Origin of the sequence: Jhaorihella thermophila (assembly GCF_900108275.1) — a bacterium.
Taxonomy (GTDB): Bacteria; Pseudomonadota; Alphaproteobacteria; order Rhodobacterales; family Rhodobacteraceae; genus Jhaorihella; species Jhaorihella thermophila.
The window spans coordinates 168,761-224,517 of the sequence record NZ_FNVD01000003.1; the positions used below are offsets into that span (position 1 = coordinate 168,761).

Here is a 55,757-nt window from a genome sequence, read left to right on the forward strand (position 1 = left end):
AAAGGCGTTCTCTTCTCCGATCCGGTCGAAACCGGCGATGGTAGTCAGCTGTGTCGTCATGGCGCGGACATTAACCACGCCCGCGCCGGACGTGTAGCGAAAAATGGTATGCCATTTCGGCTTCACCCCATGCGCGGGGCGGCAGAGAGCGCCACCTCAGGCGAATGGCCGCAAGACCTCCGTAAGCTTTGCCGCCACCTGTCGGTGCGCCGATGGGCCCGGAAGATGCGCAGCGGCCGGGGCGTTCAGGGCGCCGCCGATCATGTCGCCGAGGTCGCCAGCCTCGGCGGACCGGGAGACAGTGACGTGCAGAACATGCTCTGCCTGGGGGCCCAGCGCCCGCACCATGTCCGATGTCACGAACATCGGCTCTTCCCCCGGCAAGGCTCCATCGGACGAATCCCGATATTGCAACCACAGCGCGACCGTGGGGCAGTCCAACGTCCGCAGCGTCAGCCGCATCCGGGCGATCCAGGCCTGTTCCAGCTCGAGCTGAACCACCGCGAAGCGCCGGTCCGAGCAGCGCCGCAAGGATCCCAGCATGTGGCGAACAAAGTGAAAATCGGTGAAGTCCACCTCGGGGTAGAGCGTCTTCAGCATCGACGAGGCCGCGACGAAACGGTCGTTGCGACGCGGATGCACGCGGTAGAAGCGGTTCGAAAGCGTGTGCGCGGCCGGAAGCTGGATGACCACGGCCTGCGCCGCGCGCGCGATTCGCATGATCTCAACATCGTGGAGAAAGGCATCCAGCCCCGCATTGATGCAGCCAAGATTGACGCAGGGCAGGTCCAGCGCCTCTTCGACCAGTGCGGCGAAGGGCGTCTCGACAAAGCGTCCGAAGGTTTCGGCTCCGCCGAGGAAAGCAAAATAGGGACGATCGAGATCGCGCCTGGGGCCGCGCACCTGCAAGCGCGACACGCCATAGCGGCATAGTTGTGCAGCGGGCAGTCCCGTGCCCGGTATTTGGTAGCTCATGTCACCCACCAGTTCTGTTCACCCGTCGCCAGATTGACCTTGCATCCGTTGCCAAACTGCTAATCTTCGCATTTGCAGAAAACTGACGGTGTCTGGCCGGGCCTTTTGATGCTAGGAGGATCGGAAAGGCCGGATGAGGGATGACGAAAGGCGGGAAAGATGGAGATTTCCAGGGTTGGCGTGATTGGCGCGGGACAGATGGGCAACGGAATCGCCCATGTGATGGCTCTGGCCGGGTACGACGTGATCATGTCGGATATCAGCCAGGAGGCGCTGGACCGCGCAATGGCAACGATCCGCAGGAACATGGAACGCCAGGTTTCGCGCGGGAAGATCACGCAAGACCAGATGAACGCCGCGCTCTCACGGATTCAGACCACCCTGAACCTGCCGGATATCGGCGCCGCGGACCTGGTGATCGAGGCCGCCACCGAGCGCGAAAGCGTGAAACAGGCGATCTTCGAGGATCTTCAGCCGCATCTTCAGCCGCACACGATCCTGACCTCGAATACCTCGTCGATCTCGATCACCCGCTTGGCCAGCCGAACCGACCGGCCCGAACGGTTCATGGGGTTCCATTTCATGAACCCCGTGCCGGTGATGCAACTGGTCGAACTGATCCGCGGCATCGCCACCGACGAGGAAACCTATCGGACCTGCCTGGGCGTGGTCGAGCGGCTGGGCAAGACCGCCGCCAGCGCCGAGGATTTCCCCGGCTTCATCGTCAACCGGATCCTGATGCCGATGATAAACGAGGCGGTCTATACCCTGTACGAAGGCGTCGGCAACGTGCGGTCGATCGACCAGTCGATGCGGCTGGGCGCGAACCATCCGATGGGACCGCTGGAGCTGGCGGATTTCATCGGGCTGGATACCTGCCTGGCAATCATGAACGTGCTGCACGACGGGCTGGCGGACACCAAGTATCGCCCCTGCCCGCTCTTGACCAAATATGTCGAAGCCGGCTGGCTGGGCCGCAAGACGAAGCGCGGCTTCTACGACTATCGCGGCGAGGAGCCCGTGCCGACCCGGTGAGGGGGCTCTGCCCCCGTCCGCGCATACGCGCGGACTCCCCCGGAGTATTTCAGGCAAGATGAAGAGAACGGGTGTTCAGGACTGCTCGCCCGTGTCACCCAGAGACAGGGTGTGTTCGCGCAGCCAGGCCATGAAACGGCGCGGGCTTTCTTCAAGCAGCTCCATCTGCGCGTCGGTCAGCGGAGCGCCGATCACCGGCGCCTGCGGCTTGTTGCAGGAGCGCACGATTTCGTGCAGCAGCAGCCCCTGGCGCAGGATCGGCGAGATCTGGCAGGCGATCTGGTAGGCGCGCGAGTTGCGCCCGGGGAAATAGATCGGCACGACGCGGGCGCCGGACTTTCGGATCAGCTTGGCAGTGAAGGCGCTCCATTCCCTTTCGATCGGCGGACCGAACCAGCTGTCCGATGACATCACTACTCCTGACGGGAAGAGCGCGACAACGCCGCCCCGAGACAGATGCTCCATCGCCTTGGCGCGCATCTCGACCATCTTGCGCTGGGCATCGGGGTCATGCGGGAAGGGCACCGGGATCATGAAGGACGTCGCCGCTTCGTCCAGACCGGTCAGGACCGACCGGGTCAGGATCCGGTAATCCTGGCGCACGCGACCGATCAGTTCGGCCAGGATCATTCCGTCCACCATGCCGTGCGGGTGGTTGGCGACCACCACGACCGGCCCTTCCTTTGGAATGTTGGCGATCTGTTCGGGCGGCGTCAGCAGATCGATCCCCATCACATCCAGCGCGCCGCGCCAGAACTTCTGGCCCCGGTAGTCGGCGTTCCGTTTCTCGAACCGGTCCACCATGCGCAGGATCGTGACCTTTCCGGTGCACCATTCGATCGCCTTGATGGCCATCGCGGTCCAGCGGTCGTCGAAGGAATTGGCATAGGTCAGGGTGCGCCGGTCATAGATCTCGCCCGTGCCCGCGCGACCGCTGTCGTCGAGGTCATCCACCTTGCGGTCTTGCGCAGTCTCAGCCAATGTCGCCTTTCCGTCCGTGTCGCCGCAACATATCGCGCGTTCAGAACTCTTCGCCGAACTTGTCGGCCACCAGCGCTTCGAGCGCCTCGGCCAGAGCCTCGGCGTCGGGCCCCGAGGTTTCGACGTCGATCGTCGTGCCCTTGGACGCCGCCAGCATCAACAGTCCCATGATACTGTCGCCGGAGGCCGACATGCCGTCACGGGAAATCTCGGCCTTGGCGTCGAACCCCTCGACCACTTCGACCAGCTTGGCCGAAGCGCGGGCATGCAGGCCCTTTTCGTTGATGATCTTGAGGCTCTTCCTGACCACGGCTTCTGTCATCATTCCTCGCCCGCCGCCGAATGGGTCGCGCTGACATTCTGCGAATTAATATACTTGCGACCGGCCTCCATCGCCACGCGCACGGCCTCGGCCACCGGCAGGTCGCGGCTCTTGGCCAGCTTGATCAGCATCGGCAGGTTGGCGCCGTAAAGGATGCGACGGTTCGGTTTCATGCATGCCTGAATGCTGAGATTGGATGGCGACCCGCCGAAAAGATCCGTCACGACCACGACGCCATCGCCGGTATCGACCGAATCGGCCGCCTCTTCGATCTCGCGCATCTTTTCGGCCCGGTCATGATTGGCCTCGATCGACACCGCGACGAGACCCGGCTGCCGGCCAACCACATGTTCCGTGGCGGCCAGGTATTCCCTGGCCAAACCGCCATGCGCCACGATTACGATTCCGATCAATCCGGCCTCCCGGTCACGTTCCGGCCTTTGAGTTCGCGGTGCCTTATAGACACCTGCCGGCCGTTTTCTGCAAGGGCCTTGGCCAAGGCCTCGGCCAAGGTCACGGACCGGTGTTGCCCCCCCGTGCATCCAAAGGCGATGGTCAGATGGGCCTTGCCTTCCTCCAGAAAGGCCGGCAGCAGCAGTTCCACCAAGTCCCGCACCCGGTCGAAGAAGGGTTGGAACCGAGGGTCCGCCATGACGAACGCGGCCACGGGTGCGTCGCGGCCGTCGAGATCACGCAAATCCGGTTCCCAATGGGGGTTGGACAGGAACCGGCAATCGAACACCATGTCGACACCGCGCGGCAGGCCGCGCTTGTAGGAGAAGGACTGAACGGAAAGGGACAGCTGGCGCCCCCCTTCCGGAGCGAACCAGCGTTCGATTTCTTCCCGCAGCTGGTGGACATTCAGACGGGTTGTATCGATCAGCGTGTCGGCACGGTCGCGAATCGGGGCCAGAAGGTCCATTTCCCGTTCAATGCCGATGCCCGGGCTTTCGGCAGGGGCCATAGGGTGCCGGCGGCGGGTTTCCGAGAACCGGCGCAGCAGGACATCGACACTGCAATCGAGATACAGAACCGCGAGGTCGATGTCGGGGTGCGCGGCCATGGTTTCGATCAGATGCAACAGGCTATCGGTCGAAAAATCCCGATTGCGGGTATCCACGCCCAGCGCCACCGGACGTTGCGGCGCAGGGCCTTCCAGCAGCCGAGGGAGCAATCGGAGCGGAAGGTTGTCGATCACCTCGTAGCCGAGATCCTCCAGCACCCGGATCGCGGTGGATCGGCCGGCACCGGACGGACCGGTCACCAGCACGATGCGCGCGTTGCGGCTTCCCTTCCGCGTTTCAGTCATGTTTTGCGTCCGTCAGAAATCCCGTCTTAAGGAACTGTAGCAGGGCCGCCGGGAAATGCGCGGCGTCAACCTTGCGAAAGACCGGCAGCCTGACCCCAAGGATCAGGGTTTCACGCAGGGGCGGCAAGCGCTCTGTCTCCGCCCGCCCCAGATCGACCGCGGCCACCAAACGGGCCGAAGCGACGGGTTCGGCGCGGAGCAGACCGACTCCGCGTGCCTCGATCAACCCCCGGATCGCGTCGGGCGAGGTGGCCAGCAGCGCCCTGTCCGTTCGTCGCACGATCACTTGATCGTCGGCCACAAGGCCGGCCCCGAGTGCCAGCAGTTGCAGCGCAAGCCCCGACTTGCCGCTGCCGGAAGGGCCTGTCAGCAGCAGGCTGCGGCCGGCCAAGGACACGCAACTGGCATGAAGAATGGTTTCTTCCGGGTGGGAATCGGCTGCAGCGCCGGACATTCGGTCAGACCGGCAGGCCCACGACGAACCGCGCGCCCAGCGGGTCCGAGGTCACGTCGGCCTCGGTCGGGCGGATGTTTTCGGCCCAGATCACGCCCCCATGCGCCTCAACGATCTGCTTGGAAATTGCCAAACCCAAGCCCGAGTTGTTTCCGAAATGCTCTTCGGGACGCTGGGAATAGAACCGTTTGAAGATCTTGGTCAGCGCCTCTTCGGGGATGCCGGGGCCGGTATCCTCGACCACCACCAGCACCCTGTTCTGCCGCTTGCGCGCCCAGACCCGGATTGCGTCGCCCTCTTCGCAGAAGGAAATCGCGTTGGTGATGAGGTTCACGAAAACCTGCGCCAGCCGCGCCTCCAGCCCGTCCACCATGATCGGGTCGGGCGGCAGATCGGTGATGTAGTCGATCCCCTTGGCGCGGGCATCCTCGCCCAGATACTGATTGAGGTTGCGCAGCATGGTCAGCAGGTCGAAGGTCTCTTCCTCTTCCTTGACCAGCTCGGCATCCAGCCTCGACGCGTTCGAGATGTCACTGACCAGACGATCCAGCCGCCGAACGTCGTGTTCGATCACATCCAGCAGCTTGTCGCGCTGGTCCTCGCGCTTGACCATGCGCAACGTGCCGACCGCGGACTGAAGGCTTGCCAGCGGGTTCTTGATCTCGTGTGCGACATCGGCGGCAAATTGTTCGTTGCTGTCGATCCGGTTGTAGAGCGCCGAAACCATGCCGCGCAGCGCCATGCTGAGGCGGCCGATCTCGTCGGGGCGGCCGCTGAGGTCAGGGATGCGAATCCGGCCGGGATTGACCCGTCGGGCGTGCCGATCCCGGCCCATTTCCGCCGCCTCGGCCAGCTCGGCCAGAGGATTGGCGATGGTAGAAGCCAGAACGAGGCTGAGCCCGATAGAGACGAGCAGCGCCACGATGAACATTTCGAGCACGCGCTCGCGTTCGGCGCGAACCACCGCGTCGATCTCGCCCGCCGGGCTGGCCACGGCAACGACGCCTACGGGCCGGCCGTTATGCATGATCGGCGTCGCCGAGGCGAATACGACCCCCCCTTCGGTTTCCAGGGCCGTATCGACCCGCGTTCCGGACAGGGCGCCGGGGACCATGGCCTGCAACTGATCGGTCAACTTCGGCGCGGGCGCGGCCTGTCTCGATGAGAACGGCGCCGAAATCCAGTTCCAGAGACCTGAAAGCGCGTCGATGATGATCGTGCGCTGCTGGTCCCCGGGATCGATGCCGGCCACCGCGGCGGGGTCTTCGACACCTTCGGCCTGTTCGACCAGCGTGCCATTGGCGTCGTAGATGAAAACCTCGACCCCGCGACGCAGGAACAACCCATCCAGCGCCTGCTCCATGTCGATCCCGTCGCCGGTCGCGAGGTTGACGGGACTGGATTTCGGCAGTTGCGCTTCGACCACGTTGGCGATCAGCCTCGTTTCGCTGACCAATGCGGCCGCGCGCTGCTGCACAAGGCTGTCGCGCGAATTGTTCAGATAGAGAATGCCCGCCACGAGGATCGCAAGCGCGATCAGATTGAAGGTGACGATCTTGCGTGTGAGTGGCGAACTGCGCAGCGAAAGAAACCCGCGCCGGGTGCGCCGCGCCTGCATGTCCTGACCGGCCGACAGCTCCGGCGTGACCCAGTCATCGCCCAGAACGACATCGCCGCCGGCATCGGTCGAGGTATGTCCCGTATCACGCAATCTGGCCACCCGTTTTCGGCTCGCGCCGGCTCCTATTCTTCATTGTAGCGGTAACCGATCCCGTAAAGCGTCTCGATCGCCGAAAAGTCCGGATCGACCGCACGCATTTTCTTGCGCAGCCGCTTGATGTGGCTGTCGATCGTACGGTCATCGACATACACCTGATCGTCATAGGCCACATCCATCAGCTGATCGCGGCTTTTGACGAAGCCCGGACGCTGCGCGAGTGCCTGCAACAGCAGAAACTCGGTGACCGTCAGTGACACGTCCTGCCCCTTCCACGTCACCGAATGGCGCAAAGGGTCCATGCGCAGGTGGCCGCGTTCCATGACCTTGCTCTCCGGGCCGGCCCCGTCGGCTCCGCCGGCGGCGGCCTCCTGCCGGCGCAACAGGGCGCGGATGCGCTCGACCAGAAGCCGCTGGGAAAACGGCTTCTTCACATAGTCGTCTGCCCCCATGCGCAGGCCGAGCACCTCATCGATCTCGTCATCCTTCGAGGTCAGAAAGATCACCGGCATCTGCGTCTTCTGGCGCAGGCGCTGCAACAGATCCATCCCGTCCATGCGCGGCATCTTGATGTCCAGCACGGCCATGTCCGGCAGCTTCTTGTTGAAGGCCTCGAGCGCCGCCTGACCATCGTGGTAGGTTTCAACCTCGAAGCCCTCGGCCTCGAGCGTCATGGAAACGGACGTCAGGATATTCCTGTCGTCATCGACCAAAGCAATCCTAGACATCGGACGGTGCCCCTATGTAACTCGCCTCTGACAACGTTCTTGTTTTCCCTCATTCATCGCCTTTTTGGTGTTGCGAATCAATCCCGAACTGCGAATCGCCTGCGTTCATCCCCATGATTGGGGGCAAAATATGTTAGCATTGTTTGAATTTGGTCACGGTCTCTTTTCTCGTCGCGTGGTGGTTGCGCTAAACTTCGCCGTGATGGCGCTAACTGCGCCAAAGCGCCCTGTTCAGCCCGATTATCAGCATGTTAAGACCCGCCTCACCCGGATTTGGCCGGGGATCGGACGATGACCGCGGCGCATGTCGCCGCCACAGGAGAGAACCAGCATGACCACCGGACGTGTGAACCCGAACTTTCGCCTCGAGCACCAGGGCATCGAGGGACTCGGCAACGTCTATTACAACCTGATCGAACCGGCGCTGGTCCAGCAGGCAATCCTGCGCGGAGAGGGCACGCTGGGCAAGGGCGGCTGCCTGATGGTCACGACCGGCAAGTTCACCGGTCGTTCGCCCAAGGACAAGTTCATCGTGAAGTCCGAGAGCACCGCGGACACGGTCTGGTGGGAAAACAACGGCGCAATGGCGCCCGAGGCGTTCGATCGGCTCTATGACGACATGATCGCATATCTCAAGGGCCGCGACGTGTTCGTCGAAGACCTGATCGGCGGCGCCGACCCGGCCTATGCGGTCAAGGTCCGCATGGTGAGCGAACTGGCCTGGCACGGCCTGTTCAACCGCACCATGCTGCGCCGTCCCGATCACGATACGCTGGATGACTTCGTCGCCGACTTCACCCTGATCAACTGCCCCGGTTTCAAGGCCGACCCGGAACGCCACGGCTGCCGCACCGATACCGTGATCGCGCTGAATTTCGACCGCAAGCTGATCCTGGTGGGCAACACCGAATATGCCGGCGAGAACAAGAAAGGCATCTTTACCCTGCTGAACTATCTGCTGCCGGAAAAGGGCGTGATGCCGATGCACTGTTCGGCCAACCACGCGATCGGCAACCCGGTGGATTCGGCGGTGTTCTTTGGCCTGTCGGGCACCGGCAAGACGACGCTGTCGGCCGATCCCGGCCGCACGCTGATCGGCGACGACGAACACGGCTGGTCCGACCGTGGCATTTTCAATTTCGAGGGCGGCTGCTACGCCAAGACCATCAATCTCAGCGCCGAGGCCGAGCCCGAGATCTATGCCGCCACGTCGAAATTCGCCAGCGTGGTCGAGAACATGACCTACGATCCCTACACGCTGGATCTGAACTTTGACGATGACAGCCTGACCGCGAACACCCGCGTGGCCTATCCGCTGCACTATATCTCGAACGCGTCCGAATCGGCGCTCGGCGGGCATCCCAAGAACATCATCATGCTGACCTGCGACGCCTTCGGCGTCCTGCCGCCGATCGCGCGGCTGACCCCGGCGCAGGCGATGTATCACTTCCTGTCGGGCTTTACCTCCAAGGTCGCCGGGACCGAGCGCGGCGTGACCGAGCCGGAACCCACCTTCTCGACCTGCTTCGGCGCGCCCTTCATGCCGCGCCGGCCCGAAGTCTATGGCAACCTGCTGCGGGAAAAGATCGCCCAGCACGGGGCGACCTGCTGGCTGGTGAACACCGGCTGGACCGGCGGCGCCTACGGCGTGGGCAGCCGGATGCCGATCAAGGCGACCCGCGCCCTGCTGACCGCCGCGCTGGACGGCTCGCTGGCGGAAGTCGAATTCCGCAAGGATCCGAATTTCGGGCTGGAGGTTCCGGTGTCGGTGCCCGGCGTGGCCGAGGTCCTGCTGGATCCACGTCGCACATGGGACGACCCGGAGGCCTATGACGCGCAGGCCGCCAAGCTGGTGCAGATGTTCGCCGAGAACTTCGAGCAGTATCTGCCCTACATCGATGAAGACGTGAGGGCGATCGCCATCGGCTGAATCCGCCTTTCACGTTTCGACCGGCGCAGAGCCCTGGCATTCGCCGGGGCTCTCTTTTTTTCATCGACGCTGCGGCCATTCTGCCGGACACGAAAAAGGGCGGCGCGAAATGGCACCGCCCGCAGTCACTAGGTAAGAATCCGGCAACCACCACTCACACTCACTCATGCCGGACGGTGGCCAGCTTGCGGAAATTCCCACCTAGTGTCAAGCTGACACCATTGGTTCAAGAATGCCTGTGACATTATTTCACCTGTAACATTGCCGTTTCGCAAAAAATTCTGTAGCACTTGCTCAATATTTACCCTTGGAGAAAGAAATGAACGAAGTCTCAAAGCTCGCGGAACTGCGGAAGCTGCTGTTCGGGATGGAACAGGCGCTGGGTTTGCAAGAGCTGTCGCCGGCCGAGCGTGACATTTTCTATGCCGCCGCGGACCTGGCCGAGAGGCATCCGAACATCCGGACCACCGGGCTGATGGAACATGCGCTCGTGTCCGACATTTCGCGGCCGACCTTCTTTCGAGCGCTGAAATCGCTGGTCAACAAGGGATATCTGTCCCACGCTTCTGGAAAGCTGCGGGGATATTACGTGGTGAACCGCCGCTCTTCCTGAGGCTCCAGCGTGAACCGAACACGGCCTGCGCGTGCTCGCTTTCTGACGGAAGTGGCCATCACATCTCTGTGCTACATCCTGGCGTCCCTTGTGACGTTCAAGATCGTGGCGCCGATTCAGGATCTGTTTTTCCCGCAATTCCCCAGCCGGGCGAGCCTGTTGTTCCTGCCCCACGGCGTGCGGGTCTTGGCCGCGTGGCTCCTGGGCTGGCGCGCGGTGCCAGCGCTTGCGCCGGGGGTGTTCATCGTGTTCGCGTTCCTGGTCGGACCGACGGCGCTCGAACCCAGCCGGCTTGCCGCCATGGCGATCGCCGTGACCTCGGCGCCGCTGGTGTTCTGGGTGATGTCACGGTTGGGCTGGGATGCAAGCCCCCGCCCCGATCGCATGCCCTGCCTCGCCTGCGTCATGACGGCCGGAGTCGTCAGTTCGATCATGATCGCCCTGCTGACCAATCTGGTGCTGGGCACGGGACTGGAGGATTTCGTCGCCTATTTCATCGGCGACTTCTTCGGGCTTCTCTTTCTGATGATGATCCTCATGTTCGTCTTTCGCATGATGCGCCGCCGCGGCATTTGACATCCGGGCGCAATCAGCCAAACACCCCCCGTCGCAGCAGGTTGAGTCCGGCCAGCGCCAGCACCACCAGTGTCGCCCGGCGAAACGTCACCTGGTCGATCCGGTCGTGAAGCACCAGCCCGACCCACATGCCGACAAGCGACGGCACCACCAGCAAGACCGAAAACGGCAAGGTTTCCGCCCGCAGAACGCCCGACCCCAGATGCGCCCCCGTCAGTGCCACCGCGCCCAGGCCGTAGATGACGCCCTGCACCCTGACCTGTTCGGTCTTCGGCGTGTCCAGCGCGGTCAGATAGGCCACGGTTGGAGGCCCCCAGACACCCGACAGCCCACCCACGAACCCCGCGACAGCCCCGGCCACAGCCTCGACGTGAGGCGACTGCCGCTCCAGATGGAACCGCAGCCCGAACAGTTGCACCAGCGCAAAACCGCTGACCGGTGCCCCGATCAGCGCCAGCAGAACCGGCACCGGAACGACCCGCACCAGCTGCGCGCTTACCAGAAGGAACACCAGTCCCACGCCCAGAAAGACTCGGAACCGCCGCACCGATCCCCAGGCCGCGCCGATCCCCTGCCGCATCGCCTGCCAGCCATTTGACGCCAGCGTCGGCAGAATCAACCCGGCCAGCGCCAGGTCCGGCGGCAGCATCATGCCAAGCCCCGACACCAACAGCATCGGCATCCCGAAGCCCACCGCGCCTTTGACCACCCCGGCCACCAGCGCCACGGCACAGGCCAACACCAGATCGGCCGGCGTGAGAAAGGGAAAAAGCGGGTCCATGGCTCCTCTTACCACCTTGCCGACACGCTGCACCGCAAAAAACGTCACGCAACTTTCGATCGAGAGCCAGTCTTTCAACGAATTTTTGTTGCGCTGCACCTGCGAAAGGATTACCAGCAGACAACGCCCACGAGAGGACATGATTCATGGCGCATGATGGACAGGATCTGACGAACATGACCGAAACCGCTCTTCTGCCGGACCTCCTGACCCTTACGCGGGCCGCGATCGGCCCTGTCGAACAGGTTCTGGATACCGCCACGGCCCGCGTACGCGAGCTGGTCAGCCAGGACGGCAAGGTTTCGGGCACGCTGATCGAGGCCAACCAGGCCGCCGCGCACGGCCTGTCCTGGCTGGCCACCTATGCGCAGAGCCTGCGCCAGATGCAGGGCTGGGCGGAACGCCTGGTCGAGCACGGCAAGTTCGGGGAAATCGAACAGCTGATCCACCAGATCGCCTTTGGCGAATATCTCCACCAGATCGCCGGCGGCATCCCGATGAGCCAGGGCGAAATCGTGCGGATGCAGGATCTCGGGCTCGGCTGGGACGCGCTGGCTCCGTTCCAGTGCGACGAGGTGCAGACCCTGATGGCGCGCGGCAACACCCAGGCCGCCCGCACTCGCCTGGTCGAGCTGATGCAGCAGGCCGGCTCCATCACCTATGGCGCCACCGGGCTTGATGACGAGCTCGAGATGATCCGCGAACAGTTCCGCCGTTTCGCCGTGGAAAAGGTGGAACCCTACGCCCATGACTGGCACCTGCGCGACGAATTCATCCCGATGGAGATCATCGAAGAGCTGGCCGAAATGGGCGTGTTCGGACTGACCATCCCCGAAGAATACGGCGGCTTCGGCCTCTCCAAGGCGTCGATGGTGGTGGTGAGCGAGGAGCTCAGCCGCGGCTATATCGGCGTCGGCAGCCTCGGCACCCGTTCGGAAATCGCCGCCGAGCTGATCGAGAGCGGCGGCACCGACGAACAAAAGGCCTACTGGCTGCCAAAGATCGCCAGCGCCGAGATCCTGCCTACCGCCGTCTTTACCGAACCCAATACCGGCTCGGATCTCGGATCCCTGCGCACCCGCGCGGTCAGGGACGAAAACGGAGACTGGCGGATCACCGGCAACAAGACCTGGATCACCCACGCCGCGCGCGCTCATGTGATGACTCTGCTTGCGCGCACAGACCCTTCGACCACCGACCACCGCGGCCTGTCGATGTTCCTGGCCGAAAAGACGCCGGGCAACGACGAAAACCCCTTCCCCGACGACGGTATCACCGGCGGCGAAATCGAGGTGCTCGGCTATCGCGGCATGAAGGAATACGAACTGGCCTTCGACGATTTCCGCGTGAAGGGCGAAAACCTTCTGGGCGGGGTCGAGGGCCAGGGCTTCAAACAGCTGATGAAGACCTTCGAAGCCGCCCGCATCCAGACCGCCGCCCGCGCCATCGGTGTGGCGCAATCGGCGTTGGACATCGCGCTGCAATACGCGCAGGAGCGCAAGCAGTTCGGCAAGCCCCTGATCGAATTCCCGCGCGTCTCGGGCAAACTCGCGATGATGGCGGTGGAAATCATGGTCGCCCGGCAGCTGACCTATTTCAGCGCCTGGGAAAAGGACCACGACCGCCGCTGCGACCTCGAAGCCGGCATGGCCAAGCTGCTGGGCGCACGCGTGGCCTGGGCGGCGGCGGACAACGGCCTGCAGATCCACGGCGGCAATGGCTTCGCGCTGGAATACAAGATTTCCCGCGTGCTCTGCGACGCCCGGATTCTCAACATCTTCGAAGGCGCGGCCGAAATTCAGGCCCAGGTCATCGCACGCCGGTTGCTGGCCTGAGCCGTTCGGGGCGCGCTCGAGCAAATCTCTCGCCCCGATCCTTCATCTTGCCCGAAATACTCCGGGGAGCGCGAGGGGCAGAGCCCCTCGCAACCTTTCGGGGTGCGCCTCCGGCGCAACGGGCAGCGCCCTCCGCCTCGCTTGGATTGGCCCCGCCAATCCGAACACCTAATCCCGGATCCGCCAGCCGGTGCGGAAAATCCACCAGATCACGCCCAGGCAGATCGCCGTGAATGCCCCGATCGCCAGCAGGCTGAACCCCACCGGCACATCCGCCGCGCCAAAGAACGACCAGCGAAAGCCCGAAATCAGATAGACCACGGGATTGAACAGCGTCACCTTCTGCCACACCGGCGGCAGCATCGATACCGAATAGAAAGCCCCGCCCAGGAACACCAGCGGCGTGACCACCAGCAGAGGCACTAGCTGCAACTGCTCGAAATTCGCGGCCCATATGCCGATGATGAACCCCATGAGCGCAAAGCTCAGGCAGGTCAGCAGCAGAAAGGCCACCATCGCCACCGGATGCGCCACCGACAGATCGACAAAGAAATTGGCGGTGACCAGGATCACCGTGCCGATAAACAAAGCCTTGGTCGCCGCCGCGCCGACATAGCCGATGACGATTTCCGGAAAACTGACCGGCGCGGACAGCAATTCGTAGATCGTTCCGATGAATTTCGGAAAGTAGATCCCGAACGAGGCATTGGTCAGCGCCTGCGTCATCACCGAAAGCATCACCAGCCCCGGCACGATGAACGCCCCGTAGCTGACCCCCTCGACCTGATTGATACGGCTGCCGATGGCCGCCCCGAAAACCACGAAATAGAGCGACGTGGACAGCACCGGCGACAGAAAGCTTTGTAGCAGAGTGCGGAAAAAGCGGTTCATCTCGAACCGATAGATGGCAGCGATGGCGCGCAGGTTCATGACGCTTTCCTCCCGACCAGATCGACGAAGATTTCCTCCAGGCTGCTCTGGCGGGTCTGCACGTCGCACAGCACCAGCCCAGCCGCCGCCACGTCGTTCATCAGCGCCGTAATGCCGGTCCGCTCGGCATGGGTGTCGTAGGTATAGACCAGATGCCTGCCATCGGGCGCCAGCGTCAACCGGTGCCGCGCCAGAGCTTCGGGTATGGCCTCGATCGGCGCGGTCAACTCCACGATCAACTGCTTGCGCCCCATGCGCTTCATCAGCGTGTCCTTTTCCTCGACCAGCAGCAGTTCGCCCCGGTCGATGACGCCTACGCGGTCGGCGATGGCTTCGGCTTCTTCGATGTAATGGGTGGTCAGGATGATCGTGACGCCGGCGGCCTTCATCTCGGCGACGATCTCCCACATGTCCTTGCGCAGTTCCACGTCCACGCCGGCGGTGGGTTCGTCAAGAAACAGGATGCGCGGCTCATGCACCATTGCCTTGGCGATCATAACCCGACGCTTCATGCCGCCCGACAGTTCCTTGATCTGCGCGTCCCGCTTGTCCCACAGTGACAGGCGGCGCAGCACCTCTTCTACCCTGGCGTCGTCGCGGGGCTTGCCGAACAGGCCGCGCGAGAACCGCACCGTGTTGCGCACCTTCTCGAACGGCTCCAGCGCGACCTCCTGAGGCACCAGCCCGATCAGCGCCCGCGCCGCGCGGAAATCGGTCACGATGTCATGGCCGTCCACAGTGACGTGGCCCGAGGTGGCGGTGGTGATGCCGCAAACCGTCGAAATCAGCGTCGTCTTGCCCGCCCCATTGGGCCCCAGCAGCGCCAGGATCTCGCCCCGCTCGATCTCGAGCGACACGCCCTTGAGCGCCTCGAAGCCACCCGCGTAGGTCTTGCGCAGATCGCGGATCGTCAGAATGGCCGGCATGGATCACCTCCTGTTCGCGCAGCGAACCCTAACGGGCACACGCTGCCGCGAACAGGGTGAAAACACGCCCGCTCCAGCGTCTGGACGCAAGGTCAGGCGCCGCTCAGCCCCGACCGGTCAGCCGGCCCAGCCAGCCCTTCTTTTTCTCCGTCCCCGCCTCGAGGGTATCTTCGCCTTCTTCTTCGACGGGGCCTTCCAGAACCTCCTGCAAGTTGGCAAAGAACTGGTCAGCCATCTTCTTGGCAAAGCCGTCGATGATCCGGCTGCCCAGTTGCGCCAGCTTGCCGCCGACCTTGGCCTCGACCTCGTAGGACAGGATCGTGCCGCCGCCCTCGGCCGGGGCCAGCGTCACCTTCGCGCCGCCCTTGGCAAAGCCCGCCGCACCGCCCTTGCCCTCGCCCGAGATGGTCAGACTCCGGTTTTCGACCATGTCGGACATGGTGACCTGGCCCTTGAAGGTGGCCTTGACCGGGCCGACCTTTTGCACGACGATCGCGGTATAGCCGTCCTGCGGATTGCCCTCGACTTCTTGTGCGCCGGGCACGCAGGCCTTCAGCACCTCGGGATCCAGAAGCGCGGCATAGACCGTGGCCGGATCCGCCTGAATCTCGCGCTGGTCGCTCATCTGCATTTGGGCATCTCCTCGGTTGCATCCGACGGGCGGACGGGACCACATTTTCCGCTCTCCCGTCTATAGGACCATTTGGCGATGTCGGAAACAAGCTAGCGGGCGGGACGGCGATGTGTCAGGGTGGACGGGTGGTGCAGAATTCCCCGCGGAGCACGATCATGGACCTTGCGGCCCAGTCCAGATCGGTTGCCGGCATCGTCTTCATTCTTGTGGGAATGATGGCGATATCGGTCAATGACATGCTGATCAAGGCGCTGTCGGGTGACTATGCTCTGCATCAGATCGTTTTCACGCGCTCGGCGGTCGGGCTGATGCTGACGCTGGCGATCGTCCGGATGGAGGGCGGTTTCGCGATTCTGCGCACGCAGACTCCCTGGTTGCACCTGCTGCGCGGGCTGATGGTCGTGGTGTCGAACATGGCCTTTTTCCTTGCACTCGCCGCAATGCCGCTGGCGGACGCGACGGCGCTGTTCTTTGTCGCGCCGCTGTTCATCACGCTGCTGTCGGCCCCGATCCTGGGCGAGCGGGTCGGGCCGCTGCGCATCGGAGCGGTTGCCGTGGGTTTTTTGGGGGCGGTGATCATGATGCGGCCTTGGGAGAGCGGCGACTCGGCGGCGGCCTCTCGCCTGGTGCTGTTGCTGCCCGTTCTCGCGGCCTTGACCTACGCGATGATGCAGGTGATGACGCGCAAGCTCGGGGCGCGGACGCCGGCTTCGGCCCTGGCCGCATACATCCAAGGCATGTTCATCATCGTGTCGTTGGGCTTTTTCGTCGTCACCGGAGACGGGCGTTTTGCCGAAGGCGTCTCGGATCCCGGGATCCGCTTTCTGCTTCGCGCCTGGGTCTGGCCGGCACCCGACGACTGGCCGGTGCTGATCGGGCTGGGGGTAAATTCCGCAGTGATCGGCTATTGCCTGTCCCAGGCCTATCGGCTGGCGAATGCCGCCACCGTGGCCCCGTTCGAATATGTCGAACTGCCCATGGCGGTGTTCTGGGGCTGGGCAATATGGTCGCATCTGCCCGGGCCGACGGTCTGGCTCGGCATGGCGCTGATCGCCGGGGCGGGCCTGTTCGTGTTTCTGCGCGAACAGCAAAATGCCCGCCGAATCGCTCGCGCCGAGGTACGGGGACGCTATTGAACGGAGCGCCTTCGGCGCAAGGTTTTCGTTTCGGCCCCGGCCTTCGGCCGGCGCCTGATGTGCCTCCGGCGGGAGTATTTGGCGCAAGATGAAGGCACAGAGCCCTGCCGTCGCGTCGGGAGGAACAAGTTTCGCCGGAGGTTTTGGCGACCCCTGCAGGACTCGAACCTGCAACCCCGGACTTAGAAGGACCGTGCTCTATCCAGTTGAGCTAAGGGGCCGCGCTGCCCCCTCATAGCCGCGCTCGCGCGGGGGGCAAAAGAGAAAACTGCCCGACCCGGCCTGCAACCGCGGTCGGCAGACCGGCGTCAATGCGTCCAGGGCATGCGGCGTTCATAGGCGAAATTCTCGCCATAGCCGCGCGGGCGAATGTTGGGGTTGCGCTTGTGCGGCTCGATTACCTCGGCGTCGATGCCATGTTCGCGCGCATATTCAAGCGCAGCCTCCTTGCTGTCGAAGCGCAGCCGCACCTGGGTCTGCGTGTCGCCCGAAGAGGTCCAGCCCATGAGCGGGTCGATCTCGCGAGGGGCTCGGGGTTCGTATTCCAGCACCCATTTGCGGGTCCGGGCGGTGCCCGAGGTCATGGCATTCCTGGCGGGTTTGTAGATCCGCGCGCGCATGGCACACTCCGTTTCTCTTGCTGCCGCCCCTTATGCGACAGCGCGCGGCGGGCGGCAAGGCTCGAAATTGTCTCACCGAAGGCGCCGCCGGCCCCTTCCCGCCCCGACCCGACGCATTCGGCGCTTGAATCGGAACAAAAAGAGATCAAGTTTGATCGCAAGGAGAGTCGCGCCCATGCCCTATGCCCATTCCGACAAGCCCCATCCACGCCTGCACGCCATGGCCGAGCCGGTCGAGTCCCGCGACAAGCTGGAAGGCGGCAAGCGGTTCGTCATGCAGACCGAGTTCTCGCCGGCGGGCGACCAGCCGCAGGCGATCGACGAGTTGTCCGAAGGTATCGAGACCGGAGAGCGCAACCAGGTGCTGCTGGGGGCCACCGGCACCGGCAAGACCTTTACCATGGCCAAGGTGATCGAGGCGACGCAGCGTCCCGCCATCATCCTGGCCCCGAACAAGACGCTGGCGGCCCAGCTCTATGGCGAGTTCAAGGGCTTCTTTCCCGACAACGCGGTGGAGTATTTTGTCAGCTACTATGACTATTACCAGCCCGAGGCCTATGTGCCGCGTTCGGACACCTATATCGAGAAGGAATCCCAGATCAACGAGCAGATCGACCGGATGCGCCACTCGGCGACCCGGGCGCTTCTGGAACGCGACGACGTGATCATCGTGGCCTCGGTTTCCTGCATCTACGGCATCGGCAGCGTGGAAACCTATGGCGCGATGACGCAGGATCTGAAGGTGGGAGGGCTTTATGACCAGCGGCAGGTGATCGCCGATCTCGTCGCCCAGCAATACCGCCGCAACGATCAGGCCTTTCAGCGCGGATCCTTCCGGGTGCGGGGTGACAGCCTGGAAATCTGGCCCGCGCACCTGGAGGATCGGGCGTGGAAGCTTTCGTTCTTTGGCGAGGAGCTGGAGAGCATCGCCGAGTTCGACCCGCTTACGGGCCAGCGCACCGGCAGTTTCGACCGGATCCGCGTCTATGCCAATTCGCACTATGTCACGCCCAAGCCGACGCTGCAGCAGGCCATCGTCAACATCAAAAAAGAACTGCGCGAGCGGCTCGACCAGCTTGTGAACGAAGGCAAGCTGCTGGAGGCGCAGCGGCTGGAGCAGCGCACCAATTTCGATCTGGAAATGCTCGAGGCGACCGGTTCCTGCAACGGGATCGAGAATTACTCGCGCTATCTCACGGGGCGCAAGCCGGGCGAGCCGCCCCCCACCCTGTTCGAGTTCATCCCCGACAACGCGATCGTCTTTGCCGATGAATCGCACGTCACCGTGCCGCAGATCGGCGGCATGTATCGCGGCGACTATCGACGCAAATTCACGCTGGCCGAACACGGGTTTCGGCTGCCCAGCTGCATGGACAACCGGCCGCTGAAGTTCGAGGAATGGGACGCGATGCGCCCGCAGTCGATCTTTGTCTCGGCCACCCCCGGCGCGTGGGAGCTGGAACAGTCCGGCGGGGTCTTCGTCGAACAGGTGATCCGCCCCACGGGCCTTCTGGATCCCGAGGTCGAGGTGCGCCCGGTGGAAACCCAAGTGGATGACCTTCTGGACGAGGTGCGCCGCGTCTCGGAAAAAGGCTTCCGCACGCTGGTCACCACGCTGACCAAGCGCATGGCCGAGGATCTGACCGAATACCTGCACGAACAGGGCATCCGCGTGCGCTACATGCATTCGGACATCGACACGATCGAGCGGATCGAGATTCTGCGCGACCTGCGGCTGGGCGCCTTTGACGTGCTGGTGGGCATCAACCTGCTGCGCGAAGGGCTGGACATTCCCGAATGCGGGCTGGTGGCAATCCTGGATGCGGACAAGGAGGGCTTCCTGCGCTCGGAAACCTCGCTGATCCAGACCATCGGGCGGGCCGCGCGCAATGCCGAGGGCCGCGTCATCATGTATGCCGACCGCGTAACCGGCAGCATGGAACGCGCGATCAACGAAACCAACCGCCGCCGGGCCAAGCAGATGGCCTATAACGAGGCGCACGGCATCACGCCGGAGACGGTCAGGAAGAACGTCGAGGACGTGCTGGCCGGGCTCTATGAAGGCGACACCGACATGGCCCGCGTTACTGCCACGGTGGACAAGCCCCTGCATGGCGGCAATCTGGAGGCCGTGCTGGAGGGGCTGCGCGCCGACATGCGCAAGGCGGCCGAAAACCTGGAATTCGAAGAGGCCGCGCGTCTTCGCGACGAGATCAAGCGGCTCGAGGCGGTGGATCTGGTGGTGTCCGACGACCCGCTGGCGCGGCAATCGGCGGTCGAGGCAGCCGCCGAGGCCGCGGTCAAATCCAAGGGCCGGTCTACCGCCGGGAGGCCGGGGCAGCGCGGCGGCAACGTGAAGCGGCGGCGGCGCTAAGCCCGATCGGTCCACGCGAAAACGGCGGCGCCGATGGGCACCGCCGCTCCGTGTTTTCCGATCCGGCGCCGATCAACTCGGCGACATGCCCCGCAGCCGCTCGGACCGCCGCCGCAAGAGCTCCAGCGTGGTCAAGAGCGCGATCGAGATGCCCACCAGGATCGTCGCCACCGCAAGGATGGTCGGGCTGATCTGTTCGCGCAGGCCGGTGAACATCTGCCACGGCAGCGTCTTCTGGCTGGCGGAGCCCACGAACAGCACCACCACCACCTCGTCGAACGAGGTGATGAAGGCGAACAGCGCCCCCGAAATCACCCCAGGCATGATGAGCGGCATCTGCACCCGGAAGAAGGTCGTCACCGGGTTGGCCCCCATGCTGGCCGCCGCCCGCGTCAGCGAGCGGTCAAAGCCCACCAGAGTGGCGGTGACGGTGATGATGACGAACGGGATCCCCAGCACCGCATGGGCGAGGATCACCTTTATGTAGCCGGTGAGCGACTTGCTCATGCCCAGGGCACCTTCCAGCCAGTTTCCGACGCCGGAGTAGAAAAAGAACATCCCCGTGGCCGAGATGATGAGGGGCACGATCATCGGCGAGATCAGGATCGCCATGATCGGGCGCTTGAACGGCACATGCGACTGCGACAGGCCGATCGCCGCCAGCGTGCCCAGGCTCACCGCGATGATGGTGGCAAAGGGCGCGATGATCAGCGAGTTGCGGAAGGACCGCTGCCATTCGTTGTTGGTAAAGAAGTCCTCGTAGTGCTTCAGCGAATAGCCCGCCGGGTCGAAACGAAGCATCTCGGGGGTGAAGGTGAAGAAGTCCTGGGCGTTGAAGCTGAGCGGCAGCACCACCAGGATCGGCGTGATCAGAAAGACGAAGATCGCCCCTGCGATCACGCGGAACGTATAGTGCCACAGCACCTGCCCCGGCGTGAGATACGGCGCCAGCGGCGCGCGGTAGCGCCCGGTGCCGATCCAGAAGATGAACCAGCCGAAGAACCAGCCGAACAGCGCACCGACCACCGCGCCGGCCACGCCGCTCAGGGCAAAGCCGCCGATGATGAACACCGCCAGGATGCCCCAGCGCGTGCCGCGTTCGGCTTGCTCCATCTGTTCAACTTTCGACAGCGCCGCCCCGACGATACCAATCAAGATGGCACCGATCAGCACGCCCAGCGTGGGCTGGTCGTGCGCGGTGCCCACCAGCAGCCCGGCAATGGCGCCGGCTGCTGCGGACATGGCCGCGGTGAAGGCCGTGGACGGTTTCTGAACCGGATTGACGCTCATCAGTCAGTTACCCCAGCTTCACGTTGTCGATGCCGACGATCTTGTCGTAGGCCCAGTAGAGGATCAGCACCACCGCCAGCAGGATGGTGCCCAGCGCCGCCGCGAGCCCCCAGTTGAGCGAGGACGAGATGTGATAGGCGATCCGGTTCGAGATGAAGACGCCCTTGGTTCCACCGACGATTTCGGGCGTGATGTAATAGCCGATCGCCAGGATGAAGACGAGGATCGACCCCGCGCCGATGCCAGGCACGGTCTGCGGGAAATAGACCCGCCAGAACGCGGTCCAGTTGGTGGCGCCAAGGCTCTTGGCCGCGCGCAGATAGCTGGGCGGGATGGTCTGCATCACCGAATACATCGGCAGGATCATGAACGGCAGCAGGATGTGGGTCATCGCCACAATGGTGCCGAACTGGTTGTTGATCATCACCAGCCGGTTGGCGTCGTCCACCAGTCCCAGCCAGACCAGCGTGTCGTTGATCACCCCCTGCTGTTGCAGCATCACCTTCCAGGCGCTGGTGCGCACCAACAGCGAGGTCCAGAACGGCAGCAGCACCAGGATCATCAGCATGTTGGCCGACCGGGCCGGCAGGTTCGCCAGCAGCCATGCCACAGGATAGCCCAGCGCAATGCAGGCGAACGTGATCACCAGCGACATGACGAAGGTGCGCCCGAACAGCTTGAGCAGGATCTGCTTGTTTTCCGGCTGCATGGCCACCCCGTCCGGCGTCAGCCGCATGTCCACAGCATTCAGGAAGTAGCCCGCCGTGATCGGCGAGGAATGCAGCTTGATCGTCTGCCAAGTGGTGACGTCGCCCCAACCCTTGTTCACCTTGATCAGCTTTTCCTTGAACGGGCCGCCGGTTTCGGGATCCCATTTCTTGATCTTCCGCCCCGACTTGCGGAACAGCGACGAAAGCCCGGTCTGTTCATAGTTCAGCCGGGTGCCCAGCTTGGTGTGCGTCTTGTTCGCGACCGCAACCTTCATGTCCTTGACGAAGGCGGCATAGACGTCCTCGGGCGGAAGCTCGCCGCTTTTTTCGTCCCACTGCTCCAGCGCGATCACGGTGTTGGGCAGGGTCTGCGACACGATTTCATTCTCGACCGACCGCCACAGCATCTGCAGGATCGGAAAGATGAATGTGATGAGCACGAAGATCAGCAGCGGCGCGATCAGCATCATCGCGCGCATCTTCTGCATCCTGAGCGCCCGGTTCAGGCTGCGCTTGAGCGGCGTGCCGTCAGCAGCCAGGACCGGCCCCTTGACCCGCTCGTCGTGGATGTCCTCCTGCGCGTCCTTCGCCTCGAGCGCGGCGACCTCGTGAAAGGCGTCCTCGGGTGTCGGCGCGTCCGCGGTCTGCGGGCCGGTGCTTTTCAAATCGCTCATTCGTGCCCCTCGACAACGATGATGACACTTTCGGCGCAGCGGCGGCGGATCTCGGCAACCTCCTGGTATTCGGGGTCGTTGTAGGCCGCGAGCGCCTGTTCGTAACTGGGAAATTCGATGACGACGTGACGGTCGCCGCTTTCGCCCTCGACCACCTGGTGCCGTCCCCCGCGCACGATGAACTTTGCGCCCATCCGTTCCAGGATCGGCGTGTCGCGGCGAACGTATTCGGGATTCCCTACCGGGTCGGTCACCTTGATGTGGGCGATGATAGAGCCTTTTGCCATGGGGCGCTCCGTCATGGAGAGGATGGGCCAGAGGCGGCCCATCCCGTTGTTTTCAGGCGATTATTGCGCCAGCCACGCCTGGAACTTGGCGTCGATGTCGTCGCGGTAATCGGCCCAGAACTCGTAGTTGTAGAGCAGCGTGTTCTTGGCGTTCTCCGGATCGGTCGGCATATGCGGCGCCATGTCGATGCCCAGATCGGCGTGCTTGCCCACCAGCGGAGCCGACGATTTCCGCGCCGGGCCGTAGCTGATGTATTTCGCCTGATCGGCCAGACGCTGGGTGTCGGTGGCAAACCGCACGAAGTCCTTCACGCGGGCCAGGCGGTCCTCGGGCAGACCGGCGGGAATGATCCAGCCGTCAAGGTCGAACACCTGCATGTCCCACAGCATGGCGACGGGCTGCTTCTGCTCTTCGATCAAGCTGAAGAGGCGGCCGTTGTAGGTGGAGCCCATCACGACTTCGCCATCGGCCAGAAGCTGCGGCGTATCGGCGCCGGCCGACCACCAGATCACGCTATCTTTGATGGTATCCAGCTTCTTCAGCGCGCGGTCCTGACCTTCGGGCGTGGCAAGAACGTCATAGATGTCCTCCTTGGCCACGCCGTCGCAGTAGAGCGCCCATTCCATGTTGTTGATCGGACGTTTTTCCAGGCTGCGCTTGCCCGGATATTTCTCAAGATCGAACACGTCACAGACGCTGGTCGGCGGCGTATCGCCCACCATGTCGGTGCGATAGCCGAAGGTGGTCGAATAGACGATCTGCGGGATGAAGCAGTCGCTCACCAGCAGGTCGCCGAAATCCTCGCTGGCCGGAGTGCCGTCGGGCGCCGGGGCCAGATCCTTGTCCGGGTCGATTTCCATCGCCAGGCCTTCGTCGCACAGGCGGATCGCGTCCGCGGCCACCACGTCAACGATGTCCCAGGTGATGTTGTTGGCCTCGGCCATCGCGCGCAGCTTGGCCACCGCCTCGTTGGAGCTTTCGTCCCACACGATCTCCACCTCGGGGTGCATCTTCATGTAGGGCTCGGCATAGGCGCGGATCTGCGACTTCTGATAGGCGCCGCCCCAGCTGACGGCGGTGATCTTGTTGGCCATCTCGCCGGCGAACGCCGACGGGGCGCAGAGCGCGGTGGTCACCGCGAGGGCTGCGATTGTCTTGATCTTCATGCTGTTACTCTCCTTGTTGAACGTCATTCACTGATCCCCGGTCTGCCGCCGGGGTTCACGCGCCGGACCTGCTCAGGCATCCAGCGCGCGGCAATCCTGCGGCAGCCAGCCGATCTCGATCTGGGTGCCGGGCTGGAGCCGCACCTGGTCGGGGGCGTTGCGGGTCTTGATGATGAATTCGTCATTGCCCGCCACCCGCAGCCGGGTGCGAAAGATGTCGCCCATATAGATGAATTCCAGCACCTCGGCCTTGAGCGTGTGGGCCCCTTCCTGCAAGCGGTCCTTGTTGTATTCCACCCGTTCGGGTCGGATCGAGACGCGCGTGCGTTCGCCGACCTTGCTGACGTTCACCGGCTTGGCGTCGATCAGCTCGCCATCGTCCAGCTGCACAAGACAGCGATCGCCGCTGATCTCCTTGACCACGCCTTCCAGCGTGTTGTTCTCGCCGATGAACTGGGCGACGAAACTGTTCTGCGGCTCTTCATACAGCACGTCCGGCGGCGCGAGCTGCTGGATCACGCCGTCGTCGAACACCGCCACGCGGTCCGACATGGTCAGCGCCTCGGTCTGGTCATGGGTCACATAGACCACGGTGATGCCCAGATTGTCGGCGATGCGCTTGATCTCGAACTGCATGTGTTCGCGCAGCTGCTTGTCCAGCGCGCCCAGCGGTTCGTCCATCAGCACGAGCTCGGCCTCGAACACCAGAGCGCGGGCCAGCGCGATCCGCTGCTGCTGGCCACCCGAAAGCTGCGCCGGGCGGCGGCCGCCAAAGGCGCCCATCTGCACCATGTCCAGCGCGCGCTTGACCTTCTCTTCCCGCTCTGCCTTGCCGATCTTGCGCACCTCCAGCGGGAAAGACAGGTTTTCAGCCACCGTCATGTGCGGGAACAGCGCGTAGTTCTGGAACACCATGCCGATGCCGCGCTTGTGGGGTGGGATATTGTTGATGGACACACCGCCCAGCCGGATGTCGCCATGGGTAGCGGTTTCAAACCCCGCCAGCATCATCAGGCATGTGGTCTTGCCCGATCCCGACGGCCCCAGCATGGTCAGGAATTCGCCCTTGGGCATGGTAAGGTTGAGGTCTTTGACGACGAGCGTCTCGCCGTCATAGCTCTTTTGCACACGTTCGAATTCGACGAACGCGTCGTTACCGGTCGTTTCAGCCAAGTCAGGCTCCCCGTCAGTCTTTCTTTGCGGCAGCGCCGCTTATTGGACTTAACTAAAACCCCCAAAGCGCCCCGGACGCAACCAGTTTGCGACATCTGACAGCAAAATGCGGCATTCGCGACCCTGCATTCCGCTCCTGAGAGCCGGCGCCGCCTTCCCTAGGGTCAACCCCGCCCTCGGGGGCCGGGAATCAGTTGCCCAAGAAAGTCTTTGGCGCGGGCGGCGCCTTGTGTCCAAATGGGACCATAGTTGCCGGAGAACATGCCATGACGCCGACAGACCTACCGTTCACGCTGGACGAATATCTCGACCGTCTCACCCGAACGCGCGCCGAAATGGCCCGGCGCGGGCTGGATGCACTGTTCGTCACCGATCCGTCCAACCAGGCCTGGTTGACCGGCTATGACGGCTGGTCCTTTTACGTCCATCAGGGTGTGATCGTGCTGCCCGATGCCGAACCGGTCTGGTGGGGCCGCAAACAGGACACCAACGGCGCGGTGCGGACGGTCTGGATGGGACCGGATCGGGTGATCGGCTATGCCGACAATTACGTTCAGTCCACCGAACGCCATCCGATGCAGGATCTGGCGGAACGTCTGGAGGATCTGGGGCTGCCCGCCGCCCGAATCGGCGTCGAGATGGACAACTACTATTTCTCCGCCAGGGCGATGGACGTCCTGCGTGACGCGCTGCCGCAAGCGGCGTGGAACGACGCAACCGGATTGGTGAACTGGCAGAGAGCTATCAAGTCGCCCGCCGAAATCGCCTTCATGCGCAAGGCGGCGGCAATCTCGGAAAAGGTCGTGGGCGGGCTGCTGGAACGGGTCGAACCGGGCATCCCCAAAAACGAAATCGTGGCCGAGATCTGGCGCGACGCAATTCGCGGTGTGGACGGAGCTTGGGGCGACTATCCGGCCATCGTGCCGCTGCTGCCGTCGGGCTCCGACGCCGCCGCGCCGCATCTGACATGGGACGGACGGCCCTTCCGGCGGGGCGAGGCGACCTTTTTCGAAATCTCCGGCTGCTATCGCCGCTATCACGCGCCGCTTTGCCGGACCCTGTTTCTGGGCCGCCCGCCCGAATTCATGCGCCGGGCCGAGGCCGCGCTGGTCAAGGGGCTCGAGGCCGGGCTCGAAGCCGCCCGCGCCGGCAACCGCGCCTGCGACATCGCCAATGCGCTGGCCGAGCCGCTGGAACGCGCCGGCATCGAACGGGGCGCGCGTTGCGGCTATCCGATCGGGCTCAGTTACCCGCCCGATTGGGGCGAACGCACGATCTCGCTGCGCCCCGAGGATGAAACCGTTCTGGAACCCGGCATGACCTTCCATTTCATGCCGGGGCTGTGGATGGACGATTGGGGGCTGGAGATCACCGAAAGCATCCTGATCCGCGAAAACGGCCCGGCCGAGACCTTCTGCAACCGACCCCGCAAGCTGTTCGTGAAACCATGACCGACCCGTTGCGCGATACCGTCGATCTGCTGGGCCGGCTGATTGCCTACCCGACGGTGTCCTCCGACTCGAATCTCGACATGATCGCCGATCTGGCCGGGCGCCTTGCCGATCTCGGCGCGCGGGTCGAAACATTCGCATCTCCAGATGGGGACAAGGCCAACCTCTTTGCCACGCTCGGCCCCGACAAACCCGGCGGTCTTATGCTGTCAGGTCATACCGACGTCGTGCCGGTCGCGGATCAGGACTGGAGCTCGGATCCCTTTGCCTTGCGCGAATCGGGCGACCGCCTCTACGGGCGCGGGACCTGCGACATGAAGGGTTTCATCGCGGCCGCGCTGGTGGCGGCGCGCGACTATGCCGCCCTGCCCCTGCGCCGCCCGATCCATTTCGCCTTTACCCATGACGAAGAGGTCGGCTGCCTCGGTGCCCGCGCGCTGGTGGCCGAATTGCGGGCACGCGGCATCCGCCCGGCGATGGCAGTGGTCGGCGAACCGACCGGAATGCAGGTGGTCGAGGGCCACAAGGGGTGCTGCGAATACACCGTGCGCTTTACCGGGCTCGAGGGCCATGGCTCGGCCCCCAACCGCGGCGTGAATGCGGCGGAATACGCGGTGCGTTATATCGCCCGCCTGATGGAGTTGCGCAGCGACCTGATGCTGCGCGCCCCGCACGACTCGCGGTTCGAACCGCCCTGGACCACGATCAATATCGGCCGGATCGCGGGCGGCGCGGCGCATAACGTGATCGCCGGCAAGGCCGAAGTCGATTGGGAAATGCGCCCGGTCCAGGCCGCTGACGCCGATTTCATCAAGGCGGAGATCCGCGATTGCGTCGAATCCGACCTGCTGCCGGCGATGCGCGCCATTCACCCCGGCGCCGACGTCCAGACGCAGGTTATCGGAGAGGTGCCGGGGCTCGAGCCGATGCCCGACAACGCCGCCCGCGATCTTGTGGCGACGCTCACGGGCGCGAACGGCGCCGACACGGTACCGTTCGGGACCGAGGCCGGCCTGTTCCAGCAGATGGGCATGTCGGTCGTGGTCTGCGGACCGGGCCATATCGACCAGGCTCACAAACCGGATGAACATGTCGCGCTCGACCAGATCGCCCGGTGCCTCGACCTCTTGGATCGGCTGGGAAAATCCTGCATATAGGTCGCCCCGAAAAGGGATTGTCGGCCGCAAACCCCGCCGCTCGAAACCCATCCGGCGCAACACTCGAAATGTCCCGCCCCGGCCGGGCCCTTCATCTTGCCGAAAATACTCCGGGGGAGCGCGAGGGGGCAGCGCCCCCTCGCATCGGTCGGATTGGCCCTGCCAATCCGAAACCCATCCGCGCTCGGAAAACGACAAACCCCCGGGCAGGGCCACGGGGGTCGTCTGAATTCAAGTGCCAGAATCGGCTGCGATTGGACTGCCTTACAGCAGACCTTCGCGCTGCGCCTTCTTCCGCGCCAGCTTGCGGGCGCGGCGGATCGCTTCAGCTTTTTCGCGCGCACGCTTTTCCGACGGCTTCTCGTAATGCTGACGAAGCTTCATTTCACGGAAAACGCCTTCGCGCTGCAGCTTCTTCTTCAGGGCGCGAAGCGCCTGATCGACATTGTTGTCGCGAACACTGACCTGCATGTGGTTGTCACCACCTTTCTAAGTTGGAGTTGCATGGAAGTGCAGGAGACTGCTCTATAGCAAACCGGCGCAAATCTGTCCACCCCGCCGGACGAACTCATCCGCTCGCCATTCCCGCCACCAGCGATCCAAAGGCGACCACATGGATCAGCATCAGCGCGCGGTCGTTCCACAAGACACCCACCGCGAACCAACCCGCCACTCCGACCAGGAAAAGGTATATGTTCCAAGGGACAAGATCGAATCCCGTTGCCGCATAGCCCAGGATCTGGATCACGGAAGACACCCACTTGCCAGAAAGGACAGCCTGTCCCGGCTGAACCGTGGAAATGTCGTTGAACCGGTCGTGCAAGTCATGATGGGGTCCTCGATTCGCTGCGTCATTGCCGCAGCGATACCTCCACGCTCCGGCGGCGACGATGAAGAAGGCCTGCCACCCGACGATAGATGATCTACACCCTTGCCCAGCCCATCATTGCGTCCGGCCCCGGAATGGGCCAAACCCGATGCAGGAGAACAAGGGGAGACGGCACATGACCGCCACGGAAACGGTAGAGATCCGCGAAAGGCTGCTGGAGGCGGCGCTCACGCATGTGCCCTTCGACGGCTGGACCGAAACGACCTTTGACGCTGCCATCGCCGAGGCAGGCGTGGACGAAGCGCTGGCCCGCGCGTTGTTTCCGCGCGGCGCGGTCGATCTGGCGCTGGCTTATCACGCCCGTGGCGACCGCACGATGCTCCACCGCCTCACCGCCGCCGACCTCTCGGACATGCGCTTTCGCGACCGGATCGCGGCTGCCGTTCGCTTTCGCCTGGAGGCCGAGCCCGACCGCGAAGTGGTCCGCCGCGGCGTCACCCTCTTTGCCCTGCCGCAATACGCCCCGGACGGCGCACGGGCGATCTGGAACACGGTGGACGCGATCTGGGCCGCGCTGGGCGATCCCTCGGAGGACGTGAACTGGTATACGAAACGCGCCACGCTCTCGGCGGTCTATTCCTCGACCCTGCTCTACTGGCTGGGCGACGAAAGCGATAACCACCAGGCGACGTGGGAGTTCCTCGACCGCCGCATCGACAACGTGATGCAGTTCGAACAGATCAAGGCGAAGGTGCGGGAAAACCCGGCGCTGAAGCCGTTTCTGGCCCTGCCCGAGCGCTTGCTGGCCGGCATCCGCAAGCCGTCCAATCCGCGCGACGACCTGCCCGGCAGCCTGCGAACCCGATAACACGCCCCAGACAGCGAGACACCCATGACCGACACCATGCGCGCCATCGAAATCAGTGAACCCGGCGGACCGGAGGTTCTGCGCGAAACCACCCGCACGCGCCCCAGACCCGGACAGGGGCAGGTGGTCATCAAGGTGGCCTGGGCCGGAGTGAACCGCCCCGACGCGCTGCAACGGGCGGGCGCCTATGCGCCGCCGCCGGGGGCCAGCGACCTGCCGGGGCTCGAGGCCGCGGGCGAGATCGCCGAAATCGGCCCCGGCGTCACCGAATGGAAGGTCGGCGATCAGGTCTGCGCCCTGCTGCCCGGCGGGGGATATGCCGAATATGTCGCCACGCCGGCGGCGCATTGTCTGCCGGTCCCGCGCGGCATGGGCCTGCGCGAGGCCGCCTGCCTGCCCGAGACATATTTCACCGTCTGGACCAACGTGTTCATGCGCGGCGGGCTGAGCGCCGGAGAACGGTTCCTGGTCCACGGCGGCACCAGCGGCATCGGCACCACGGCGATCCAGCTGGCCCGCGAATTCGGCGCGCGGGTCTATGCCACCGCCGGATCGGACGAGAAATGCGCCGTCTGCGCCGATCTGGGCGCGGAACGGGCGATCAACTACAAGACCGAAGATTTCGTCGAGGTGGTCAAGGCCGAAGGCGGCGCCGACTTGATCCTCGACATGGTGGGCGGCAGCTACCTGCCCCGCAATGTCAAGGCGCTGGCCAATGACGGGCGGCTGGTGCAGATCGCGTTCCTGACCGGACCGAAGGTCGAGTTGAACTTTGCCGAGGTGATGATGCGCCGGCTGACCATCACCGGCAGCACCCTGCGCCCGCAAAGCGATCTGGCCAAGGCGCGGATCGCCGACGGTCTGCGCGAACATGTGTGGCCGCTTCTGGAGGCGGGCAAGGTGGCGCCGGTGATGGACAGCGAGTTCGCCCTGGCCGAGGCCGCAACGGCGCACGCCCGCCTGGAAAGCGCCGGGCATATCGGCAAGGTGGTGCTGAAGGTCGCCTGACGCTCAGGCCACGGCGCGGCGATAGAGATGCCTGGTCGCGTGGCCGAGGATCGGCAGCACCACGATCAGCCCCACCAGCGCGGGCAAGGCGCCCAGAATCAGCCCGGCGGCCACGATCGCGCCCCAGGTCAGAACCACGCGCGGGTTCTGCCGGAACACGCGGATCGAGGTCGCAACCGCCACCGGAACGCCGACGGGCCGGTCCAGCAGCAGCGGAAAGCTCACCACGCTGATCGCCAGCGCGGTCAGGGCGAACAGGAACCCCACGCCAATGCCGATCACGATCATTTCCCACCCCGCGGGCGTGGTCAGAACCTCGCGGGCAAAGGCCGAAACGCTCTCGGGCGCGCCGGGTCCGAGCGTCAGTTCGTAGATCCATGCCGCCGCCAGGATCCACAGCAGGAACAGCACGGCAAGATAGATGCCCAGCACCAGCACCCCGCCAAACCGAGGTGAAGCGATCACGCTGAATGCCGTCAGCCAGTCGAGCTCTTCCCCCGCCTCGCGCCGGCGGCTGATTTCGTATAGCCCCACCGCCGCGACCGGACCAAGGATCGCGAAACCGGCGATCATCGGAAAGATCAGGGGCAGCAGATTCATGTGAAAGCCGGCCGCCACGAGGACCAGCCCGGCTAGAGGATAGATCAGCACCGCGAATACCGCATCCGCCCGCGCCGCCGCGAAATCGGACGCGCCCGCGCGCAACGCCGCGATCAGGTCGTCCGTGGTGATCGTGCGCACCTTGGGCATCGTCATGTCTTCGCTGCCGATGGCCGCCGCCGTGTCGGCCGCATGTTCGCCCAACCGTTCAAGGCGTTGGAGGCTCCATGAAATCGGGTTACCAATCGTCTTTGCCATGTCCGGGTCTCCCTTGAGGTTACGCTGTCGCGCCCGGGGACTTGGTCTGGCCGTCGCGCTTCGGCGGTCGGACCGTCTCGTTTGCGCGTGGCTTCAGTCTAGCACCGTTTCGGCAAGCCGGCGTTCACGTCCACGGGACCGGGCCGTGAAAGTCGCGGATGGACAGCGCCGCGATTTCCGGCATGATCCGCACGACCGCTTTTCACGGGAGGATACGATGACCGACACGGCAAAAACGGTGGTGATCCACGAAACCGGCGGGCCGGAGGTTCTGAAGCTCGAGAACTGGCCGGTGGGCGACCCCGGCCCAGGCGAGGTGCGCATCCGTCACCAAGCCTGCGGGCTGAACTTCATCGACGTCTATCTGCGCACGGGGCTTTACCCGGTGGACCTGCCCAGCCCGATGGGGATGGAAGCCGCCGGCGTGATCGAGGCGGTGGGCGAAGGCGTCACCCATCTGAAACCGGGCGATCGGGCGGCCTATGCCTCGGCCAGACCCGGCGCCTATTCGCAGGCGCGGGTGCTGCCGGCCGCCCAGGTCTGCCCCCTGCCCGACGGAATCGACTTCGAAACCGGGGCGGCGATGATGCTCAAAGGGCTGACGGTCGAATATCTCTTTGACCGCACCACCCCGATCAAGCCCGGCGACACGGTGCTGTTCCACGCGGCCGCCGGCGGCGTCGGGCTGATTGCCTGCCAATGGGCGCGCTCCGAAGGCATCACCCTGATCGGCACCGCCGGAACGGACGAGAAATGCGCGCTGGCGCTCGAACACGGCGCGGCGCATTGCATCAACTACCGCAAGGAAAACTTTGTCGAAAAGGTGCGCGAACTGACCGGCGGCAAGGGCGTGGCCGTGGTGATGGACTCCGTCGGCAAGGACACGTTCGAAGGCTCGCTGGACAGCCTCAAACCCCTGGGCATGATGATCTCCTTCGGCAATGCCTCCGGTCCCGTGCCGCCCTTCAGTCTGGCCACGCTGGCGCAGAAGGGGTCGCTCAAGATCACCCGGCCCACGCTGTTCACCCATATCGCCGATCAGGACGCCTGCCAGGCCATGGCCAGGCGGCTGTTCGACAAGGTGCTATCGGGCGATATCCGCATCCGCATCGATCAGCGTTTCCCGCTGGAGCAGGTGGCGGATGCCCACCGGGCGCTGGAGGCGCGCAAGACCACCGGAAGCACGATCCTGCTGCCCTGACGGGTCTCAGCGGTAGCGGCCCGCGTCGCGGGTCACGCCGCGATCGGGTCGGCCGGACCGGCGGATCAGCCAGCCCGCGCCCATGAGATCCGGGATGCCGACCAGCGCGCGGCCGATATTGCTGTATTTCGACCGGCCGCCTTCGCGGGCGCGGTGGGTGACGTCCACGGTGCAGACGTCCCAACCTTCGCGCAGGACCATCGCCGGCATGAAACGGTGGATGTGGTCAAAGAACGGCAGATCCAGATAAACCTCGCGCCGGAACGCCTTGAGCCCGCAGCCGGAATCGCGCACCCCGTCCTTGAGGATCGACGACCGCAGCCAGTTGGCAAAGCCCGACGCCCAGCGCCGCGCCAGCGTGTCCTTGCGGCCCGCGCGCTGTCCCTGCACGAGGCCAAGCCTTTCGGCGGCGGGCGAGGCGAAGGGCGTCAGAAGAACCGGAATCTGGTCGGGCGGGTTCTGGCCGTCGCCATCGAGCGTCACGATCAGATTGCCGCGCGCTGCCTTGACCCCGCGCCGGACCGAACCCGATTGCCCGATGGACCTCTCGTTGCGCAACACGCGCAGCCCATCCAGATCCGCCACCAGCCGGGTCAGGATCGCGGGCATGCCATCCGTCGAGCCATCATCGACCACGATGATTTCGTGCCCCCGGCCCTTCAGCGCCGCGGCGATCCCGCGCACGAGCTCCTCGATCGCGGCTTCCTCGTCCTTTGCCGGGATCACGACGCTGATGAAATCCTGATGTTCAGCCACTGTCCGCCGCTCCTGCCAGCGCCTCGGCCGGCGCGTCTTCGACATACCAGATGCCATAGGTCTTGTTGCGGAAAATCGTAGTCTCGCGCGGCTCCCACGGAATGGTCGAGTGTCGCGGCTGCCCGACGATCACGCCCTTGGGATGCGCGCGGGCCCATTCCACCACCGCCTCCCGATCCGGCACCAGAGCCACGGGTCGTGTCAAACGACCGGAAAAGTTGAACTCGGCGTGGTAGAAGCTTTGGTTGATCGCGACACCGTCGGGCTCATGCGCGGCCATGATCGCGCCGATTTCGTGGGTGTCGTAGGTCTTGCGCGGATCGGTGGTGGCGATCAGGACATTGGCGAGCAGGATCATGCCGAGCCCCAAGGCCACGCCCCCCGTCAGGACCGGCAAACGCGCCACCACTGCGCACAAGGCGACGACCAGCCCGCCCCAAAGCCAGACCGCCCAGTCCGGCGAGAGGAACATTTGCGCGTCTTCCCGGCCGCCGACGCCCAGATTAGCGGCCACGACCCCGGCCACGACCAGCAGCGCCGGGACAACCGCCGGATTGAACCGCGGCCGCCCCGGATCGTCCGGCAGCACGCGCGCGATGAACAGCGCCGCCGCCGGCATCACCGGCAGCAGATAGTGCAGCTGCTTGGCGCTGATCAGTCCAAACAGCAGCCCGGATCCCAGCATCCAGGCCAAGGTGAACCGTGTGCCTTCGTCCAGCTTCGCCCGCAGCGCGCCACGCCAGACCGCGGGCATCCAGAACCAGGGAAACAACAGCGCCGGCAACATCGCCGGGTAGAACCACCATTCGCGCGCGTGGGCAAAGGAATTGGCCATGCGGCCCACGCTCTGCCGCCAGAGAACGGCCTCGCGGTATTCCGACCCGCCCATGATCAATGCCGGCGCCAGCCAGAGGCCCACCAGGGCCAATGCCACCACGAACGCCAGGCCGAACCCCGCCAGCACGGATCTGACCGGTGGCCGGTCCTCGCGCGCCAGCCAGAGCGGATACAACACCAATGCCGGCAGCAGGTGGAAAAAGATCACTGGACCCTTGGCATAGACGCCGAGCGCGAGTCCCCCGCCGTAAAGGGCCCACCAGCCGTAGCCGCCGCGCGTCAGAGCACGGAAGAGTCCGATCAGCCCGATCAGGGTCGATGTCGCCAACAACGTGTCGAACATCGTCGCCCCGCCATAAAGAGAGAACAGGCTGATCCCCGTCAGAACCATTGCCGCCCGGCGGGCGGTCCGTTCTTCGTCGGGCCAGATTTCGCGCGACAGGCGCGCCGACAGCAATATCGTCACGGCGCCGAAGAATGGGCCGACCAGACGCGCCGCGAATTCGCTGACGCCGGTCACGGCCCAGATCAGATTGATGAGCCAGAACAGCAGCGGCGGCTTGTGAGTGTAGAGGTCTCCGTTCTTGGTCGGGATGAACCAGTCACCACTGAGGTGCATTTCCCATGCGACTTCGACATAGCGGGTTTCGTCGATCGGCATCAGCGGGCGCAGCAGGATGCCAACGATGGCGACGGCCGTGAAGGCCGCGACCGACGCCCATACCGGCCAGGCGCGGGTCATTGGGCCACCTCGCGGCGCTTGCGGGCAATGAGGGTCAGGTTGCGGGCATAGACCACCACACCAAAGGACTGACCAAGAATGAAGACCGGGTCCATGCGCCAGATCGCATAGCTCAGCAGCGTCAAGCCACCCAGGATCGACAGCCACCAAAAGGCGGTTGGCACGACGCTTTCCTTGCGCCGTTCGCTGACCAGCCACTGCACAAGAAATCGCGAGGTGAACATCGCCTGCCCCAGCAAGCCGATGGCAATCCAGATGATTTCAGACATGCGGTGCACCGCTCCTTTCGTGAAACCGGCAACAAGGCAGGGCCAAAAGCCTTCGAAGCTGTTGGCCCGACAGCATTTCGAAGATCCGAGGTTCAGGTATTTTCCGGTCTTGACGTCTTTCGGCCGCTTATAACCGCGCCAGCAGCCTTTCAACCAGATTTTTTCGGGTGATCGGAAAGTCGCGCATGATCCGTTCCAGACGACCGCGACAATGCACCCAGACGCTCAGCCCGACATGCAATCCCCCGCCCGCGCAGCGGCCAGCGCCTCCAGTTCAAGCCTCAGGCCCTCGCGGTAATCTGCGCATCCCTGCTCCTCCCGCCACAGACAGTAAGCCGCCATGCGCCAGTGAAACCAGGGGCGAAGGGCGAAATAGCGCCAGACCGTCCGTTTGTCGCCGTATGCCGCCAGGAATGTCGAAACCTCTTCCGGCGACAGCGGCGCCTTGCGATAGACGGATTGCATGGCCGGCGACAGAAAGATTGCCAGATCCTCGCACGGATCGCCCAGACAGGGCGACTGCCAGTCGATCAGCACCGCCCGACCATCATGGATCACGATGTTTCCCGGCACCGGATCGCCATGGACCAGCCCGACATGTCCGACCGGCGCCACAGCGCCCGCAGGCTGGAGTTCGCGCAGCCTTGCGGCATCGTCCGACCGGCAATCCGCCAGCATCGTCCGAGTCTGCCGAACCAGATCGTGGCTGCCGTTCCGGCCCCTCGGCAGCCCGACCGGAGGCACGATCCGGTGCAGGTCCGTCAGGATTCGCGCGACAATGGCGGGTTCCTTTCGCCACGTCGCCCCCGGCACATGGGCATAGACGATCCAGCGATTCCGCGTCCACCCCCCCTCTGCGATTAGCCGTGGCGCCAGCCCCGTTCCAGCCAGCGCACGCAGGCACAGCGTTTCGAGCGTGGCATCGTTGGCAAACAGCGGCGTTCGGCCCTCGCTGCGGAAAAGCTTGAGCACAAGGGTGCTCATGCACCGGCTGGAGTTCTTCTCCCGGCCGGTGTCCTCCGGATCAATCCGCCAGACCTTGTTGCTGCGGCCTCCGCCCAGCGCCACGGGCGCGCCCCGCCCCGACACGATGCCCTTACTCAGCAGACGTTGCCACAGCCACGCCGGCGGGTCGGACTCAGCTTGAGATCGGGCTTCGTTTTCCTGCAAGACATGCTCCAGACACAGAGGTCGGCACGAACCGGGAACGCGCCCTGCGGTGTTACCCTCTGGCCCAGTTTACGCCGGCGGGCGGCGGATCGCGTCCACGGATGCAGCAAGGATCTCTTGACCGCTGTCCAGGATCAAGACCGTTTTGCCCTCACGCAACTGCACCTCGGCCACGCCACCATAGAATGAGGCCGGAGTCCGCCCGATCGTTTCACCGCGCGTCACGCTCAGAATGTCGAAACTGTAGGTGCCGGCAGGCAGGGGAACTCCCTTTTCATCCATGCCGGACCACTTCACTTCGCCCCCGGACAACGGCAGAGGCAATCTTTGCACTTCGCGCCCTTCACCGTCGCTGACGACAAGAGCCACCTGGTCGGCTCCCTTGGCCGGCGAATAGGCCAGCGTGATCGGCGAGCCGTCAAATAGCGCAGCCCCGTGAGAGCGCACCTCCTGTCCGATCCAGCCGGACAACATGGCCATGTTCGCCGATCCCAACTGCGCGACCAAGCTCGCCAGTTTCTCATTCGTCTGCACTTGCTGTTCGACCATCGAAAACTGCGCCAGCTGCGCCGCATACTCGGTCGAGTCGATCGGCTTCAGCGGATCCTGATAGCGGGCCTGCGCAGTCAACATTTTCAGGAAAGTCTGAAAGTCCGATGAAAAGCCCTGCGCGGAGGCGGTTCGATCCGCGGTGCCGTACTGCGCATCGTCTGTACGGATATTGCCAAGGGGGCGGGCGGAAACATTCTCAACAGTCATAGTCTCAGATCCATTCCTTCGCCGGGCGCAACGCGACCGGACCGTGTGTGCGCAAGATTTGCCGAGCCGTCCGGCTCCACGTCATCCGACGGATCACCTTGGGTCCAAGCTTCTTGACGAGATTGCGCGTTCCGCCCTGAATCCTCCGAAAAGGAAAATGTTACGTTTTCGTATCCCAAACCCCGCAATGCTTCGCCAAGGCCCCCCGCGTATTGCCGCATGAGCTCCACCGTTTCCGACCGATCCGCAGAAATCGCAACCGCAACACCGTCCGCCTGGGGATGCAGTCTCATACGCACCCGGCCGAGTTCCACCGGATCCAACGCGACCTCGATTGCCCCATCCGGGCCGCGCGAAAGATAGCGGATCATGTCCGTCGCCGTCCATTCGTCCAGCCTTACCCCGTGCAGGACAGCCGACCCGTCGATCGTGCCGCTGCCTTGATGCGCCGCAGGCGTGCCTGATTGAACGGAATGAGATGCCAGAGCCAGACTCCCCTGAAGCTCACCCGTGGCGGTCACGGGACGATCCCACGAGGCTCCACCGGAACCAAAGGATCGGCCAACGTATTCCGAAACCCAACCGGGTTCGCGCCAACCCGGGGAAGTCCTGTCAACGGATGCCTCCGGGCGGCTGCCTTCGGCATGAACGCGCACGCCCTCTTGCGAAGTAATGTCCGAAATGATCGCAACAGCTTCCATATTGGATGTGGCCGAGGCTCGATGCCCTGCCCCTGCTGCGCCTTCGGAAATGATTTGGAACCGGGCCTTCGGCCCGCTTTCAGGCGCGAAATGCCCCTTTGGAAACGATGCGGCGTCATACGCAACACCATCCGCTTGAACCGTCGTGGAGAAAGTGACGGCGTCGCCCGCAATGTTGCGCGAATCCTTGAGGCCCGACGGCACCTGCAAGAACTGAGCCTGGGAAAAGTCTCTCACGCTTTGCTGTTCGACAGATCCGACGGCTCCTTGGGCACCCATTCCCGCAACCGCCTGCGCGCGTATTTGATTGCCGCGGGCGGCATTGGACCCGTCAGTGGCTTGCCCCTCGTGACCACCTTTCATCGCCGATCGCGGAGCCGGTAGTTCATCGACACTTTTCCCGCCCGAAAAAATGGTGAAGCGCCCACCCTCTGCGCCCGATGGCATGTGGACGGATTGCGACACCCCACTACCGCCCGAAACACCCGATGCTCCGCTCGTTCCGTCTGCGGCCGTCGTTGCCGTGTTCCTTTTCACCGCCACCGTTTCCGGCCTGGCACTCGTTTCTCCATTACAAGTAGGCAGGTCGCGTCTCGAGCCCGCACCCTGCCTTTGGCTTGACATGAAGTCGCCGTCGGTCGGGACAGTACTCGTCAACGCTTTCGGCTCCGATGGGTCCGCCGCTCCCCCGGCGTCGCCGGGCAAATCGTCGTCGGATCGTCGATCACCGTCGCCAGTTTCATCGGACACACTGACTTCCGCTTGTGATTCGGACGCCTTCGGCCGCCGAGATGCGGCCGAGGCCTTCATCTCGCCAAAAACATTCTCAAACGTCCCCTTTTGGATCGAATCAGTTGAAACTGCGCCAGAAATCTCTTGATCAGCGCGAGCTCTCGATCCGCCAAGCGGGACCAGAGACGGGGCGTGGGTTTCTGTCATCATGCCGACACTGATGACCGCGAGAAGTTTCGTCTTTTTTAACCGCCACGTCCCCAATCTTTGAAAAAGCCATCAATTCGAGGAACCCGATGGAATCGCCAATCACCAACACAGTACCGCCCGGCCAGACGACACGACCAGAAAGACTGGCCGAACTGCGTCAGGCCGCGACAGAGTTCGAAGCCGCCTTTCTCGCCGAAGCGCTGAAGTCCGCGGGTCTAGGCAAAAGCCGGTCGGATTTTGGCGGCGGGGTCGGCGAGGACCAGTTTCAGGATTTTCTTGTCCGCGCCCAGGCCGACGAACTTGCGCGAAACGGAGGGATCGGCGTCGCTGATATCGTCTTTCGCGCCTTGATGGAGAAAGAAAATGGCAAACAAGACTGAAGCAACCCTTGAACGGGTGAATCGACTTTTGGATGCGGAACGCAAGGCGTTGATCGAAGGCAGACTCGACCAGCTCGCCGAGCTGGCAGAGCGAAAAAGCGAACTGGTCTTGGACTTGGAACAATTGGGCGACCTCAACCAGCAGGATCTGCAAGAGATGCGGCGAAAGGCGCACAGAAATGAACGCCTCATTCAATCGGCGCTCGAAGGAATTCGCAGCGTCACCGCAAGGCTGGAGACGCTCCGGCGCGTCCGTGAGGGCTTGGAAACCTACGATCGCTCGGGAAACAAGACCCGGATCACGTCGTTTCGCGACGCGCGAATGGAAAAACGCGCCTGAGCGGATTTCTTGAAAATGCGAGGTATAGGACGGGCATCCTTTAGCAGTCTGTTAGGACATCGGCGCCAATGGTGTCCCTGCATCCGAAAGAAAGGCGGATGGCGCGCGGCCGGCAAGGCGGCGCAACAGTCAGAATGACGACCGTTCCGCTCCCATGGGGGCTGGGTGAAACACGGCGGAAATCCGCCTTGAAACAGAGGAAACAGTTATGTCCAGCGTTCTGACGAACAACGGCGCCATGGTGGCGCTTTCCACCCTGAAATCCATCAACTCGAACCTGGCTGAGGTGCAGAACCAGATCTCCACCGGCAAGCGGGTCTCCTCGGCCAAGGACAATTCCGCGGTCTGGGCAATTTCCAAAGTCATGGAAGCCGACGTTCAGGGCTTCAAGGCGATCTCCGACAGCCTGTCTCTGGGACAGTCCACTGTGGCGGTCGCCCGAAACGCGGCCGAGACGGTCACGGATCTTCTGACCCAGATGAAAGGCAAGATCGTCGCCGCGCAGGAGGGGAACGTCGATCGGTCGAAGATCAATGACGACGTCACCGCGCTGAAAGACCAGATCAATTCGGTCATTTCGGCCGCGCAGTTCAACGGCCTCAACCTGGTCGACGGGTCGGTTGCCACCGCCTCGATCCTGGCCTCGCTCGACCGCGACAGTGCCGGCAACGTGACCGCCAGCTCGATCACGGTGACCGCGCAGGATCTGTCAACGGGCGGCTACACGGCGAACGACATTTTCAGCGGCAGCTCCACCGGCGCATCCACGAACGGCGACACGGTGGCATTCGCCCTCGATGCGGCCGGGGGCAATGAGCAGATCGCGATCGCTGAGAACGGCGCGGCATTCGTTGCCGGTGACAAGGTCAGCTTGACCGTCGGGGACCAGACCGTTTCGTACACCGTCACGGCGGATGACGCGGCCGCAACGACTACGGCGGATATCGTCGCGGTGGCGTTGAAGGACAAGATTGACGGCCTCGGCATCTCGGGCCTCACCGTTGACTATGACAGCAGCGCGCCCGGCACGCTGAACTTTACCAACAGCGGTTCCGTCGACCTGACCGTGAGCGGTCAGTTCACCAATGCCGGATCGGGCGGGCTTGGCGCCATGGCCGGGATCGACGTATCGACCGCCTCCGGTGCCCAGTCCGCCCTGGGGACGATCGAAACCCTGATCAGCACGGCCATTGACGCCGCGGCGGCCTTCGGCTCGGTCGAGGGGCGGATCTCGACCCAGGCCGACTTCATCTCGAGCCTCACCGATTCGCTGAAATCGGGCATCGGGAGCCTGGTCGATGCCAACATGGAGGAAGCGTCGGCGCGGCTGCAGGCACTGCAGGTCCAGCAGCAGCTCGGGGTTCAGTCGCTTTCGATCGCCAACCAGGCGCCGCAGACGATCCTGTCTCTGTTCCGCTGAAACAGCTGACCGGGGCCTGACGGCCCCGGTCCCCCTCCACACAGCCATTATCTGAGGAGTGGCCATGAATGCCCACGCACAGGCCCAGCGCGCCTACACGTCCGCCAGTATCCCGACCAAGACCCCGCGCAGCATCGAATATGAGGTCATCGCCCGGATCACCCGCCGTCTGAGGCAATCGGTTGAAACGGGCCAAACCGGTTTTTCCGAATTTGCACAGGCCCTGCATGACAATGGCCGCATGTGGAACATCTTCGCGGCGGACGTCGCCAGCCACGCCAACAAACTGCCCGCGGAACTGAAGGCGCGGTTGATCTATCTTGCCGAGTTCACGCAGGTCCATACGCGCAGGGTTCTCGCCGGCGAGGCAACGGTCGATGCTCTGCTTGATGTCAACACGGCGGTGATGCGCGGACTACGCGGGGAGGGCGCATAGAATGCCCGGGCTGATACTGAAACTTGCCCCCAGGGAACGCGTCTTGATCAACGGCGCGGTGATCGAGAACGGCGATCGAAGATCCCGCCTGTCGGTGCTGACCAAGGAAGCCAATATCCTGCGGCTGCGCGACGCGATTCATCCCGATGAAGCCAATACGCCGGTCCGGCGGGTCTGTTATGCCACGCAATTGGTTCTGTCCGGCGATACCGACCCGCAGAGCGCGCGGCTCGCGCTGTTGCGCCGGATCGAGGAGTTGAGCCAGGTCTTCACCGACGCGGACAGTCGTTCCGCCCTTGCTGAAGCGACCGAAGCTCTGATCGAGGACCAGCATTACCGTTGTCTCAAAGCCCTGCGTCGCCTACTGCCACGCGAAAGTCGACTGCTTGCGGTGGGGCGGACATGAGCTTTCAGCCGGTCATTCCCGCCTCGGGCCTGGTTGGCTGGCGCTTTCTGCAACGCACCCATGCGGCACAGATGCAGGCTTTCACCGCCACCGGGCTGCAAGAGCGCGAGGCCGGCTATTTCCTGGAAAAGATCGGGCAGATCACCAACGCCAGTGAACTCGTCGCGGACCGCAGGCTGCTGTCGATAGCGCTGGGGGCGTTCGGACTGCAGGACGACATCGAAAACCGCGCCTTCATTCAGCGCATCCTGTCGGACGGCACGTCCAGCCCTTCCGCCCTTGCCAACAAGATGACGGATTCCCGCTATCGACGGTTCAGCGCCGCCTTCGGTTTCGGCGTCGGCGAGATCGTCCAGACCGGGAACCGGGCCGGAATGGAAACCATCGTTCAGCAATGGCGTTCCAGCCAGTTCGAGATCGCCGTGGGCGAGCAGGACGACACGATGCGCATTGCGCTATACGCAGAACGCCAGCTGGATGCCTTGGCGACACGCGCGACAAACGACGAAACGAAATGGTTCACCATAATGGGCGAGCCGCCTTTGCGCGCCCTGTTCGAAACGGCCCTGGGTTTGCCCTCTGCATTTGCGCGGCTCGACATCGACAAGCAGCTTGAAATCCTGCGGGACCGGACACGCGCTGTGACCGGCGACAGTTCTGTCGCGCAATTCGCCGCGCAGGAAAACCGCGACCGGCTGATTGCGCTTTACTTTGCCCGATCCTCTGCCGACAGTCTTTCCGCCGGATCGTCCCCGGCCTCTGTGGCGCTGTCCCTGTTGCAGGCCGGCTCTTGGTGATGCACGAACGCGCCAGCCGGCCCCGGGTCGGTCAGCGGGCCATCGGCGAACCGTCCCTTTGCAAACGCCACGCGGCAGGTTGCGGAGCCGACAGAAATCCGCATCCGGCTATGGACAGACGCCCCTTTCCTTGCTAGACGGCGCCAGTCTCACGGCCTCGGATTCGTTCCGGGGCCCGTGATTTTTGCAACCGGGGACCTTCGGGGCCCTATATCCCGGCCACCCGCAAGGGGGGCTTCAACATAGGCGGGTTCCTCCCGCCGCTTGCTAAACGGAAGACAGAAAGCATGGCACTCAAGTCGTACAAACCGACGACGCCGGGCCAGCGCGGGCTGGTGCTGATCGACCGTTCGGAGCTTTGGAAAGGACGTCCTGTCAAAGCCCTCACCGAGGGCCTGACCAAGAAGGGCGGCCGGAACAACACCGGACGGATTACCGCTCGTCGCCGCGGTGGTGGCGCGAAACGGCTCTACCGGATCGTCGATTTCAAGCGCAACAAGTTCGATGTTCCGGCCACCGTCGAGCGGATCGAATACGACCCGAACCGGACCGCCTTCATTGCGCTCATCAAGTATGAAGACGGCGAACAGGCCTACATCCTGGCGCCGCAGCGCCTGGCCGTGGGCGACAAGGTGATCGCCAGCGCGAAGGCCGACATCAAGCCGGGCAACGCGATGCCGTTCTCGGGCATGCCGATCGGCACCATCGTCCACAATATCGAGCTGAAGCCCGGCAAGGGCGGCCAGATCGCACGCGCCGCGGGCACCTACGCCCAATTCGTCGGCCGCGACGGCGGCTATGCCCAGATTCGTCTGAGCTCGGGCGAACTGCGCATGGTGCGCCAGGAATGCATGGCGACCGTGGGTGCCGTCTCGAACCCCGACAACTCCAACCAGAATTTCGGCAAGGCCGGCCGCATGCGCCTGAAGGGCAAGCGCCCGTCGGTGCGTGGTGTCGTGATGAACCCGATCGACCACCCGCACGGCGGTGGCGAGGGCCGGACCTCGGGCGGCCGCCACCCGGTGACCCCGTGGGGCAAGCCGACCAAGGGTGCGCGCACCCGCAACAAGAACAAGGCGTCGCAGAAGCTCATCATCCGCTCGCGTCACGCCAAGAAGAAAGGGCGTTAATCCATGGCTCGCTCTGTTTGGAAAGGCCCCTTTGTCGACAGCTACGTCCTGAAAAAGGCCGAAGCTGCGCGTGAATCGGGCCGCAACGAAGTGATCAAGATCTGGTCGCGCCGCTCCACCATCCTGCCCCAGTTCGTGGGGCTGACCTTCGGCGTCTACAACGGCCACAAGCACGTCCCCGTGCTGGTGACCGAGGACATGATCGGCCAGAAGTTCGGTGAATATTCGCCGACGCGGACCTATTACGGCCACGCCGCCGACAAGAAAGCGAAGAGGAAGTAAGTCATGGGCAAGGCAAAGAACCCGCGCCGCGTGGCAGACAACGAAGCGATGGCCAAGGTCCGGATGCTTCGCACCTCGCCGCAGAAGCTGAACCTGGTGGCGGCCATGATCCGCGGCAAGAAGGTGGATCGCGCGCTGAACGACCTGACGTTTTCGAAAAAGCGCATCGCGCAGGACGTCAAGAAGTGCCTGCAATCGGCGATCGCCAACGCCGAAAACAACCACGGCCTGGATGTCGATGAACTGATCGTCGCCGAGGCCTGGGTCGGCAAGAACCTGACCATGAAGCGCGGCCGTCCGCGGGCGCGTGGCCGGTTCGGTCGTATCATGAAGCCGTTTTCGGAGCTCACCATCAAGGTGCGTCAAGTCGAGGAGCAAGCCTAATGGGTCAGAAAGTCAATCCGATCGGCATGCGCCTCCAGGTCAACCGCACCTGGGACAGCCGCTGGTACGCCGACACCAAGGATTACGGTGATCTTCTGCTGGAAGACCTGAAAATCCGTGATTTTATCAAGAAAGAGTGCAAGCAGGCCGGCGTTGCCCGCGTGATCATCGAGCGTCCGCACAAGAAGTGCCGCGTGACGATCCACACGGCCCGTCCGGGTGTCATCATCGGCAAGAAGGGCGCAGACATCGAGGCGCTGCGCAAGAAGCTGGCGAAGATGACCGACAGCGAGCTGCACCTGAACATCGTCGAGGTTCGCAAGCCGGAACTCGACGCGCAGCTGGTGGCGGAATCGATCGCCCAGCAGCTCGAGCGTCGGGTTTCCTTCCGCCGCGCCATGAAGCGCGCGGTGCAGAACGCGATGCGCATGGGCGCGCTCGGCATCCGGGTGAACGTGGCCGGCCGCCTCGGCGGGGCCGAGATCGCCCGCACCGAATGGTATCGCGAAGGCCGCGTGCCGCTGCACACCCTGCGGGCCGATATCGACTACGCCACCGCCGAAGCCGCGACGCCCTACGGCATCATCGGCATCAAGGTCTGGATCTACAAGGGTGACATCATGGAACACGACCCGTCGGCCCATGACCGTCGTCTGCAGCAGATCCAGGAAGGCCCGGCCCCGCGCGGCGCCGGTGGCCGCCGCTAAGGGAGAACGGACATGCTGCAACCCAAGCGCACCAAATTCCGCAAGATGCACAAGGGCCGGATCAAGGGCCAGGCAAAGGGCGGATCCGACCTGAACTTCGGCACGTTCGGCCTGAAGGCGCTGCAACCCGAGCGGGTGACCGCGCGCCAGATCGAAGCCGCGCGTCGGGCGATGACCCGCCACATGAAGCGTCAGGGCCGCGTCTGGATCCGGATCTTCCCGGACACGCCGGTGACCTCGAAACCGACCGAAGTCCGTATGGGCAAGGGCAAGGGTTCGGTGGATTACTGGGCCGCCAAGGTCAAACCCGGCCGCGTGATGTTCGAGATCGACGGCGTGAGCGAAGACGTCGCCCGCGAGGCGCTGCGTCTCGCCGCGATGAAGCTGCCGATCAAGAGCCGCATCGTGGTTCGCGAAGACTGGTAAGCCTGACCGGCCTGTAAACCGTTCAGCCCCCGCCGGCCCTCCGGCGGGGGTTCTTCGTTCCTCGGCCGGGCACCCTTGGTCGCAACCCGGTCCCGCGATAAGAGAGCGCCATGGCAACCATCGAATCCCTTTTCGTCACCCGTCTCTATCACGCCCCGCTGAATGAGCTCGGCGAACCCGTCGACGCATCCGAACTCGAAGCATCCTGCCTGTCGATCGCCGCCGACGACGAGGCCGGCCAGCAGTGGTGCGAAGAGAACGGCTATCCCGGCTACACCTCCTACGCCTCGCTGACGGACCTGCCGTGGCGGTTTCCGATCTTTGCCGATCTGGTCGAGCTTCTGGACCGGCACGTGGCCGCCTTTGCCGAAGACTTGGAATTCGATCTCGACGGACGCGAATTGCGACTCGAAGACCTGTGGATCAACATCCTGCCGCCGGGCGGCACCCATGCCAGCCACATCCACCCCCATTCGGTGATCAGCGGCACGACCTATGTGGCGATGCCCGAAGGCGCCAGTGCGCTGAAGCTCGAGGATCCGCGCTCAGCCCGGATGATGGCCGCTCCCACCCGACGCAAGACCGCCCGACGTGAACTTCAGCCATTCATCTACATGGCGCCCAAGGTCGGCGACGTATTGCTTTGGGAAAGCTGGCTGCGCCACGAAGTGCCGCTGAACATGGCCGAAGAGGAACGCATCAGCGTAAGCTTCAACTACGCCTGGGGGTAGCCCGGCGCACCCTTCCCGCAATCACCCGACCGGACGGCAAGCCACACCCCGCATCTTTCATCTTGCCTGAAATACTCCGGGGGAGCGCGAGGGGGCAGCGCCCCCTCGCATCGGTCGGATTGGCGCAGCCAATCCGAAAGGTTCCCCTCGGACTCGTGATGGGAACAAAAAGTGAATATCATGAACCCGCCATGATTCCCGAACTGTCGATCACGTCGAATTTCACCTTCCTCACCGGGGCCTCGCACCCCGAGGAATACATGGATCGCGCCGCCGCGCTGGGTCTGCTGGCCATTGCCATTGCCGATGACAACTCGGTGGCCGGGATCGTGCGGGCGCATACCCGCGCGCGCGAAATTGCCCAGCTGGTCGGGGAACGGCGCGACTGGGACGCGTCCCACGATCCCATCGGCCCGCCCCGCCCCGCCGGCATCCCCGCGCCGCCATCCTTTCCCATCTACGCCACGCCACGCCTGATCCCCGCCGCGCGACTGGTCTTCACCGACGCACCCCCCGTAACGGTCCTGCCCGAAAACCGCGCGGGCTGGCGCAATCTCTGCCGGATTCTCTCGACCGGTTGTCTGCGCGCGGAAAAGGGCAAATGCGAGCTGCAGCTGGCCGACCTGCTGGAACGGCCCGGCGGCCTGCAGCTGCTGCTCTGGCCCGGCGACTGGGACCGCTTCGCCGCTCCCCTGCACCGGCATTTTCCCCACCGGCTGCACCTGCTGATGCGCCCCCATTACGACGGGCGCGACGCCGACCGCTTTGCCGCGCAGGCGCAGATGGCCGAACGACTCGGGGTTCCCGTGCTGGCCAGCGCCGCGCCGATCATGCATCACGGAGCGCGGCGCCGACTGGCCGACGTACTGACCGCGATCCGTCTGCGCCGCAAGGTGGACGATCTCGGTCGTCATGCCCTGCCCAATGCCGAACGCCGCCTGCGCGCCCCCGCCGAGATGCGCCGCCTGTTCGCCGGCCATGAGACGGCGCTCGGCAACGCGCGGGCGCTGGCCGACCGGCTGCGGTTCTCGCTGGACGAGCTGCGCCATGAATACCCTTCCGAAGGAACCGGCGATGAGACGCCCGCCGCGCGGCTCGACCGGCTGGCGCGGGCGGGGCTCGACTGGCGTTATCCCGCCGGCGCGCCGGATCGGGTGCGCGCCATGCTCGAACACGAACTGCGCCTGATCGCCCGGCTGAAATACGAACCCTATTTCCTGACCGTCCACGACATCGTGCAATTCGCCCGCTCGCGCAGGATCCTCTGCCAGGGGCGGGGCAGCGCGGCCAATTCCGTGGTCTGCTATTGCCTGGGCATCACCAGCGTCTCGCCGGAAATCGGCTCGATGGTATTCGAACGCTTCGTCAGCGAGGCCCGCGACGAACCGCCCGACATCGACGTGGATTTCGAACATGAACGCCGCGAAGAGGTGATCCAGTGGATCTATGAGCGTTACGGTCGCCACCGTGCCGGGCTGTGCGCCACCGTGATCCACTATCGCGGCAAGCGCGCCATTCGCGAGGTCGGCCGCGCCATGGGGCTGAGCGAGGGCACGCTGGCGGCGCTCGGCTCGCAACTCTGGGGCTTTGGCGGTTCCGCGGGGCTGGAGGAGGAGCGGATGCGCGAGATCGGGCTCGATCCCGCCGACCCGCGCCTGCGCCTGACGATGCGACTGGTGCGCGAACTCATCGGCTTTCCCCGGCATCTCAGCCAGCATGTGGGCGGCTTCGTCATCGCCGGGGACCGGCTGGACGAACTGGTGCCGATCGAGAATGCGACGATGGAAGGGCGCACGGTCATCTGCTGGGACAAGGACGACATCGACAGCCTTGGCATCCTCAAGGTGGATGTGCTGAGCCTCGGCATGCTGACCTGCATCCGCAAGGCGTTCGACCTGATCCGCGCCCATCACGGGCAGGAATGGACCTTGGCCACCCTGCCGCCCGAGGATCCCCGCGTCTACGACATGCTGTGCCGGGCGGATTCGGTCGGCGTCTTTCAGGTGGAATCACGTGCGCAGATGAATTTCCTGCCCCGGATGCGGCCGCGCAATTTCTATGACCTGGTGATCGAGGTCGCCATCATCCGCCCAGGGCCCATCCAGGGCGACATGGTGCACCCCTATATCCGCCGCCGGAATGGCGAGGAGGAAGTCAGCTTCCCCTCCGACGCGCTGGGCGAGGTGCTGGGCAAGACGCTGGGCGTGCCGCTGTTCCAGGAACAGGCGATGCAGATCGCGATGATCGGCGCGGGGTTTTCGCCCGAACAGGCCGACCGGCTGCGGCGGTCGCTGGCGACCTTCAAGAAGCACGGAAATGTCAGCGAATTCCGCGCGCTGTTCATGCGCGGCATGCGCCGCAACGGCTATGACGAGGAATTCGCCGCGCGCTGCTTTTCCCAGATCGAAGGGTTCGGCTCCTACGGCTTTCCCGAAAGCCACGCGGCCAGTTTCGCGCTGCTGGTCTATGCCAGCGCCTGGCTCAAGTGCCACCATCCCGGCATCTTCGCCTGCGCGCTGCTGAATTCCCAGCCGATGGGGTTCTATGCCCCCGCCCAGATCGTGCGCGATGCGCGCGAACACGGGGTCGAGGTGCGGCCCATCGATATCAACGCCAGCTTCTGGGACAACGTGATGGAACCCGACGGGCGGGGCGGGCTGGCGCTGCGGCTGGGGTTCCGCCAGATCCGGGGGCTGTCGGAAGAGGATGCCGCATGGCTGACGGCGGCGCGGGGCAACGGGTATCGAACGGTGGATGACCTGTGGCGCCGCGCCGGTCTGGGACCGGCGGTGATCGAGCGGCTGGCCGAGGCGGACGTGTTCGCCTCGCTCGGCCTGACCCGGCGCGAGGCGCTGTGGCAGGCCAAGGCGATCGCCACGGCGCGGCCGCTGCCGCTGTTCGCCGCCGACATGGAGGGCGAGGCGATCGACGAGCCGGCCGCGCTCTTGCCCGAGATGACGATGGGCGAGCAGGTGGTGGAGGACTACGTCGCCATGCGGCTGAGCCTCAGGGCGCATCCCGTCGCGCTGCTGCGGCATCTGCTGACACCAGATTTACCTTGACACCTTGGTGCCTGGATTTCATTACTTCGCTTCTGCAAGACGGAGGGGATGATGCCAAGGATCACCCGAGTGCAGACCGGCCTGCGGTTGGAGGCCCGGCTGCTGAAAACGATGAAGGCGCTGGCGGAATATCTGGACATGCCGGTAGCCGAATTGATCGAAGGCGTGATGCTGCATGCCTTTGAGGGGAAAGCGCCGTTTTCCGAGGAGACGCTGGGCAAGATCGCGGCGCTGCGCGAGGTCTACGGGCTGGACCTGACGGCCGAGGACAGTCACAAGCTGAGGGAGGATCCGTCATGAGCCGCTATCAGGAAATGGCCCGGGCGCTGGCGGATGGCACGTTGTCGCCCAAAGGGTTCGACCATCGGGCGCATGTGGCGGTGGCGCATGTGATCCTGTCCAGCCACGAGGTGTTCGAGGCGGCAGCGCTGTTCGCCAGCAGGTTGCGTGAGGTCACCCGCGCCGCCGGCGTGCCCGAGAAGTTCAACGCGACGGTGACATTCGCCTTTATCAGCCTGATCGCGGCACGGATGGAAGGGCATGAGGGCGAGAGCGCCGAGGCGTTTCTTGCCCGAAATCCCGACCTGTTGGACATGGGCGTGCTGGATCGGTTGTATCCGGATGGCGCGTGGAAAAGCGAACTTGGGCGACGGATTCCTCTTTTGCCGGGACAGGCTGCGATGGCGCCGGGACCGTGACCCGGCAGCGCCGGCGCGGGCGGAAGCCGGGGATTCGGGTATTTGTGACCAGAAAGAAGCAGCAGGTGCGCCGTTTCTGCACCGCCGTGGCAATTGATCGCGGGAAATAGGGTCGAAGACCGGCGCCGCGGCCTGGAACCCGGTTCACCCAGGCGCTGCGAGACGTTAGAAGGCCCGCAGGCCAGTTACCGGAGGAAAGAGCATGTCCGCACCGAAGCCCGTCGTCCTGTGCATTCTTGATGGCTGGGGGCTGTCCGATGACACCGAGGCCAACGCGCCCCGCCTGGCAGCGACGCCGACCTTTGACGCGATCTGGACCAGGGGGCCGCATGCGACGTTGATCACGCATGGGCGCGACGTGGGATTGCCGACCGGGCAGATGGGCAATTCCGAGGTCGGGCACACCAATATCGGCGCGGGCCGGGTGGTGGCGATGGATCTGGGGCAGATCGATCTGGCCATCGAGGACGGAAGCTTTTTCACCAACCCCGCGCTGCGCGACTTCATCGACCGGCTGAAGCAGAGCGGAGGGACGGCGCATCTGATGGGGTTGACCTCGGATGGTGGCGTGCACGGGCATATCGAACACATGCTGGCCGCCGCGCGCGAGATCGCAGGCGAAGGTATCCCGGTGGTGCTGCATGTGATCACCGACGGGCGGGACGTGCCGCCGAAATCGGCCGATGGCTACGTCACCGATCTGGAGGCGCGCAAACCCGAAGGCGCGCGGATCGCTACAGTGACGGGGCGTTATTTCGCGATGGATCGCGACCGGCGCTGGGACCGGGTGGAGCGGGCCTGTGCCGCGATCCTGCGGGGCGAGGGGCTGAAGGCGGACAGTGCGGCGCAGGCGGTGGCCGAAGCCTATGCGCGGGGCGAGACCGACGAGTTCATCCAACCCACCGTGATCGGCGACTACGCCGGCCTCCGGGACGGCGACGGACTCTTTTGCCTGAACTTCCGCGCCGACCGGGTGCGCGAGATCCTGGCCGCCATCGGCGATCCGGATTTCGACGCCTTCGACACCGGGACGCGACCGAAACTGGCGGCGCTGATGGGAATGGCCGAGTATTCCGACCAGCACAGCACCTACATGACCACCATGTATCCCAAGCAACCCATCCGGAACACGCTGGCCGAATGGGTGGCCAGGCAGGGTCTGCGCCAGTTCCACGTCGCCGAGACCGAGAAATATCCGCATGTGACCTTCTTCCTCAACGGCGGCAAGGAGGATCCCGAGCCGGGTGAGGACCGCTACATGGCGCCTTCGCCAAAGGTGGCGACCTATGATCAGGCTCCGGAAATGTCGGCGGGCGAGGTGACGGACCATCTGGTCGAGGCGATCGAACGGGGCTATGACCTGATCGTGGTGAACTACGCGAACCCCGATATGGTCGGCCATACCGGCGACCTGAATGCCGCGATCCGCGCCTGCGAGGCGGTGGACCGCGGGCTGGGCCGCGCGGTCGCGGCCCTGGAAAGGGCGGGCGGCGCGATGATCGTCACCGCCGATCACGGCAATTGCGAAACCATGATCGACCCCGAAACCGGCGGGCCGCACACCGCACATACGCTGAACCCGGTGCCGGTGGTCCTGGTCGGCGGCCCCGAGGGCGCGCGGCTGCGCGATGGACGGCTGGCCGACCTCGCGCCCACGGTGCTGGAACTGATGGGGCTGCCGAAACCACCCGAAATGACGGGGGAAAGCCTGCTGGCATGATCCTGCGCGCCGCCATTTTTGCGTTGACGCTCTGGTCCGGGTCCGCCGTGGCCCAGAGCGATCCGGCGCAGGCCGCACGGTCGGCGGCGGAGCAACTGGAACGGGCCACCGTCGCGCTGGAACAGGCAGATGGCGCGCGCGACCGGGTGAAGGCGCTGACCAAAACGATCCGCGCCTACGAGGCCGGGCTGGCGGCGATGCGCGACGGGCTGCGCCGGGTGGCGATGCGGGAATCGCAACTGTCGCGCCAGTTGAAGGTGCGCGAGGAAGAGATCGCCAATCTTCTGGGCGTTCTTCTGGTCATCGAAACTTCGCCGCCGCCGGTGCTGCAGGCCCATCCGCAGGGGCCGCTGGGCGCGGCGCGGGCGGGGATGATGCTGGCCGAGGTGACGCCCGCCCTGAACGCCAGGGCAGATCAGTTGCGCCGGGATCTCGAAGAGATACGGACGCTGCGCCTTTTGCAGGAAAAGGCGGCAGAGACGCTGGCAAACGGGCTGGCCGGGATCCAGAAGGCACGGGCCGAGCTGAGCAAGGCGATCGCCGAACGAACCGATCTGCCGCGCCGCTTTACCGAGGATCCGGTGCGCACCGCGATCCTGATTTCCTCGGTCGAGACGCTGGACGGGTTTGCCTCGGGCCTGTCGGAGATCGCGCAGAACGGCGAGGTTGCCGCGACGGATGCCGACATTTCCGATCGCAAGGGCAGGATCGAACTGCCGGTTCAGGGTGTGGTTCTGCGCCGCGCCGGAGAACCGGATGCCGCCGGTGTCAAGCGCCCCGGTATCATCCTGGCGACGCGCCCGCGGGCGCTGGTCACTTCGCCCACGCCAGCCACGATCCGCTATCGCGGGCCGCTGCTGGACCTTGGCAACGTGGTGATCCTCGAGCCGCAACCGGACACCTTGTTCGTGTTCTCGGGGCTCAGGGAGGTATTCGGCGAGGCCGGGCAGGTCATTCCCGCGGGCACGCCGGTGGGGCTGATGGGCGGCCCGGCGCCGCAATTCGACACGATTTTGTCACCGGACGCAGAAGGTGCTGGTGCCGACCTGTCCGAAACGCTCTATATAGAGGTCAGAGAAGGCAACCGGCCGGTAGACCCGGAAACGTGGTTCCGCACCGACAAGAGTGGATAGACGACACATGAAGCAATTCCTGATCGCCGCGGCAAGCGGCACGCTGGCAGGTATCATCGCGACGACACAGGTGGCCGGTCCGCTTCTGGCCGAGGAGCAGAAGCGCAACGTGAATGTCTATGAACAGCTCGACCTGTTCGGCGACATCTTCGAACGCATCCGCGCCCAGTATGTCGAGCCGGTGGACGAAAAGAAGCTGATCGAAGCGGCGATCAACGGGATGCTGACTTCGCTGGATCCGCATTCCAGCTATCTGCCGCCCGAGGCCGCCGATGCCATGCGCGTGCAGACCCGGGGGGAATTCGGCGGGCTGGGCATCGAAGTCACGCAAGAGGAAGGCTTCGTCAAGGTCGTCTCGCCCATCGACGGCACGCCCGCGGCCGAAGCCGGGATCCAGGCCGGCGATTTCATCACCCATGTGGACGGCGAGAGCGTTCTGGGCCTGACGCTGGACGAAGCGGTGGACAAGATGCGCGGGCCAGTGGGCTCCGAAATCGTCATCACCGTGGTCCGCAAGGGCGTGGACGAGCCGTTCGACGTGTCGATCATCCGCGACACGATCAAACTGACCGCCGTGCGCGCCCGGACCGAGGGCCGGGCGGTCGTTCTGCGGATCACCACCTTCAACGAACAAACCCAGCCGAACCTCGAAGAGGGCCTCAAGCGCGAGGTCGAGGCCGCCGGCGGGATCGACAATATCGACGGTTTCGTGCTGGACCTGCGCAACAACCCCGGCGGTCTGCTGAGCCAGGCGATCAAGGTCGCCGACGATTTCCTCGACAAGGGCGAGATCGTCAGCACCCGCGGCCGCAACCCCGAAGACGGCGAACGGTTCAACGCCACGCCGGGCGACATGGCCCAGGGCAAACCGATCGTGGTTCTGATCAATGGCGGTTCGGCCTCGGCCTCGGAGATCGTGACCGGCGCCTTGCAGGATCACCACCGGGCGATCGTGGTCGGCACCAAGAGCTTTGGCAAGGGGTCGGTGCAGACGGTGATGCCGATGCGAGGCGGCGGGGCGATGCGCCTGACGACGGCGCGGTATTACACGCCCTCGGGCCGGTCGATCCAGGCGCTGGGCATTTCGCCGGATATCGTGGTCGAACAATTGCCGCCGAAGCCGGAAACGGAAGAGAACCCGAAACGACGCCCGGCACGGTCAGAGGCCGACCTGCGCGGCCGGCTGAACAACGACAGTCTGACCGAGGACGAAATCCGTCAGATCAAGGAAGAACAGGCCAAAGCCGAGGCCGCGGCCGAGTTGCGCGACAAGGATTTCCAGCTCGCCTATGCCATCGACATCCTCAAGGGCTTGGCGAAATTGGCCGAAGCAGACTGAACGTGCAGCAAGTTGAACGGAAAGGCCGGGTCGCGCGCCCGGCCTTTTGACGTTCCACTGCGTCGGCAATCCGGCCGGGTCAGCCTTGCCTCGTCTCCCTCACGTCGTTTCCAGGCAATGCCGGCGGAATGCGCGTTTGAGCATGTCAAGCTCGGCGCGCAGCAGCCCCACCTCGGCCCGCAGATCGTCGGCCAGGGTTTCATCCACGATCAGCGTGAAACTGCCCAGAACCCTGTTTTCGCCTTCATCCGAGATCAGAAAGGTATGCACACCGTCCGCGAGCGCCTGTTTCGGCACGGTGATGGTGATCGACCAGGCATCGCCGTCGCCGATCGGGGCCAGGGACACGTCCTCGACCGGCTGATCTAGGTAACGCACGACGATGGCCGGCTTGGCGCCGTGCTTGGTCCCGTCGATCCGACCTTCCCAGACACCGTTGCGCATGCGGATCTTGGTGAGGGTCAAAGTGCTCATGGCAGGCCTCCTACAACGCGGCGCGGCGATAGCGGGCAAAGGTCAGATCGCGGATGATGACCTGGTTCATGTCGGGGGCCTCGAAGATCAGGTCCAGCCAGAGCTTCTCGACCCGTTTTTCGTTCATCCGCGAATAGGCGAGATCGAATTCCACCACTACTTCCTCGGCCGCGAGCGGCAGTTCGCGCACCATCTGTTCGGTGTTCGGGCCGTGGCGGATGTTGAGCCGCGCGAAGATCTCCAGCGGTTTTTCGGTTTCGATGATGGTTTCGACCCGAAACAGATGATCCCTGGTCAGCCCCTGCGCCGCGCCTTCGGGAAGGTCCACCACCAGCGACAGAAACGACCCGTCGAATTTGAACACGTCCATGCGCAGACCAAAGGCCGCCAGGTCGCGTTCGCGCGTGTTGCGCAGTTGGCGCAGGGTCAGTTCGGAAAAGGCGCAGTCGTGGAACAGCGTCACCTCGTCGCCCAGCCGGGACTTGCTCTGCACCGAGGAGAGGCCCGGCACGGGCAGCGGGCCGCGCCATGCCTCGGGCCGCCAGGACCAGTCGGTGCCATGCGGCGTGGCAAAGTAGGACGTGCCGATCCGCGGCAGCGCCAGCCGACCGTCGGCCACATGGATCAGCCGGTCGAGATGGGTGCGCAACTGACGGGCCGCGTTCCTTTGCCGGCGAAGCGTGGCAAGGTCCACGGCCTCGGCGCTCTGCGCGGCACGGCGCCACCGGCGCAGGACGCGCTTGTAAAACAGATTGTCGATAATCCTGCCCATCCCTGACCCGTTCCGAACGGTGATCCCTGCCCGACCGTTTCGAGTTATTCTAGCGAAAGCCTATCACGCAGTTAAACCTTCATTTTTCACGATCCGCAAACAATTGCCCCCGGCCCGTCCAGCGACTGGATCGTGGCCGGGTTGCGTCCGGCGGCCTCGCGCCTTACGGTCCGCCCGCACATGAACCCACGGCAGGGCACAGCGATGAGGAACCGGGGCCAGAGCCGGAAATGGACGGGGGCACGATGACCCCCCGCGCCTATCTGCCGCATGACCGGCTTGTCGCCCCGGCCCGCCGCCGGCCCGAGCTGTGGCGGCTGCTGGCCGGGCTGATGCTGGTCGCCACCACCGCCTTTGGCCTGAACATGGTGCTTTGGTCCCTGCTGCGCGGCATG

General features: G+C 64.3%; 61 protein-coding genes and 1 tRNA gene (2 of these 62 running past the window's edge). 31 read left to right on the top strand and 31 right to left on the bottom strand.

From position 1 onward, the window contains the following. Positions 1-60, bottom strand: partial view of a pyridoxal phosphate-dependent aminotransferase gene (locus tag C4S70_RS05605; RefSeq protein WP_104007130.1) — the start only. 1,125 nt of this gene lie to the left of the window's left edge; only the first 60 of its 1,185 coding nucleotides appear in the window; it begins with the start codon at positions 58-60; its stop codon lies off the left edge, out of view. Positions 61-156: 96 nt separating this feature from the next. After that, complete coding sequence (locus tag C4S70_RS05610; RefSeq protein WP_146064177.1) at positions 157-975, bottom strand: DUF6473 family protein; 819 nt, start codon at positions 973-975, stop codon at positions 157-159. Positions 976-1,134: 159 nt separating this feature from the next. On the opposite strand from C4S70_RS05610, the gene C4S70_RS05615 reads away from it, so the two are divergent. Then, complete coding sequence (locus C4S70_RS05615) at positions 1,135-2,010, top strand: 3-hydroxybutyryl-CoA dehydrogenase (RefSeq protein ID WP_104007132.1); 876 nt, start codon at positions 1,135-1,137, stop codon at positions 2,008-2,010. Positions 2,011-2,085: 75 nt separating this feature from the next. Here the strand turns inward: C4S70_RS05615 and C4S70_RS05620 are convergent, their stop codons facing one another. From C4S70_RS05620 to C4S70_RS05650, 7 genes are read right to left on the bottom strand one after another with little or no spacing between them, the layout of a single operon-like run. Then, entirely contained in the window at positions 2,086-2,991 is a 906-nt protein-coding gene (locus C4S70_RS05620; protein ID WP_200822728.1) for a lysophospholipid acyltransferase family protein, read from the bottom strand. Positions 2,992-3,031: 40 nt separating this feature from the next. Then, complete coding sequence (locus C4S70_RS05625) at positions 3,032-3,301, bottom strand: HPr family phosphocarrier protein (RefSeq protein WP_104007230.1); 270 nt, start codon at positions 3,299-3,301, stop codon at positions 3,032-3,034. An 11-nt stretch (positions 3,302-3,312) separates the two neighbouring features. Further along, on the bottom strand, positions 3,313-3,726 hold the full coding sequence (locus C4S70_RS05630; RefSeq protein WP_104007133.1) for a PTS sugar transporter subunit IIA: 414 nt from the start codon (positions 3,724-3,726) through the stop codon (positions 3,313-3,315). Further along, complete coding sequence (gene rapZ, locus C4S70_RS05635) at positions 3,723-4,622, bottom strand: RNase adapter RapZ (protein ID WP_104007134.1); 900 nt, start codon at positions 4,620-4,622, stop codon at positions 3,723-3,725. The genes C4S70_RS05630 and rapZ overlap by 4 nt, the downstream gene beginning before the upstream one ends. Beyond that, positions 4,615-5,076 (bottom strand): HPr kinase/phosphorylase, encoded by a 462-nt coding sequence (locus C4S70_RS05640; RefSeq protein WP_104007135.1) that lies wholly within the window; start codon positions 5,074-5,076, stop codon positions 4,615-4,617. The genes rapZ and C4S70_RS05640 overlap by 8 nt, the downstream gene beginning before the upstream one ends. A 4-nt stretch (positions 5,077-5,080) precedes the next feature. Beyond that, positions 5,081-6,787 (bottom strand): sensor histidine kinase, encoded by a 1,707-nt coding sequence (locus C4S70_RS05645; RefSeq protein WP_104007136.1) that lies wholly within the window; start codon positions 6,785-6,787, stop codon positions 5,081-5,083. 32 nt (positions 6,788-6,819) lie between these two features. Continuing rightward, entirely contained in the window at positions 6,820-7,521 is a 702-nt protein-coding gene (locus C4S70_RS05650; RefSeq protein ID WP_104007137.1) for a response regulator transcription factor, read from the bottom strand. Positions 7,522-7,852: 331 nt separating this feature from the next. On the opposite strand from C4S70_RS05650, the gene C4S70_RS05655 reads away from it, so the two are divergent. From C4S70_RS05655 to C4S70_RS05665, 3 genes are all read left to right on the top strand, one after another. Continuing rightward, entirely contained in the window at positions 7,853-9,451 is a 1,599-nt protein-coding gene (locus C4S70_RS05655) for a phosphoenolpyruvate carboxykinase (RefSeq protein WP_104007231.1), read from the top strand. A 319-nt stretch (positions 9,452-9,770) separates the two neighbouring features. Then, positions 9,771-10,064 (top strand): hypothetical protein, encoded by a 294-nt coding sequence (locus C4S70_RS05660; protein ID WP_104007232.1) that lies wholly within the window; start codon positions 9,771-9,773, stop codon positions 10,062-10,064. A gap of 51 nt (positions 10,065-10,115) precedes the next feature. Beyond that, a complete protein-coding gene (locus C4S70_RS05665; RefSeq protein WP_235003726.1) occupies positions 10,116-10,640 on the top strand; it encodes an MASE1 domain-containing protein in 525 nt (174 codons plus the stop codon). Between the two features lie 13 nt (positions 10,641-10,653). Here C4S70_RS05665 and C4S70_RS05670 read toward each other — a convergent pair whose 3' ends face one another. After that, a complete protein-coding gene (locus C4S70_RS05670) occupies positions 10,654-11,421 on the bottom strand; it encodes a sulfite exporter TauE/SafE family protein (RefSeq protein WP_104007234.1) in 768 nt (255 codons plus the stop codon). Between the two features lie 146 nt (positions 11,422-11,567). Between C4S70_RS05670 and C4S70_RS05675 the strand changes: the two genes are divergently transcribed. Further along, entirely contained in the window at positions 11,568-13,256 is a 1,689-nt protein-coding gene (locus C4S70_RS05675) for an acyl-CoA dehydrogenase family protein (RefSeq protein WP_104007138.1), read from the top strand. 168 nt (positions 13,257-13,424) lie between these two features. Here the strand turns inward: C4S70_RS05675 and C4S70_RS05680 are convergent, their stop codons facing one another. From C4S70_RS05680 to C4S70_RS05690, 3 genes are all read right to left on the bottom strand, one after another. Further along, positions 13,425-14,186: an ABC transporter permease gene (locus C4S70_RS05680; RefSeq protein ID WP_104007139.1), complete on the bottom strand. Its 762-nt coding sequence runs from the start codon at positions 14,184-14,186 to the stop codon at positions 13,425-13,427. Next, on the bottom strand, positions 14,183-15,112 hold the full coding sequence (locus tag C4S70_RS05685; protein ID WP_104007140.1) for an ABC transporter ATP-binding protein: 930 nt from the start codon (positions 15,110-15,112) through the stop codon (positions 14,183-14,185). The genes C4S70_RS05680 and C4S70_RS05685 overlap by 4 nt, the downstream gene beginning before the upstream one ends. 103 nt (positions 15,113-15,215) lie before the next feature. Beyond that, a complete protein-coding gene (locus C4S70_RS05690) occupies positions 15,216-15,743 on the bottom strand; it encodes a CoxG family protein (protein ID WP_104007141.1) in 528 nt (175 codons plus the stop codon). A 158-nt stretch (positions 15,744-15,901) separates the two neighbouring features. Between C4S70_RS05690 and C4S70_RS05695 the strand changes: the two genes are divergently transcribed. Then, positions 15,902-16,882: a DMT family transporter gene (locus C4S70_RS05695; protein WP_104007142.1), complete on the top strand. Its 981-nt coding sequence runs from the start codon at positions 15,902-15,904 to the stop codon at positions 16,880-16,882. 144 nt (positions 16,883-17,026) lie between these two features. On the opposite strand, the gene C4S70_RS05700 is transcribed toward C4S70_RS05695, so the two are convergent. Both C4S70_RS05700 and C4S70_RS05705 read right to left on the bottom strand, forming a co-directional pair. Continuing rightward, positions 17,027-17,103: transfer RNA gene (locus C4S70_RS05700), tRNA-Arg, on the bottom strand. An 87-nt stretch (positions 17,104-17,190) separates the two neighbouring features. Next, the gene (locus tag C4S70_RS05705; RefSeq protein WP_104007143.1) at positions 17,191-17,502 is read right to left on the bottom strand and encodes an ETC complex I subunit; all 312 of its coding nucleotides are present in this window, start codon (positions 17,500-17,502) and stop codon (positions 17,191-17,193) included. A gap of 175 nt (positions 17,503-17,677) precedes the next feature. Here C4S70_RS05705 and uvrB point away from each other — a divergent pair, with 175 nt between their 5' ends. Beyond that, the gene (uvrB, locus tag C4S70_RS05710; protein WP_104007144.1) at positions 17,678-19,876 is read left to right on the top strand and encodes an excinuclease ABC subunit UvrB; all 2,199 of its coding nucleotides are present in this window, start codon (positions 17,678-17,680) and stop codon (positions 19,874-19,876) included. Positions 19,877-19,948: 72 nt separating this feature from the next. On the opposite strand, the gene C4S70_RS05715 is transcribed toward uvrB, so the two are convergent. The 5 genes from C4S70_RS05715 to C4S70_RS05735 all read right to left on the bottom strand — a co-directional run bounded on the left by C4S70_RS05715 (position 19,949) and on the right by C4S70_RS05735 (position 25,177). Next, positions 19,949-21,166 (bottom strand): ABC transporter permease, encoded by a 1,218-nt coding sequence (locus tag C4S70_RS05715; protein ID WP_104007145.1) that lies wholly within the window; start codon positions 21,164-21,166, stop codon positions 19,949-19,951. 7 nt (positions 21,167-21,173) lie between these two features. Then, positions 21,174-22,445: an ABC transporter permease gene (locus tag C4S70_RS05720; RefSeq protein WP_407656714.1), complete on the bottom strand. Its 1,272-nt coding sequence runs from the start codon at positions 22,443-22,445 to the stop codon at positions 21,174-21,176. Positions 22,446-22,546: 101 nt separating this feature from the next. Next, positions 22,547-22,837: a DUF1330 domain-containing protein gene (locus C4S70_RS05725; RefSeq protein ID WP_104007235.1), complete on the bottom strand. Its 291-nt coding sequence runs from the start codon at positions 22,835-22,837 to the stop codon at positions 22,547-22,549. Positions 22,838-22,897: 60 nt separating this feature from the next. Further along, the gene (locus C4S70_RS05730; RefSeq protein ID WP_104007147.1) at positions 22,898-24,004 is read right to left on the bottom strand and encodes an extracellular solute-binding protein; all 1,107 of its coding nucleotides are present in this window, start codon (positions 24,002-24,004) and stop codon (positions 22,898-22,900) included. Between the two features lie 72 nt (positions 24,005-24,076). Continuing rightward, entirely contained in the window at positions 24,077-25,177 is a 1,101-nt protein-coding gene (locus tag C4S70_RS05735) for an ABC transporter ATP-binding protein (RefSeq protein ID WP_104007148.1), read from the bottom strand. A 266-nt stretch (positions 25,178-25,443) separates the two neighbouring features. Here C4S70_RS05735 and C4S70_RS05740 point away from each other — a divergent pair, with 266 nt between their 5' ends. Both C4S70_RS05740 and argE read left to right on the top strand, forming a co-directional pair. Then, entirely contained in the window at positions 25,444-26,628 is a 1,185-nt protein-coding gene (locus C4S70_RS05740) for a M24 family metallopeptidase (protein ID WP_104007149.1), read from the top strand. Continuing rightward, on the top strand, positions 26,625-27,785 hold the full coding sequence (argE, locus tag C4S70_RS05745) for an acetylornithine deacetylase (protein ID WP_104007150.1): 1,161 nt from the start codon (positions 26,625-26,627) through the stop codon (positions 27,783-27,785). The genes C4S70_RS05740 and argE overlap by 4 nt, the downstream gene beginning before the upstream one ends. Positions 27,786-28,049: 264 nt before the next feature. Here argE and rpsU read toward each other — a convergent pair whose 3' ends face one another. Together rpsU and C4S70_RS05755 are read right to left on the bottom strand one after the other, a co-directional pair. Then, positions 28,050-28,256, bottom strand: a complete 207-nt coding sequence (gene rpsU / locus C4S70_RS05750; RefSeq protein WP_104007151.1) for a 30S ribosomal protein S21 — start codon at positions 28,254-28,256, stop codon at positions 28,050-28,052. A gap of 97 nt (positions 28,257-28,353) precedes the next feature. Then, positions 28,354-28,587: a DUF6552 family protein gene (locus C4S70_RS05755; RefSeq protein WP_104007236.1), complete on the bottom strand. Its 234-nt coding sequence runs from the start codon at positions 28,585-28,587 to the stop codon at positions 28,354-28,356. A 202-nt stretch (positions 28,588-28,789) separates the two neighbouring features. On the opposite strand from C4S70_RS05755, the gene C4S70_RS05760 reads away from it, so the two are divergent. Both C4S70_RS05760 and C4S70_RS05765 read left to right on the top strand, forming a co-directional pair. Continuing rightward, entirely contained in the window at positions 28,790-29,482 is a 693-nt protein-coding gene (locus C4S70_RS05760) for a COQ9 family protein (protein ID WP_104007237.1), read from the top strand. Positions 29,483-29,506: 24 nt separating this feature from the next. Further along, positions 29,507-30,490, top strand: a complete 984-nt coding sequence (locus C4S70_RS05765) for an NAD(P)H-quinone oxidoreductase (RefSeq protein ID WP_104007152.1) — start codon at positions 29,507-29,509, stop codon at positions 30,488-30,490. A gap of 3 nt (positions 30,491-30,493) precedes the next feature. Here the strand turns inward: C4S70_RS05765 and C4S70_RS05770 are convergent, their stop codons facing one another. Then, positions 30,494-31,348, bottom strand: coding sequence for a DUF2189 domain-containing protein (locus C4S70_RS05770; protein ID WP_104007153.1), 855 nt, complete (start codon positions 31,346-31,348; stop codon positions 30,494-30,496). Between the two features lie 217 nt (positions 31,349-31,565). Here C4S70_RS05770 and C4S70_RS05775 point away from each other — a divergent pair, with 217 nt between their 5' ends. Beyond that, positions 31,566-32,549 carry a quinone oxidoreductase family protein gene (locus C4S70_RS05775; RefSeq protein ID WP_104007238.1) on the top strand — a complete coding sequence of 328 codons (984 nt, stop codon included), beginning with the start codon at positions 31,566-31,568 and terminating at the stop codon, positions 32,547-32,549. A gap of 6 nt (positions 32,550-32,555) precedes the next feature. Here C4S70_RS05775 and C4S70_RS05780 read toward each other — a convergent pair whose 3' ends face one another. The 6 genes from C4S70_RS05780 to fliK all read right to left on the bottom strand — a co-directional run bounded on the left by C4S70_RS05780 (position 32,556) and on the right by fliK (position 38,725). Beyond that, on the bottom strand, positions 32,556-33,305 hold the full coding sequence (locus C4S70_RS05780) for a glycosyltransferase family 2 protein (protein ID WP_235003727.1): 750 nt from the start codon (positions 33,303-33,305) through the stop codon (positions 32,556-32,558). Then, entirely contained in the window at positions 33,298-34,884 is a 1,587-nt protein-coding gene (locus C4S70_RS05785; protein ID WP_104007155.1) for an ArnT family glycosyltransferase, read from the bottom strand. The genes C4S70_RS05780 and C4S70_RS05785 overlap by 8 nt, the downstream gene beginning before the upstream one ends. Beyond that, the gene (locus tag C4S70_RS05790; RefSeq protein ID WP_104007239.1) at positions 34,881-35,153 is read right to left on the bottom strand and encodes a lipid-A-disaccharide synthase N-terminal domain-containing protein; all 273 of its coding nucleotides are present in this window, start codon (positions 35,151-35,153) and stop codon (positions 34,881-34,883) included. Before C4S70_RS05790 ends, C4S70_RS05785 begins: the two co-directional genes overlap by 4 nt. A 225-nt stretch (positions 35,154-35,378) precedes the next feature. After that, a complete protein-coding gene (locus C4S70_RS05795) occupies positions 35,379-36,242 on the bottom strand; it encodes a phosphotransferase (protein WP_327314977.1) in 864 nt (287 codons plus the stop codon). 150 nt (positions 36,243-36,392) lie between these two features. Continuing rightward, positions 36,393-37,082: a flagellar hook capping FlgD N-terminal domain-containing protein gene (locus C4S70_RS05800; RefSeq protein WP_104007156.1), complete on the bottom strand. Its 690-nt coding sequence runs from the start codon at positions 37,080-37,082 to the stop codon at positions 36,393-36,395. After that, positions 37,079-38,725: a flagellar hook-length control protein FliK gene (gene fliK / locus C4S70_RS05805; RefSeq protein WP_146064178.1), complete on the bottom strand. Its 1,647-nt coding sequence runs from the start codon at positions 38,723-38,725 to the stop codon at positions 37,079-37,081. The genes C4S70_RS05800 and fliK overlap by 4 nt, the downstream gene beginning before the upstream one ends. Positions 38,726-38,811: 86 nt before the next feature. Here fliK and C4S70_RS05810 point away from each other — a divergent pair, with 86 nt between their 5' ends. The 18 genes from C4S70_RS05810 (at position 38,812) to C4S70_RS05895 (ending at position 54,116) form a co-directional block, all read left to right on the top strand. Continuing rightward, on the top strand, positions 38,812-39,105 hold the full coding sequence (locus C4S70_RS05810; RefSeq protein ID WP_104007158.1) for a rod-binding protein: 294 nt from the start codon (positions 38,812-38,814) through the stop codon (positions 39,103-39,105). Continuing rightward, on the top strand, positions 39,089-39,445 hold the full coding sequence (locus C4S70_RS05815) for a flagellar biosynthesis protein FlgN (protein ID WP_146064179.1): 357 nt from the start codon (positions 39,089-39,091) through the stop codon (positions 39,443-39,445). Before C4S70_RS05810 ends, C4S70_RS05815 begins: the two co-directional genes overlap by 17 nt. A gap of 208 nt (positions 39,446-39,653) precedes the next feature. After that, positions 39,654-40,865, top strand: coding sequence for a flagellin (locus tag C4S70_RS05820; RefSeq protein WP_104007160.1), 1,212 nt, complete (start codon positions 39,654-39,656; stop codon positions 40,863-40,865). Between the two features lie 64 nt (positions 40,866-40,929). Beyond that, positions 40,930-41,301: a flagellar biosynthesis regulator FlaF gene (flaF, locus tag C4S70_RS05825; RefSeq protein ID WP_104007161.1), complete on the top strand. Its 372-nt coding sequence runs from the start codon at positions 40,930-40,932 to the stop codon at positions 41,299-41,301. A 1-nt stretch (position 41,302) separates the two neighbouring features. Continuing rightward, entirely contained in the window at positions 41,303-41,707 is a 405-nt protein-coding gene (gene flbT, locus C4S70_RS05830) for a flagellar biosynthesis repressor FlbT (protein WP_104007162.1), read from the top strand. Beyond that, positions 41,704-42,504 carry a DUF1217 domain-containing protein gene (locus tag C4S70_RS05835; RefSeq protein ID WP_104007163.1) on the top strand — a complete coding sequence of 267 codons (801 nt, stop codon included), beginning with the start codon at positions 41,704-41,706 and terminating at the stop codon, positions 42,502-42,504. The genes flbT and C4S70_RS05835 overlap by 4 nt, the downstream gene beginning before the upstream one ends. A 287-nt stretch (positions 42,505-42,791) precedes the next feature. Beyond that, positions 42,792-43,634: a 50S ribosomal protein L2 gene (gene rplB / locus C4S70_RS05840; RefSeq protein WP_104007164.1), complete on the top strand. Its 843-nt coding sequence runs from the start codon at positions 42,792-42,794 to the stop codon at positions 43,632-43,634. 3 nt (positions 43,635-43,637) lie between these two features. Beyond that, positions 43,638-43,916: a 30S ribosomal protein S19 gene (gene rpsS, locus C4S70_RS05845; protein WP_104007165.1), complete on the top strand. Its 279-nt coding sequence runs from the start codon at positions 43,638-43,640 to the stop codon at positions 43,914-43,916. Positions 43,917-43,919: 3 nt separating this feature from the next. Then, complete coding sequence (gene rplV / locus C4S70_RS05850; RefSeq protein WP_104007166.1) at positions 43,920-44,300, top strand: 50S ribosomal protein L22; 381 nt, start codon at positions 43,920-43,922, stop codon at positions 44,298-44,300. Beyond that, positions 44,300-45,007 carry a 30S ribosomal protein S3 gene (gene rpsC / locus C4S70_RS05855; protein ID WP_104007167.1) on the top strand — a complete coding sequence of 236 codons (708 nt, stop codon included), beginning with the start codon at positions 44,300-44,302 and terminating at the stop codon, positions 45,005-45,007. Before rplV ends, rpsC begins: the two co-directional genes overlap by 1 nt. Before the next feature lie 12 nt (positions 45,008-45,019). Next, positions 45,020-45,433 (top strand): 50S ribosomal protein L16, encoded by a 414-nt coding sequence (gene rplP, locus C4S70_RS05860; RefSeq protein ID WP_104007168.1) that lies wholly within the window; start codon positions 45,020-45,022, stop codon positions 45,431-45,433. Positions 45,434-45,543: 110 nt separating this feature from the next. Next, positions 45,544-46,164, top strand: a complete 621-nt coding sequence (locus C4S70_RS05865) for a 2OG-Fe(II) oxygenase family protein (protein ID WP_104007169.1) — start codon at positions 45,544-45,546, stop codon at positions 46,162-46,164. A 191-nt stretch (positions 46,165-46,355) separates the two neighbouring features. Then, entirely contained in the window at positions 46,356-49,226 is a 2,871-nt protein-coding gene (locus tag C4S70_RS05870) for an error-prone DNA polymerase (protein WP_104007241.1), read from the top strand. Between the two features lie 51 nt (positions 49,227-49,277). Beyond that, a complete protein-coding gene (locus C4S70_RS05875; RefSeq protein WP_104007242.1) occupies positions 49,278-49,526 on the top strand; it encodes a hypothetical protein in 249 nt (82 codons plus the stop codon). Continuing rightward, positions 49,523-49,924, top strand: a complete 402-nt coding sequence (locus C4S70_RS05880; protein WP_104007170.1) for a hypothetical protein — start codon at positions 49,523-49,525, stop codon at positions 49,922-49,924. The genes C4S70_RS05875 and C4S70_RS05880 overlap by 4 nt, the downstream gene beginning before the upstream one ends. A gap of 202 nt (positions 49,925-50,126) precedes the next feature. Beyond that, positions 50,127-51,644: a 2,3-bisphosphoglycerate-independent phosphoglycerate mutase gene (gene gpmI, locus C4S70_RS05885; RefSeq protein ID WP_104007171.1), complete on the top strand. Its 1,518-nt coding sequence runs from the start codon at positions 50,127-50,129 to the stop codon at positions 51,642-51,644. Then, positions 51,641-52,777 carry a murein hydrolase activator EnvC family protein gene (locus tag C4S70_RS05890; protein ID WP_104007172.1) on the top strand — a complete coding sequence of 379 codons (1,137 nt, stop codon included), beginning with the start codon at positions 51,641-51,643 and terminating at the stop codon, positions 52,775-52,777. Before gpmI ends, C4S70_RS05890 begins: the two co-directional genes overlap by 4 nt. Positions 52,778-52,784: 7 nt before the next feature. Then, on the top strand, positions 52,785-54,116 hold the full coding sequence (locus C4S70_RS05895; protein WP_104007173.1) for a S41 family peptidase: 1,332 nt from the start codon (positions 52,785-52,787) through the stop codon (positions 54,114-54,116). A gap of 99 nt (positions 54,117-54,215) precedes the next feature. On the opposite strand, the gene C4S70_RS05900 is transcribed toward C4S70_RS05895, so the two are convergent. Beyond that, a complete protein-coding gene (locus C4S70_RS05900; protein WP_104007174.1) occupies positions 54,216-54,590 on the bottom strand; it encodes a hypothetical protein in 375 nt (124 codons plus the stop codon). 10 nt (positions 54,591-54,600) lie between these two features. Then, positions 54,601-55,362 (bottom strand): DUF6478 family protein, encoded by a 762-nt coding sequence (locus C4S70_RS05905; RefSeq protein ID WP_104007175.1) that lies wholly within the window; start codon positions 55,360-55,362, stop codon positions 54,601-54,603. 230 nt (positions 55,363-55,592) lie between these two features. On the opposite strand from C4S70_RS05905, the gene C4S70_RS05910 reads away from it, so the two are divergent. Continuing rightward, positions 55,593-55,757, top strand: the beginning of a protein-coding gene (locus C4S70_RS05910) for a CPBP family intramembrane glutamic endopeptidase (RefSeq protein ID WP_235003728.1). 738 nt of this gene lie beyond the right edge of the window; the window shows 165 of its 903 coding nt (coding positions 1-165); its start codon is at positions 55,593-55,595; its stop codon lies off the right edge, out of view.

Coding starts and splice junctions, on each gene's coding strand:
- C4S70_RS05610 (WP_146064177.1), bottom strand. CDS start 975: ATGAGCTACCAAATACCGGGCACGGGACTGCCCGCTGCACAACTATGC.
- C4S70_RS05615 (WP_104007132.1), top strand. CDS start 1,135: ATGGAGATTTCCAGGGTTGGCGTGATTGGCGCGGGACAGATGGGCAAC.
- rapZ (WP_104007134.1), bottom strand. CDS start 4,622: ATGACTGAAACGCGGAAGGGAAGCCGCAACGCGCGCATCGTGCTGGTG.
- C4S70_RS05640 (WP_104007135.1), bottom strand. CDS start 5,076: ATGTCCGGCGCTGCAGCCGATTCCCACCCGGAAGAAACCATTCTTCAT.
- C4S70_RS05650 (WP_104007137.1), bottom strand. CDS start 7,521: ATGTCTAGGATTGCTTTGGTCGATGACGACAGGAATATCCTGACGTCC.
- C4S70_RS05655 (WP_104007231.1), top strand. CDS start 7,853: ATGACCACCGGACGTGTGAACCCGAACTTTCGCCTCGAGCACCAGGGC.
- C4S70_RS05660 (WP_104007232.1), top strand. CDS start 9,771: ATGAACGAAGTCTCAAAGCTCGCGGAACTGCGGAAGCTGCTGTTCGGG.
- C4S70_RS05670 (WP_104007234.1), bottom strand. CDS start 11,421: ATGGACCCGCTTTTTCCCTTTCTCACGCCGGCCGATCTGGTGTTGGCC.
- C4S70_RS05675 (WP_104007138.1), top strand. CDS start 11,568: ATGGCGCATGATGGACAGGATCTGACGAACATGACCGAAACCGCTCTT.
- C4S70_RS05680 (WP_104007139.1), bottom strand. CDS start 14,186: ATGAACCTGCGCGCCATCGCTGCCATCTATCGGTTCGAGATGAACCGC.
- C4S70_RS05685 (WP_104007140.1), bottom strand. CDS start 15,112: ATGCCGGCCATTCTGACGATCCGCGATCTGCGCAAGACCTACGCGGGT.
- C4S70_RS05690 (WP_104007141.1), bottom strand. CDS start 15,743: ATGCAGATGAGCGACCAGCGCGAGATTCAGGCGGATCCGGCCACGGTC.
- C4S70_RS05695 (WP_104007142.1), top strand. CDS start 15,902: ATGGACCTTGCGGCCCAGTCCAGATCGGTTGCCGGCATCGTCTTCATT.
- C4S70_RS05705 (WP_104007143.1), bottom strand. CDS start 17,502: ATGCGCGCGCGGATCTACAAACCCGCCAGGAATGCCATGACCTCGGGC.
- uvrB (WP_104007144.1), top strand. CDS start 17,678: ATGCCCTATGCCCATTCCGACAAGCCCCATCCACGCCTGCACGCCATG.
- C4S70_RS05715 (WP_104007145.1), bottom strand. CDS start 21,166: ATGAGCGTCAATCCGGTTCAGAAACCGTCCACGGCCTTCACCGCGGCC.
- C4S70_RS05725 (WP_104007235.1), bottom strand. CDS start 22,837: ATGGCAAAAGGCTCTATCATCGCCCACATCAAGGTGACCGACCCGGTA.
- C4S70_RS05730 (WP_104007147.1), bottom strand. CDS start 24,004: ATGAAGATCAAGACAATCGCAGCCCTCGCGGTGACCACCGCGCTCTGC.
- C4S70_RS05740 (WP_104007149.1), top strand. CDS start 25,444: ATGACGCCGACAGACCTACCGTTCACGCTGGACGAATATCTCGACCGT.
- argE (WP_104007150.1), top strand. CDS start 26,625: ATGACCGACCCGTTGCGCGATACCGTCGATCTGCTGGGCCGGCTGATT.
- rpsU (WP_104007151.1), bottom strand. CDS start 28,256: ATGCAGGTCAGTGTTCGCGACAACAATGTCGATCAGGCGCTTCGCGCC.
- C4S70_RS05760 (WP_104007237.1), top strand. CDS start 28,790: ATGACCGCCACGGAAACGGTAGAGATCCGCGAAAGGCTGCTGGAGGCG.
- C4S70_RS05765 (WP_104007152.1), top strand. CDS start 29,507: ATGACCGACACCATGCGCGCCATCGAAATCAGTGAACCCGGCGGACCG.
- C4S70_RS05770 (WP_104007153.1), bottom strand. CDS start 31,348: ATGGCAAAGACGATTGGTAACCCGATTTCATGGAGCCTCCAACGCCTT.
- C4S70_RS05775 (WP_104007238.1), top strand. CDS start 31,566: ATGACCGACACGGCAAAAACGGTGGTGATCCACGAAACCGGCGGGCCG.
- C4S70_RS05785 (WP_104007155.1), bottom strand. CDS start 34,884: ATGACCCGCGCCTGGCCGGTATGGGCGTCGGTCGCGGCCTTCACGGCC.
- C4S70_RS05790 (WP_104007239.1), bottom strand. CDS start 35,153: ATGTCTGAAATCATCTGGATTGCCATCGGCTTGCTGGGGCAGGCGATG.
- C4S70_RS05800 (WP_104007156.1), bottom strand. CDS start 37,082: ATGACTGTTGAGAATGTTTCCGCCCGCCCCCTTGGCAATATCCGTACA.
- fliK (WP_146064178.1), bottom strand. CDS start 38,725: ATGATGACAGAAACCCACGCCCCGTCTCTGGTCCCGCTTGGCGGATCG.
- C4S70_RS05810 (WP_104007158.1), top strand. CDS start 38,812: ATGGAATCGCCAATCACCAACACAGTACCGCCCGGCCAGACGACACGA.
- C4S70_RS05815 (WP_146064179.1), top strand. CDS start 39,089: ATGGCAAACAAGACTGAAGCAACCCTTGAACGGGTGAATCGACTTTTG.
- C4S70_RS05820 (WP_104007160.1), top strand. CDS start 39,654: ATGTCCAGCGTTCTGACGAACAACGGCGCCATGGTGGCGCTTTCCACC.
- flaF (WP_104007161.1), top strand. CDS start 40,930: ATGAATGCCCACGCACAGGCCCAGCGCGCCTACACGTCCGCCAGTATC.
- flbT (WP_104007162.1), top strand. CDS start 41,303: ATGCCCGGGCTGATACTGAAACTTGCCCCCAGGGAACGCGTCTTGATC.
- C4S70_RS05835 (WP_104007163.1), top strand. CDS start 41,704: ATGAGCTTTCAGCCGGTCATTCCCGCCTCGGGCCTGGTTGGCTGGCGC.
- rplB (WP_104007164.1), top strand. CDS start 42,792: ATGGCACTCAAGTCGTACAAACCGACGACGCCGGGCCAGCGCGGGCTG.
- rpsS (WP_104007165.1), top strand. CDS start 43,638: ATGGCTCGCTCTGTTTGGAAAGGCCCCTTTGTCGACAGCTACGTCCTG.
- rplV (WP_104007166.1), top strand. CDS start 43,920: ATGGGCAAGGCAAAGAACCCGCGCCGCGTGGCAGACAACGAAGCGATG.
- rpsC (WP_104007167.1), top strand. CDS start 44,300: ATGGGTCAGAAAGTCAATCCGATCGGCATGCGCCTCCAGGTCAACCGC.
- rplP (WP_104007168.1), top strand. CDS start 45,020: ATGCTGCAACCCAAGCGCACCAAATTCCGCAAGATGCACAAGGGCCGG.
- C4S70_RS05865 (WP_104007169.1), top strand. CDS start 45,544: ATGGCAACCATCGAATCCCTTTTCGTCACCCGTCTCTATCACGCCCCG.
- C4S70_RS05870 (WP_104007241.1), top strand. CDS start 46,356: ATGATTCCCGAACTGTCGATCACGTCGAATTTCACCTTCCTCACCGGG.
- C4S70_RS05875 (WP_104007242.1), top strand. CDS start 49,278: ATGCCAAGGATCACCCGAGTGCAGACCGGCCTGCGGTTGGAGGCCCGG.
- C4S70_RS05880 (WP_104007170.1), top strand. CDS start 49,523: ATGAGCCGCTATCAGGAAATGGCCCGGGCGCTGGCGGATGGCACGTTG.
- gpmI (WP_104007171.1), top strand. CDS start 50,127: ATGTCCGCACCGAAGCCCGTCGTCCTGTGCATTCTTGATGGCTGGGGG.
- C4S70_RS05890 (WP_104007172.1), top strand. CDS start 51,641: ATGATCCTGCGCGCCGCCATTTTTGCGTTGACGCTCTGGTCCGGGTCC.
- C4S70_RS05895 (WP_104007173.1), top strand. CDS start 52,785: ATGAAGCAATTCCTGATCGCCGCGGCAAGCGGCACGCTGGCAGGTATC.
- C4S70_RS05900 (WP_104007174.1), bottom strand. CDS start 54,590: ATGAGCACTTTGACCCTCACCAAGATCCGCATGCGCAACGGTGTCTGG.
- C4S70_RS05905 (WP_104007175.1), bottom strand. CDS start 55,362: ATGGGCAGGATTATCGACAATCTGTTTTACAAGCGCGTCCTGCGCCGG.